Source organism: Actinomadura hibisca NBRC 15177 (genome assembly GCF_001552635.1).
Taxonomy (GTDB): domain Bacteria; phylum Actinomycetota; class Actinomycetes; order Streptosporangiales; family Streptosporangiaceae; genus Spirillospora; species Spirillospora hibisca.
The window spans coordinates 1-54,884 of sequence record NZ_BCRO01000010.1 but is presented as its reverse complement, the minus strand read 5'-3'; the positions used below and the strand labels follow the sequence as shown (position 1 = coordinate 54,884).

General features: G+C 71.3%; 59 protein-coding genes and 3 CRISPR repeat arrays. Of the genes, 25 read left to right on the top strand and 34 right to left on the bottom strand.

The features are described 5' to 3' along the window. Positions 1-7: 7 nt before the first annotated feature. A CRISPR array of direct repeats spans positions 8-463; the repeat unit is 29 nt; unit sequence GTTCTCTCCGCGCGAGCGGAGGTGGTCCG. 158 nt (positions 464-621) lie between these two features. Together AH6_RS03670 and AH6_RS03665 are read right to left on the bottom strand one after the other, a co-directional pair. Next, positions 622-1,182: a GNAT family N-acetyltransferase gene (locus AH6_RS03670; protein WP_067473439.1), complete on the bottom strand. Its 561-nt coding sequence runs from the start codon at positions 1,180-1,182 to the stop codon at positions 622-624. A 9-nt stretch (positions 1,183-1,191) separates the two neighbouring features. Then, the gene (locus AH6_RS03665; protein WP_067473434.1) at positions 1,192-2,463 is read right to left on the bottom strand and encodes a helix-turn-helix transcriptional regulator; all 1,272 of its coding nucleotides are present in this window, start codon (positions 2,461-2,463) and stop codon (positions 1,192-1,194) included. Between the two features lie 354 nt (positions 2,464-2,817). Here AH6_RS03665 and AH6_RS43345 point away from each other — a divergent pair, with 354 nt between their 5' ends. Both AH6_RS43345 and AH6_RS43340 read left to right on the top strand, forming a co-directional pair. Continuing rightward, the gene (locus AH6_RS43345; RefSeq protein ID WP_157431239.1) at positions 2,818-3,123 is read left to right on the top strand and encodes a hypothetical protein; all 306 of its coding nucleotides are present in this window, start codon (positions 2,818-2,820) and stop codon (positions 3,121-3,123) included. 139 nt (positions 3,124-3,262) lie between these two features. Further along, a complete protein-coding gene (locus AH6_RS43340) occupies positions 3,263-3,820 on the top strand; it encodes a hypothetical protein (RefSeq protein ID WP_157431238.1) in 558 nt (185 codons plus the stop codon). A 5-nt stretch (positions 3,821-3,825) separates the two neighbouring features. Here the strand turns inward: AH6_RS43340 and AH6_RS43335 are convergent, their stop codons facing one another. Continuing rightward, positions 3,826-4,134 (bottom strand): hypothetical protein, encoded by a 309-nt coding sequence (locus AH6_RS43335; protein WP_157431237.1) that lies wholly within the window; start codon positions 4,132-4,134, stop codon positions 3,826-3,828. 335 nt (positions 4,135-4,469) lie between these two features. On the opposite strand from AH6_RS43335, the gene AH6_RS03650 reads away from it, so the two are divergent. The 4 genes from AH6_RS03650 (at position 4,470) to AH6_RS03635 (ending at position 7,246) form a co-directional block, all read left to right on the top strand. Then, positions 4,470-4,736, top strand: a complete 267-nt coding sequence (locus AH6_RS03650) for a hypothetical protein (RefSeq protein ID WP_067473427.1) — start codon at positions 4,470-4,472, stop codon at positions 4,734-4,736. Continuing rightward, positions 4,736-5,554 (top strand): SAM-dependent methyltransferase, encoded by an 819-nt coding sequence (locus AH6_RS03645; RefSeq protein ID WP_067473424.1) that lies wholly within the window; start codon positions 4,736-4,738, stop codon positions 5,552-5,554. Before AH6_RS03650 ends, AH6_RS03645 begins: the two co-directional genes overlap by 1 nt. 13 nt (positions 5,555-5,567) lie before the next feature. Continuing rightward, a complete protein-coding gene (locus AH6_RS03640) occupies positions 5,568-6,587 on the top strand; it encodes an endonuclease/exonuclease/phosphatase family protein (RefSeq protein WP_067473422.1) in 1,020 nt (339 codons plus the stop codon). Positions 6,588-6,973: 386 nt separating this feature from the next. After that, positions 6,974-7,246 (top strand): hypothetical protein, encoded by a 273-nt coding sequence (locus AH6_RS03635; RefSeq protein WP_067473420.1) that lies wholly within the window; start codon positions 6,974-6,976, stop codon positions 7,244-7,246. 297 nt (positions 7,247-7,543) lie between these two features. Then, positions 7,544-8,731: a CRISPR direct-repeat array (repeat unit 29 nt; unit sequence GTTCTCTCCGCGCGAGCGGAGGTGGTCCG). Between the two features lie 198 nt (positions 8,732-8,929). Here the strand turns inward: AH6_RS03635 and AH6_RS03630 are convergent. The 7 genes from AH6_RS03630 to AH6_RS03600 all read right to left on the bottom strand — a co-directional run bounded on the left by AH6_RS03630 (position 8,930) and on the right by AH6_RS03600 (position 17,233). Beyond that, positions 8,930-10,369, bottom strand: a complete 1,440-nt coding sequence (locus AH6_RS03630) for an oxygenase MpaB family protein (protein WP_245679163.1) — start codon at positions 10,367-10,369, stop codon at positions 8,930-8,932. Position 10,370: 1 nt separating this feature from the next. Continuing rightward, complete coding sequence (uppS, locus tag AH6_RS03625) at positions 10,371-11,093, bottom strand: polyprenyl diphosphate synthase (RefSeq protein WP_067473418.1); 723 nt, start codon at positions 11,091-11,093, stop codon at positions 10,371-10,373. A 423-nt stretch (positions 11,094-11,516) separates the two neighbouring features. Beyond that, positions 11,517-13,255: a CRISPR direct-repeat array (repeat unit 29 nt; unit sequence GTTCTCTCCGCGCAGGCGGAGGTGGTCCG). A 112-nt stretch (positions 13,256-13,367) separates the two neighbouring features. Further along, the gene (locus AH6_RS03620; RefSeq protein WP_067473412.1) at positions 13,368-13,613 is read right to left on the bottom strand and encodes a hypothetical protein; all 246 of its coding nucleotides are present in this window, start codon (positions 13,611-13,613) and stop codon (positions 13,368-13,370) included. A 229-nt stretch (positions 13,614-13,842) separates the two neighbouring features. Further along, entirely contained in the window at positions 13,843-15,459 is a 1,617-nt protein-coding gene (locus tag AH6_RS03615; RefSeq protein WP_067473408.1) for a methyl-accepting chemotaxis protein, read from the bottom strand. Positions 15,460-15,551: 92 nt separating this feature from the next. Then, a complete protein-coding gene (locus AH6_RS03610) occupies positions 15,552-16,208 on the bottom strand; it encodes a CHAP domain-containing protein (RefSeq protein ID WP_245679161.1) in 657 nt (218 codons plus the stop codon). A gap of 137 nt (positions 16,209-16,345) precedes the next feature. After that, complete coding sequence (locus tag AH6_RS03605; protein WP_245679160.1) at positions 16,346-16,924, bottom strand: hypothetical protein; 579 nt, start codon at positions 16,922-16,924, stop codon at positions 16,346-16,348. Positions 16,925-17,053: 129 nt separating this feature from the next. Continuing rightward, positions 17,054-17,233: a hypothetical protein gene (locus AH6_RS03600; protein ID WP_067473399.1), complete on the bottom strand. Its 180-nt coding sequence runs from the start codon at positions 17,231-17,233 to the stop codon at positions 17,054-17,056. A 311-nt stretch (positions 17,234-17,544) separates the two neighbouring features. Here AH6_RS03600 and AH6_RS03595 point away from each other — a divergent pair, with 311 nt between their 5' ends. Together AH6_RS03595 and AH6_RS03590 are read left to right on the top strand one after the other, a co-directional pair. Next, positions 17,545-17,724: a Flp family type IVb pilin gene (locus tag AH6_RS03595; protein ID WP_067473394.1), complete on the top strand. Its 180-nt coding sequence runs from the start codon at positions 17,545-17,547 to the stop codon at positions 17,722-17,724. 34 nt (positions 17,725-17,758) lie between these two features. Continuing rightward, positions 17,759-18,970 (top strand): CpaE/TadZ family protein, encoded by a 1,212-nt coding sequence (locus AH6_RS03590; RefSeq protein ID WP_067473392.1) that lies wholly within the window; start codon positions 17,759-17,761, stop codon positions 18,968-18,970. A gap of 41 nt (positions 18,971-19,011) precedes the next feature. Here AH6_RS03590 and AH6_RS03585 read toward each other — a convergent pair whose 3' ends face one another. From AH6_RS03585 to AH6_RS03570, 4 genes are all read right to left on the bottom strand, one after another. Beyond that, positions 19,012-19,878 (bottom strand): hypothetical protein, encoded by an 867-nt coding sequence (locus tag AH6_RS03585; protein ID WP_067473390.1) that lies wholly within the window; start codon positions 19,876-19,878, stop codon positions 19,012-19,014. A gap of 70 nt (positions 19,879-19,948) precedes the next feature. Then, positions 19,949-20,776, bottom strand: coding sequence for a CHAP domain-containing protein (locus AH6_RS03580; protein WP_067473388.1), 828 nt, complete (start codon positions 20,774-20,776; stop codon positions 19,949-19,951). Between the two features lie 51 nt (positions 20,777-20,827). Then, the gene (locus AH6_RS42000) at positions 20,828-21,679 is read right to left on the bottom strand and encodes a matrixin family metalloprotease (protein WP_083982189.1); all 852 of its coding nucleotides are present in this window, start codon (positions 21,677-21,679) and stop codon (positions 20,828-20,830) included. Positions 21,680-21,845: 166 nt separating this feature from the next. Next, a complete protein-coding gene (locus AH6_RS03570; RefSeq protein WP_245679159.1) occupies positions 21,846-23,447 on the bottom strand; it encodes a S8 family peptidase in 1,602 nt (533 codons plus the stop codon). Positions 23,448-23,676: 229 nt separating this feature from the next. Here AH6_RS03570 and AH6_RS03565 point away from each other — a divergent pair, with 229 nt between their 5' ends. The 9 genes from AH6_RS03565 to AH6_RS45665 all read left to right on the top strand — a co-directional run bounded on the left by AH6_RS03565 (position 23,677) and on the right by AH6_RS45665 (position 31,598). Continuing rightward, a complete protein-coding gene (locus AH6_RS03565) occupies positions 23,677-25,920 on the top strand; it encodes a chemotaxis protein CheW (RefSeq protein WP_067473385.1) in 2,244 nt (747 codons plus the stop codon). A gap of 2 nt (positions 25,921-25,922) precedes the next feature. After that, on the top strand, positions 25,923-26,381 hold the full coding sequence (locus tag AH6_RS03560) for a chemotaxis protein CheW (protein WP_067473380.1): 459 nt from the start codon (positions 25,923-25,925) through the stop codon (positions 26,379-26,381). A 236-nt stretch (positions 26,382-26,617) separates the two neighbouring features. Next, positions 26,618-27,682 (top strand): protein-glutamate methylesterase/protein-glutamine glutaminase, encoded by a 1,065-nt coding sequence (locus AH6_RS03555; protein WP_067473377.1) that lies wholly within the window; start codon positions 26,618-26,620, stop codon positions 27,680-27,682. 4 nt (positions 27,683-27,686) lie between these two features. After that, positions 27,687-28,532 (top strand): CheR family methyltransferase, encoded by an 846-nt coding sequence (locus AH6_RS03550; RefSeq protein ID WP_067473375.1) that lies wholly within the window; start codon positions 27,687-27,689, stop codon positions 28,530-28,532. 15 nt (positions 28,533-28,547) lie between these two features. Further along, positions 28,548-28,925: a response regulator gene (locus tag AH6_RS03545; RefSeq protein ID WP_067473372.1), complete on the top strand. Its 378-nt coding sequence runs from the start codon at positions 28,548-28,550 to the stop codon at positions 28,923-28,925. Next, the gene (locus tag AH6_RS03540) at positions 28,922-29,389 is read left to right on the top strand and encodes a chemotaxis protein CheX (RefSeq protein ID WP_067473369.1); all 468 of its coding nucleotides are present in this window, start codon (positions 28,922-28,924) and stop codon (positions 29,387-29,389) included. Before AH6_RS03545 ends, AH6_RS03540 begins: the two co-directional genes overlap by 4 nt. A gap of 15 nt (positions 29,390-29,404) precedes the next feature. After that, a complete protein-coding gene (locus tag AH6_RS03535) occupies positions 29,405-29,767 on the top strand; it encodes a response regulator (protein WP_067473368.1) in 363 nt (120 codons plus the stop codon). A gap of 8 nt (positions 29,768-29,775) precedes the next feature. Beyond that, on the top strand, positions 29,776-30,258 hold the full coding sequence (locus tag AH6_RS03530; protein ID WP_218005694.1) for a hypothetical protein: 483 nt from the start codon (positions 29,776-29,778) through the stop codon (positions 30,256-30,258). A 713-nt stretch (positions 30,259-30,971) separates the two neighbouring features. Next, positions 30,972-31,598: a glycosyl hydrolase gene (locus AH6_RS45665; protein ID WP_067473366.1), complete on the top strand. Its 627-nt coding sequence runs from the start codon at positions 30,972-30,974 to the stop codon at positions 31,596-31,598. A 5-nt stretch (positions 31,599-31,603) separates the two neighbouring features. Here AH6_RS45665 and AH6_RS03520 read toward each other — a convergent pair whose 3' ends face one another. From AH6_RS03520 to AH6_RS03485, 8 genes are all read right to left on the bottom strand, one after another. Further along, positions 31,604-33,130, bottom strand: coding sequence for an FAD-dependent monooxygenase (locus AH6_RS03520; RefSeq protein ID WP_067473363.1), 1,527 nt, complete (start codon positions 33,128-33,130; stop codon positions 31,604-31,606). 364 nt (positions 33,131-33,494) lie between these two features. Next, complete coding sequence (locus AH6_RS03515; protein ID WP_067473360.1) at positions 33,495-35,120, bottom strand: methyl-accepting chemotaxis protein; 1,626 nt, start codon at positions 35,118-35,120, stop codon at positions 33,495-33,497. 79 nt (positions 35,121-35,199) lie between these two features. Further along, a complete protein-coding gene (locus AH6_RS03510) occupies positions 35,200-35,757 on the bottom strand; it encodes a sigma-70 family RNA polymerase sigma factor (RefSeq protein ID WP_067473356.1) in 558 nt (185 codons plus the stop codon). A 17-nt stretch (positions 35,758-35,774) separates the two neighbouring features. After that, entirely contained in the window at positions 35,775-36,140 is a 366-nt protein-coding gene (locus tag AH6_RS03505; RefSeq protein ID WP_067473353.1) for a hypothetical protein, read from the bottom strand. Between the two features lies 1 nt (position 36,141). Further along, positions 36,142-36,546 (bottom strand): flagellar export chaperone FliS, encoded by a 405-nt coding sequence (gene fliS / locus AH6_RS03500; protein WP_067473351.1) that lies wholly within the window; start codon positions 36,544-36,546, stop codon positions 36,142-36,144. Positions 36,547-36,597: 51 nt separating this feature from the next. Next, a complete protein-coding gene (gene fliD / locus AH6_RS03495; protein WP_067473349.1) occupies positions 36,598-37,917 on the bottom strand; it encodes a flagellar filament capping protein FliD in 1,320 nt (439 codons plus the stop codon). A 176-nt stretch (positions 37,918-38,093) separates the two neighbouring features. Next, complete coding sequence (locus AH6_RS03490) at positions 38,094-38,936, bottom strand: flagellin N-terminal helical domain-containing protein (protein ID WP_067473347.1); 843 nt, start codon at positions 38,934-38,936, stop codon at positions 38,094-38,096. A 148-nt stretch (positions 38,937-39,084) separates the two neighbouring features. Next, positions 39,085-39,939, bottom strand: a complete 855-nt coding sequence (locus AH6_RS03485) for a sigma-70 family RNA polymerase sigma factor (protein ID WP_218005693.1) — start codon at positions 39,937-39,939, stop codon at positions 39,085-39,087. Positions 39,940-40,216: 277 nt separating this feature from the next. On the opposite strand from AH6_RS03485, the gene flgN reads away from it, so the two are divergent. The 5 genes from flgN to csrA all read left to right on the top strand — a co-directional run bounded on the left by flgN (position 40,217) and on the right by csrA (position 43,812). Next, on the top strand, positions 40,217-40,699 hold the full coding sequence (flgN, locus tag AH6_RS03480) for a flagellar export chaperone FlgN (RefSeq protein ID WP_067473346.1): 483 nt from the start codon (positions 40,217-40,219) through the stop codon (positions 40,697-40,699). Positions 40,700-40,745: 46 nt separating this feature from the next. Continuing rightward, on the top strand, positions 40,746-42,137 hold the full coding sequence (flgK, locus tag AH6_RS03475) for a flagellar hook-associated protein FlgK (RefSeq protein WP_067473344.1): 1,392 nt from the start codon (positions 40,746-40,748) through the stop codon (positions 42,135-42,137). A gap of 2 nt (positions 42,138-42,139) precedes the next feature. Next, the gene (locus AH6_RS03470) at positions 42,140-43,030 is read left to right on the top strand and encodes a flagellin N-terminal helical domain-containing protein (RefSeq protein ID WP_067473342.1); all 891 of its coding nucleotides are present in this window, start codon (positions 42,140-42,142) and stop codon (positions 43,028-43,030) included. Further along, the gene (gene fliW / locus AH6_RS03465) at positions 43,027-43,485 is read left to right on the top strand and encodes a flagellar assembly protein FliW (RefSeq protein WP_083982187.1); all 459 of its coding nucleotides are present in this window, start codon (positions 43,027-43,029) and stop codon (positions 43,483-43,485) included. Before AH6_RS03470 ends, fliW begins: the two co-directional genes overlap by 4 nt. A 63-nt stretch (positions 43,486-43,548) precedes the next feature. Further along, positions 43,549-43,812 carry a carbon storage regulator CsrA gene (gene csrA / locus AH6_RS46470; RefSeq protein WP_067473340.1) on the top strand — a complete coding sequence of 88 codons (264 nt, stop codon included), beginning with the start codon at positions 43,549-43,551 and terminating at the stop codon, positions 43,810-43,812. A 225-nt stretch (positions 43,813-44,037) separates the two neighbouring features. Here the strand turns inward: csrA and hemC are convergent, their stop codons facing one another. The 7 genes from hemC to AH6_RS03420 form a co-directional block, all read right to left on the bottom strand. Continuing rightward, positions 44,038-45,045 (bottom strand): hydroxymethylbilane synthase, encoded by a 1,008-nt coding sequence (hemC, locus tag AH6_RS03455; RefSeq protein WP_218005692.1) that lies wholly within the window; start codon positions 45,043-45,045, stop codon positions 44,038-44,040. A 3-nt stretch (positions 45,046-45,048) separates the two neighbouring features. Then, the gene (locus AH6_RS03450) at positions 45,049-45,336 is read right to left on the bottom strand and encodes a porphobilinogen synthase (protein ID WP_083982186.1); all 288 of its coding nucleotides are present in this window, start codon (positions 45,334-45,336) and stop codon (positions 45,049-45,051) included. Positions 45,337-45,456: 120 nt separating this feature from the next. Continuing rightward, positions 45,457-45,903 carry a hypothetical protein gene (locus tag AH6_RS03445; RefSeq protein ID WP_067473335.1) on the bottom strand — a complete coding sequence of 149 codons (447 nt, stop codon included), beginning with the start codon at positions 45,901-45,903 and terminating at the stop codon, positions 45,457-45,459. Further along, positions 45,900-46,115, bottom strand: coding sequence for a hypothetical protein (locus tag AH6_RS03440; protein WP_067473331.1), 216 nt, complete (start codon positions 46,113-46,115; stop codon positions 45,900-45,902). The genes AH6_RS03445 and AH6_RS03440 overlap by 4 nt, the downstream gene beginning before the upstream one ends. A 435-nt stretch (positions 46,116-46,550) precedes the next feature. Beyond that, positions 46,551-46,871 carry a hypothetical protein gene (locus AH6_RS03430; RefSeq protein WP_067473325.1) on the bottom strand — a complete coding sequence of 107 codons (321 nt, stop codon included), beginning with the start codon at positions 46,869-46,871 and terminating at the stop codon, positions 46,551-46,553. Next, positions 46,868-47,212 carry a hypothetical protein gene (locus tag AH6_RS03425; RefSeq protein ID WP_157431235.1) on the bottom strand — a complete coding sequence of 115 codons (345 nt, stop codon included), beginning with the start codon at positions 47,210-47,212 and terminating at the stop codon, positions 46,868-46,870. Before AH6_RS03425 ends, AH6_RS03430 begins: the two co-directional genes overlap by 4 nt. A 73-nt stretch (positions 47,213-47,285) precedes the next feature. After that, entirely contained in the window at positions 47,286-47,615 is a 330-nt protein-coding gene (locus AH6_RS03420) for a hypothetical protein (RefSeq protein ID WP_067473319.1), read from the bottom strand. Positions 47,616-47,870: 255 nt separating this feature from the next. Here AH6_RS03420 and AH6_RS03415 point away from each other — a divergent pair, with 255 nt between their 5' ends. After that, complete coding sequence (locus AH6_RS03415) at positions 47,871-48,635, top strand: GntR family transcriptional regulator (RefSeq protein WP_067473316.1); 765 nt, start codon at positions 47,871-47,873, stop codon at positions 48,633-48,635. 404 nt (positions 48,636-49,039) lie between these two features. Here the strand turns inward: AH6_RS03415 and AH6_RS03410 are convergent, their stop codons facing one another. After that, positions 49,040-49,423 (bottom strand): DUF5997 family protein, encoded by a 384-nt coding sequence (locus tag AH6_RS03410; protein WP_083982185.1) that lies wholly within the window; start codon positions 49,421-49,423, stop codon positions 49,040-49,042. Between the two features lie 54 nt (positions 49,424-49,477). Between AH6_RS03410 and AH6_RS03405 the strand changes: the two genes are divergently transcribed. Continuing rightward, positions 49,478-50,155 (top strand): LysR family substrate-binding domain-containing protein, encoded by a 678-nt coding sequence (locus AH6_RS03405; RefSeq protein ID WP_067473310.1) that lies wholly within the window; start codon positions 49,478-49,480, stop codon positions 50,153-50,155. A gap of 93 nt (positions 50,156-50,248) precedes the next feature. Then, positions 50,249-51,124 (top strand): hypothetical protein, encoded by an 876-nt coding sequence (locus AH6_RS03400; RefSeq protein ID WP_067473305.1) that lies wholly within the window; start codon positions 50,249-50,251, stop codon positions 51,122-51,124. A 78-nt stretch (positions 51,125-51,202) separates the two neighbouring features. Here AH6_RS03400 and AH6_RS03395 read toward each other — a convergent pair whose 3' ends face one another. Genes AH6_RS03395 through AH6_RS03380 form a run of 4 tightly spaced genes read right to left on the bottom strand, consistent with a single transcriptional unit; the run spans position 51,203 to position 54,752 of the window. Then, positions 51,203-52,033 carry a flagellar hook-basal body complex protein gene (locus AH6_RS03395; protein ID WP_067473303.1) on the bottom strand — a complete coding sequence of 277 codons (831 nt, stop codon included), beginning with the start codon at positions 52,031-52,033 and terminating at the stop codon, positions 51,203-51,205. Positions 52,034-52,044: 11 nt separating this feature from the next. Continuing rightward, positions 52,045-52,470 (bottom strand): flagellar hook assembly protein FlgD, encoded by a 426-nt coding sequence (locus AH6_RS03390; protein ID WP_067473300.1) that lies wholly within the window; start codon positions 52,468-52,470, stop codon positions 52,045-52,047. A gap of 15 nt (positions 52,471-52,485) precedes the next feature. Further along, positions 52,486-53,718 carry a flagellar hook-length control protein FliK gene (locus AH6_RS03385; RefSeq protein WP_067473297.1) on the bottom strand — a complete coding sequence of 411 codons (1,233 nt, stop codon included), beginning with the start codon at positions 53,716-53,718 and terminating at the stop codon, positions 52,486-52,488. Positions 53,719-53,726: 8 nt separating this feature from the next. Next, a complete protein-coding gene (locus AH6_RS03380; RefSeq protein WP_067473296.1) occupies positions 53,727-54,752 on the bottom strand; it encodes a transglycosylase SLT domain-containing protein in 1,026 nt (341 codons plus the stop codon). Between the last annotated feature and the right edge of the window lie 132 nt (positions 54,753-54,884).

The following is a 54,884-nucleotide window of genomic DNA, read 5'->3' as shown; positions in this document are numbered from 1 at the left end:
GCGAAGGGTTCTCTCCGCGCGAGCGGAGGTGGTCCGGCGTAACTCCGTGGCTGACCACACCGCACCCCGTTCTCTCCGCGCGAGCGGAGGTGGTCCGTGGTCCTCCAGCGACTGACGGCCCGGGACGTGGTTCTCTCCGCGCGAGCGGAGGTGGTCCGTTCAACGCCCAGTTCAGGCAGGAGTTCCTGGAGTTCTCTCCGCGCGAGCGGAGGTAGTCCGATAGGCGCGCTTGTCTTCCCCAACACCACGGGGTTCTCTCCGCGCGAGCGGAGGTGGTCCGGGTCCGCCTGCTTTGCCGGTACCGATCAGAGTGTTCTCTCCGCGCGAGCGGAGGTGGTCCGACCGACCTGGCCGCCATCGCGGCCGAGCGAGCGTTCTCTCCGCGCGAGCGGAGGTGGTCCGATGTCGGGGCTGCTCAATCCCTCGGTGAGACGGTTCTCTCCGTGCAGGTGGAGGTGGTCTGGAGTCAGTTAGCGCACACGCCTAAGGTTGTTGCGGAGGAACACCTACGCTTGATGCCCTCCAGCAGCATGGGCGTCGGCCAGCCCCGCCGTGCCACCACACCCGTCCGCGTCGGAGCGTTATGTTAAGTGAGGTACGGATGCGCTGATCCGGCCTTGCTCACCGTAGTGACCGGATCAGCACATCGAAGCGAGGCGCGTCGGGCCACGATGGACGAAGACGCCCTGCCTTCTTCCACCCCCACGCGGCGTACGCGCGGTTGGCCACCTCGTTGTCAGGTTCCACCAGCAGCGTCGCCCGTGCCTCGTGGCGGCCGCGCAGCAGTTCGTCATGCAGAGCCCGCGCCACTCCTCGGCCCTGCCACGTCTGGCGCACCATGATCTCCGACAGCGCGAACGTCCGGGTGCCGGTCTCCTCGGTAAACCCTGGTTCGGGTATCTCCTCCAGCCCCTGCCACCAACTGGCATTCGGGCTCAGAGGCCACCCCCAGGTCTGCCCAACCGGTTCACCTTGTGCGTAGGCGATCACCATGTCGAAGCCACGGCCCGCGCCGGTGTAGGCGTCGAACCGCTCCATGAACCGCTCGGGAGAATCGAAGGGATCACCGGAGGTGATGGCGGTGGTGTAGGACCCGACGTAGATGTCCTGGACCACGTCGCGGACCTCGCGGGCCGCCAGGGCGTCGAACCTGCGGAACGTCAACTCGGGGCGATCGGTCATCCCACGACGCTATCCGCCGCGCATCTCCTTGACCATCGTCGCCGCCGCCGCGTCGAACCGCTCCGCGAACTCGGGCCTCTTGGTCTCGGCCTTCTCCCGAACCGGCCGCAACGCTTCCAACGACCGCATCGAACGCACCGGGCCCTCTAGCGCCTTCAGCGCGTCGTCGCCGACCTCCAGGGCCGCATCAACGTCACCGTCCCGTAGGCGCATCTGGGCTTCCACCGCCCGATAGAAAGCCCGGTTGCGCTGCGGAAGCGACGGGTCTTCTACCGCGCGCCCGTACAAGACCGCTGCGGCGGCCGGCCGCCCCTGGTCGGCCAACGAACGTGCTTCGTGACCATCGATCTCGGTCGGGGTCACGAACGCGAACCACTCAGGGTCCACGCCGCCTCCGTCGGCGCGCTCCAGCTCCCGGCGCGCGGCTGCGAGGGACTGCCTCGCCAGCGCAGTATCGCCCACCAGTGCCGCCGCTGGGGCCCGCCGCATCTGGATCAGCGCATACAGCCGTGGGGCAGGTTGGCGGCCGACCGCACACTCTGCCTGGTTCAAAAGCCGCAGAGACTCCCGCGCCGGTCCCCGCCTGCCGCTCTGCCGGGCCAGCGTCGTTGATTGCAGAGCCATCGTCACGAATACGTGAGCGCTCAACAGCGGGTCTCCGGCCCCATCAGCCAGCGTCCGCGCCTCTTGGACCAAGCGCCGGGCCAACGACAGATCACCGGCGTCGAAGGCGACGAAAGAACCGCAGACGCCGAAGTTCGCGCCGACGGCCAGCAGTTCCCGACCGACCTGCTCGGGATAGTCGCTCTCGTCGATCATGTTCCGCGTCTGTGCGAACAAGCGCATCGCGTCGCACAGGACGCTGCCGCCACCGACCGTCCAGTCCCTGGCATACAGATGCTCAAGCGAGCGGCGCAGTAGGTGCAGATGCCCAGCTCCCACCCGTTCGGGTGGTGCGGCCGGAGCCAGTGCGCTTGCCGCCAGCGCCAGGGCGCTGGCGTTGAAGGTTCGGCGATCCACAGTCTCTTCCAAATGGGAATAATGCCACGTTGTATCCGGTGTACCCAAGATGAGCGGCGCAAGGGCCTGACGAGGCATACCGATTGCGTCCACCCATCCCAGCAAGTCGCGGATGTCATACAACGTGTTGCGCTCTCCCGACTCAATTCGCGTTACTCGAAGCCGCGTCCACCCCGGCACCAGTTCGGCCATCTGTTCCTGCGTCAGGCCGACCGCGGACCGGAACTCCGCCAGCGCCGCCCCGAGGTCCTGGCGGGCCAACGCATTTCTGAACGGCTCTGAGTCCCACAGCCAAGCCGGTGCCCGACTCCCGTCCACGCGAGCGGCACGCTGGCACGGCCCGCACAGTGATTCGCGGTTGTCAGAGGCCAACAGTGTGTTCCGGCATGCAAGGCACAGGCGTGACGCGCGTGGCATGGCCACTCCAGGCACTAAGAGTCAGGGGTTGAAGCGCTCCGTGATTTCACGGTAGTGCGTCGAAAAGCGGCCCGCCACGTGTGAATGTTCCAAAACGGAACCAAGCAGTCGCTTGGTCACGTTCCGTTTTGGTGCTGGCCGCCCATCTCCCCGCGGGCTTAGCTGGCACACACCACTCCATCCGACCTGGGAGGGACCGTGAACGGCACCCGCCGAGACGCCATAGCGCGCCTGGACGCACTGGCCGCCCGATTGACGGCCTCACCGCTCACGGCCGACCGCGACGACGAGCAGGAACTCCCACTCCTTCACGTGACCAATCCCCATCTGGTTGACGTACGAGGCAAGGCGCTCCTGACCGGAACGATCCTGGTCAGCCACGACCACCACGACCGTCCCGTCTTCTGCTGGTCCGACGGCGACATGCTCGGCCACGTCGATGACCTCGCCAGCGCCGCCGACAAGGTGCTCGTCGCCCTCACCGTCGCGGAAGAGGTCGCATAGCTGTGACACCGACGGTCGCCTGCGCACGCCGGCTGGCGCCCCAGAGCACTGCGTTAGGACGCACGCAATGATGTCTGCCCCCCAGCAGGACAACGCGGCCTCTGAACGGGCCGCTGAACGGCTCACCGCAATCGAAGCCGTGCTAGAGCAGTTCGGTTTCTACGTCGTCACCCAGCCGCACTCGCTCTTCGTGTATCCGAAGCACCCTGGCAGGGCCACCGCCGAGGTCGGCTGTGAGCCCAGGCCCATCGACGGCGACCACCTGTGGTACCGGATCCGTGGCGGCGACCAAGCCTGGATCGGCCGCGCCGAGCTCGATGAATACCTGGTCGCCGCCGCCCAAACCCTCATCGAGTGGACGGTCAAGAACAACTACATCACCCCCCGCGACTACCTGACGGCCGTCGCTGGGGAGCTGGCCCGCCACGGCCTCACCATCCGTCTGGTCAAAGGCTCCGTGCACGGTGACCAGCTCCGTGTCTTCGCCCTCGCCGGAAGCTCTCGTGGCCTCACCGGCACCATCACGTGTAGACGTGATCCCGACGACCCTCGTCAGGTCAGGTTCTGCCACGACTGGGGCGATCCACCATCCGACACCCACGAGGTCGAGTTCGATACCGACGAGGTCGGGGCGGTCGCCGCCCGCGCCCTCTCCTTCGCCACCGGCCCCAAGGCCAAGCCCCGGACCGGCACGTGAACCGACTAACGAACCGGATTCAGACCAAGCGGCGGAACGCCGTCGGCCAGGGCTGCGGCCCTGAACAAGAAGACCATTCTCTTCCTCCCCTGACCGACGCCGACCACCTGTGGGTGCTGGGTCTCGCCCTCAGGTGTCGCGGCTGGACGATCGCCTTTGGCGAGTTCAAGCGTGGCCAGTGGAGAGAGCTGCGCAACGTACCGGGACGCCGCCGTCCACACGGTCGGCAGGTCGTGCTCCACACCCACCCCGCTGGCCAACCCGACTCCCCGTTTTTCGTCGTTGTACGCGACGCCCACTTCGCGCACCTCCACACCCGCAATCGCACCATCGCGCCCGTCACCGACGTCCCGACCGCCGTCCGGGTTCTGCGGTTCGTGGGCCGGGCCCCTGCAACCCTGCTCTCTGACGACCTCGTGGAGAACCGCCCTTTCCCACTGATCGGTGGCTCTTCACTTTTCCACCCTGGGACGGCAGATCCCGGGCGTGGCACTGCCCTCGGGAAGAGGCAGCTGAAGGAGGAGCCGCCCGGCCCATCCCCGCAGGGCTGGGCGGCGACCCCCTCTAAGAGACATGGCCTGGGGATGCCGAATATGCCCCCGGCCACGTCTTCCACCTCACTGATCCCGCACCGGCCGAGGACACCCTGATGCCCCCTCATCCAGCCCCCACCGCCCCGCCCACCGCCGACACCGCCGCCGTCAAGGCCAGCCTGCGCGAGCAGTTCCCCGGCTGGCAGATCATCCCCACCGACCGAGGCCGTTGGTGGGGCGTCCGCGAGCCCCTGCCCATCGGCGACGACGGCGCGGTGAACGATCACGGCCAGACCAGCGTGGTGATCGCCGAGACTCCCGACGAACTCCGCGAGCGCCTAGCGGCGGCCGACCCCCGCCCGAACCACAGGGAGCGTTCGTGATGCTCCAGGCCGCTCCCGAGGAGCTGCTCTCCGCCCCCTTGCCGGAGATCCCAGGGTTCGACCCGTTCACCGCTCAGTACGCGCGCGCGATCGACGCTCTGCGGCGCGGCAAGGACAACTTCGACGCTGACCGCGCGCTCGCCGACGTACTCCTGCGCGCCTACCCCCAGATGCCGGACCTGCTCCGCGTCGAGCGGCGCTTCCACGAGCGCGCTGTTCGCCGCGTCGTCAGGCGCGGTCTCACCCAGCTCATCGACCTGGCGCCGCTCCTGCCCCGTCCCGGGCAGGCCGTCACCCACGACCTCGTGCGCAAATGTCGCGTCGTCTACGTGGCCAACTGCCCCATGGTCGCCAGCTACATCCGCGCCCGGAACGGCCTCAACTCCGCCGTCAGGGTCGTGGATGGCGACCTGAACGACCCCGCCTCCATCCTGTGCAGCCACGAGATCAAGTCCCTGATCGACTGGAAGCAGCCCGTCGCGGTCCTGGCCACCGGCGGCGTCCTCGACCAGATGCCCAACCCCGCTGTCCTAGCCCCGATCCGTGACCTGCTCGCACCCGGCAGCCACCTGGTCATCTCCCACCACCACGCAGTGCCCGACCTCGCCCCCGCCGCCCAGATCCTCACCCGCGCCTTCCCCGGCTGGACCCGACGCGACCGCGACCAGATCTTCGCACTGCTGGACGGCCTCGACGTCGAGGAGCCGGGCCTGCGCCGCGCTGTGGACTGGCCACGCCGCCAAGCCACCCCCGCCGACCGCGCCCTGCCGGTCCTGGCCGGTATCGCCACCAAACCCCAGAACGCCGACAGGACCTAGAGAGGCATCGGCCGTGCGGATCGACTACGTCAACTGGCGGCATGGCGGCCGCCATGCCGCCAACTACATCGGCGATGGCGGCGCCCCCGACTACGGCGAGTTGCTGCGCCTCATGAGCGTCGGCGCTTGGCCCGGTGTCCTCGCTCTCGGGGAGGCCGACCGGTACCGGTTCAACGGCGGCCAATGCACCTGGGAAGCGATCGCTGCACTCCGCAGCGTCGGAAGCCCGCCGTATCAACCGTTGTGGGGCCGCCTGCCCGACCGGGGCGGCCCGTTCGCGCCGATGCTGCTGGTGGACCCCACTCAGATCATCGTCAACCGGTGGTACGACGACCTGCTGCCCGACGCCGCCGCCCGCACCGACAACACACTGCTGGCCACCGACGTCAGCAGCGGCGTCCAGTTCCGGCTGGTGGTGGTCCACCTCGACATCCACAACGGCGATGAACGCCTGCGCGAGGTCCGGCGGTTCGACCGGTTCTCAAGGCACGATGCCCCGACGTTCCTGGTCGGCGACTTCAACTCCACGCCCTCCGGGCCGTGGGTGCCCGACGACCTCAACGACCCCCGCGTGGACTGGTTGCCCATGCAGCGCTCTTACCGGGCTCTGTTCCAGCACGGGCCCGCCCAGGGCGGTCCGCTTGTCCATGACACCCGCGCCTTGGACTACTTGATCGGGTACTGGAAGTCCCCCTGCGTTCTGGCCCGCCTGCTCGCGTCCTTGCGGCATCGCAGGGTAGACGGCCGCCGCGTCGGCGGCCTGGGCTATCTCGATGTCGCGGAGATGGCGTGCGACTACACCCCCACCCAGCATCCCCGCGTCAACGGGTCCGCGCCTCGTGCCGTGGACCGGATGTTGGTCAACCAGCTCGCAGCCGGAGCCTATGTACCCGGCTCCTACACCGTCTTCCCGCCTCTCGACCCCACCCGGCCTGACGCCGACTCTGACCACAAACGCATCACCGCCGAGTTCGACCTCTCCTCCCCTCAACTAGAACGGATCGCTCTCATGACCGGCCTACCCCACGGATAAATGCTCGCCAACCAGCCGTTCGATCCGGGCGTACCTCGGCGCGGTGAGCGTCGCCCATACCGCACGGCTACCGGTGACGAATGTTCGAGCTCGCGGCGCCACACACCACGCACGAGCCGCGGGTTCGCACGGGCGGGGCCCGCCGCCGATGCCCCTACCGGTGGTGGGCGCGCCCTTCGCCACGCCGGTTCCGGCGTAGACCGCGATGCGGTTGTTCAGCGCGCACGGCGGCCGCGTTCGGCTTGATGGTGCTCTTGCTGGTGGCCATCTCAGGCTCCGTTCCCGGCCGTCGGCCCGTCCGCGACGGGGCGCGGGCGGGAGGAGGACGACACGAACGACCATCAGATGCTCGCCAGTATGACCGCCACCGGGTTCGTCCTGGCGGGGTGCCGCTGGCGGACCACCTGTCCCACCCCGACAAGATCATCCCAGGCCAGCTGGAGCAGGTGCGCCACCTTGCTCAGACCTATCGCGGCTGGCTCTATCAGCATGGCGCGGGCGGTCGCCTGCAACGCCGCATCTCCGAACTGCTCAACCACGCCACCGGCATGATCTTCCAGGCGCCGGACGGGAAACTGCGCTTGGCGCTGCTGGACGCTACGGCCGACGTCACCAACCTCGCCGCTTACACGCAGCAGCACTATGTGCCGACGTTGTAGGCCGCGCGCCGCCGACGATGCCTTGGTCGACCATGCCGTGGTGCGGATGACCGGTCATCGCATCGAGCTGGCGCAGCCTGCCGACGTCCTGTCCTATCTGAATGCTGCCTGCGATCGCTCTCAGACGTCGCCGAACTCCTGGGATGAGTCTGAGGTCCTCACCGCACCGGCTGCGTCAGGGGCGACTGACAGAATCGCTCGCCATGCCTTAGCCTCCCCGCATGTTACCTCCGACCGCCGCCCCAGCATCAAGGTCTCAAATCAATAACGCCCACATATAAGCCCAGGTCGTGAAGGGTTCTCTCCGCGCGAGCGGAGGTGGTCCGTTCAGCGTGCCGACCGCGGCTTTGGCGCCGCCGTTCTCTCCGCGCGAGCGGAGGTGGTCCGACCCGATCCTGATCATCACCGCCGAGGGCACGGTTCTCTCCGCGCGAGCGGAGGTGGTCCGATCCCCGCCACGCCGGTCAGGGTCCGGCCGCCGTTCTCTCCGCGCGAGCGGAGGTGGTCCGCGCGCCCGTTGGTGTCGAGCGCGGTACGCCCGGTTCTCTCCGCGCGAGCGGAGGTGGTCCGATCACGGCCGCATCGTGCGACACCGCCTCACAGTTCTCTCCGCGCGAGCGGAGGTGGTCCGTGCCTTAACGGCGTTCTCGTGTGACTCACGGTGTTCTCTCCGCGCGAGCGGAGGTGGTCCGCAGGTCGACCGCGACACCGGCGAGGTGAAACCGTTCTCTCCGCGCGAGCGGAGGTGGTCCGCTGACACCGGCCAGGGGGAAGCTTCCCGCGAAGTTCTCTCCGCGCGAGCGGAGGTGGTCCGATGACGGCGAGCGAGTCAACCACGGCCGGCTCGTTCTCTCCGCGCGAGCGGAGGTGGTCCGGTGAGCGGCGGCGGTCACTACGCCATGCAGCAGTTCTCTCCGCGCGAGCGGAGGTGGTCCGCTCGGGCCGCTCCCCATGGGGGTGTGGCTGCTGTTCTCTCCGCGCGAGCGGAGGTGGTCCGCCGGGTCTCGTGGGGCTGCACAGCGCGGGCGCGTTCTCTCCGCGCGAGCGGAGGTGGTCCGTTCTTGCACGCGATACGTGATCGCGTTGACCTGTTCTCTCCGCGCGAGCGGAGGTGGTCCGGCCCCAGGTCATTGAGGGCAAACCCCCACGACGTTCTCTCCGCGCGAGCGGAGGTGGTCCGCGCCATGGCCAAGCCCACGATCCGCTACACCAGTTCTCTCCGCGCCAGCGGAGGTGGTCCGTTGCCCCCCAAGCCCGCGCGCGCCCCCTGGTGGTTCTCTCCGCGCGAGCGGAGGTGGTCCGTGGCGGCCGGTGTGCTCGACGTCCTCCAGACCGTTCTCTCCGCGCGAGCGGAGGTGGTCCGGTCTCGGCGGTGCCCACCGCCATCTCGCTGGCGTTCTCTCCGCGCGAGCGGAGGTGGTCCGCCCTCGGCCTTGAGGACTCCGGCGGCGTTCTGGTTCTCTCCGCGCGAGCGGAGGTGATCCCTCATGGGTTACCGGTAAGCAGCGCGGATAGTTCGTTCTCCTGGTCCGCGCTGCGGACTGACCACGGCGCCCAACCAGCGCCACCAACCGCAGCACGTCGACAGGACCTGAGAGGTCCCGATGGCAGTCGTGCAGATTGACTTCATCAATCTGCACGACTGCCATGCCAACACCAACTACATCGGAGGCTCCCTGGCGGCTAGGCGCTGGTGAGGAGGTTGTCGTAGGCCGTGGAGCCGGTGCGGCCAGTCATGAAGGAGAGGAATTCGGCGACGAACGCGCCGGACGTGATGTCGCCCGTGGTGGTCGTCTGGACGTCGCGGTGGAAGCCGGAGCGGAAGAGCTGGCGGTACTCCTCGGGGGAGATCGTGCCGCTGCCGTCGGTGTCGGCGGTCTCGAACAGGACCTCGGCGACGTGGGCCAGCGCGGGGCCGGACAGGGCACCGGCGCCTGCGGCGAACTCCGCGCGGGTGACGACCTCGTCCCCATCGGTGTCCATGGCGGCGAGCAGTTCCTTCCACCAGGCAGAGAAGGCGGAGAACAGGCGGGTCTCGGCCGGTTCGTCGAGGTCGAGCCGGGTGGCGATTTCCCGGGCCATGGCGGCGAGGTCGGGCCAGGTCAGGCGGCCGTCACCGGTCTGGTCGAGAACCTTGCTGAACAGGTCGGCGGCTCCCCTGGTCTCGGGAGTAGCCTGCCGGGGGACGGTCGGGCGCAGCACGTCCTGGGCCTTGGCCGCCTGCCGCATCAGGACGCCCATCATCTTGATCGGGCCGAGGGTGGACTCGCGGGACGGGTCGAGGATGTCGATGACCACGTTGGTGCGTGCCAGCGACGGCGGGAGCAGCATCGTGATCACGCCGACGCCGAAGTAGCCGCCCCGCATGAGGGCGTCCGCGCCGGGCGGAGCGGTGTAGCCGAACTTCGACCGGTAGGCCTCGGGGAGCGAGGCGAGCGTGACGGCTGAGGCGATCGGGCTGACCATGGCGCGGGTGATCGCCCACAGCGTGGGGTGGCCCTTGAGCAGCGGAGGGGCGGGGACCGTCGTGAACAGCCCGTTGATGATCGACTGCACCGCCTCGTTGTCCTCCAGGCGCGTCTCGACCATCCTGGCGAAGTATGTCCGGAACTCCCGGAGCGTCGGCGCCAGCAGGTCGTCGCGCCCCTGCAGGAGGGTGAGCAGCGCCTTGTACTCCTCGTACAGCTGCTCCTCCTCCTTGGCGGTGAGCGGCGTGCCGCTGAGCCGGCAGACCTCGACCGTCGAGTCGTACAGGGTGGCGATCACCCAGGCACGGGCGTCGGAGTCCAGCGCGTTGTAGGGACGGCCCTGCTCGTCGGTACCGCTGATGCGCGCGTGCAGCCGGTTGAGCCGGTCGACCTCGCGGAGTTGGACGGCGGCGTCCTCGTCGACGAGCCGGTCGACGCTGGTGATCGTGTTGAACAGCCGCCGCCACGGGTGCACGACGAACGTCGAATGATCCAGTAGGGCACCGCCCACCTGCGGATGCGCGGCTTCCAGGACGGTGGCCCGGACGGCGGCCAGTCCCCAGCGCAGCTCGCTGCTCAGCTTCCGCAGCAGGGATCCGGCGCCGAACCGGCGCGCCAGTTCGATCCGTCGCTCGTGGTCGAGAGTATCCGTCACGTCAGATCATCTCCATCTCGTCGATCCGATCGAGTCCTCCGTAGCGGCGATTGCGCCGCCGGTACTCCTCCAGGCAGGCCCGGTAACCCTCGGCCCTGAAGTCGGGCCACAGGATCTGCGGGAACATCCATTCGGCATAGGCGACCTGCCACAGCATGAAGTTCGAGACGCGCTGCTCCCCCGACGTCCGGATCACCAGGTCGACGTCCGGGGTGTCCGGGTACTGAAACCGGGAGGCCAGCGCCTCCTCGGTGACGGCGTCCTCGGCGATCCCGTCCCGCACCAGCGTCCGCGCCGCGCGCACGATCGCGTCGCGCCCGCCGTGATCGAAGGCGACGGTCAGCGTCATCCGGGTGTTGTGCTCGGTCAGCTCGACGATGTCAGCGATGTCCCGGGCCAGCGACGGCGGGATCCGCGCGTCATCCCCGCCCAGGAACCGGCACCGGATCCCCCGCAGATGCAGCCAGGGCGCGTGCCTGCGCAACGCCCCCTGCACCAGCCGCATAAGGAACTCGACCTCTTCCTCAGGCCGGGTCCAGTTCTCGGTCGAGAAGGCGTACAGCGTCAGCCACTTCACTCCGCACGCATGGGACGTCTCGATCACATCGACGACGGAGCCCTCACCGACCCGATGCCCCTCCGTCCGCGGCATCCTCTTCTGCTCGGCCCACCGCCCGTTCCCGTCCATCACACAAGCCACATGCCGCGGTAATCCTGTAGCCATCACCCCTCCCGCACAGATGATTACACAGTGCAATCAGCCACGCGAGGTCTTCAACGAATCTTCAACGGGAAGGGGCGCGATCAGGACTGGATGAAAAGCAGGACCGTTGCCTACTTCGGCTCTTCTCGCGGCGAATGGCCGACAGTCGATCATGCCGTGGTGCGGATGGCCGGTCACCACATCGAGCCGGCACAGCCCGCCGACGTTTTGTCCTAACGGAACGCTGCTCGCGATCACTCCCAGACATCGCCGCACTCCTGGGATGAGGCTGAGGCTGAGGCTTCCGACCGTACCGACCACATCAGAGGCCACTGACAGAATCGCTCTCTATGCCCTAGCCTCCCCGCATGTCACCTCCGACCGTCACCCTAATACCAAGGTCTCAAATCAGTAACGCCCCGATATAAGCCCAGGTCGCGAAGTGTTCTCTCCGCGCAGGCGGAGGTGGTCCGCACCCGCTGGAGCTGCGACCCGGCGACATCATGTTCTCTCCGCGCAGGCGGAGGTGGTCCGGCCGTGGCCCGCGCGCTGCCCCGGGCGCTGGAGTTCTCTCCGCGCAGGCGGAGGTGGTCCGACCACCAGGTGACGCCCGAGCGCTGCAATCAGGTTCTCTCCGCGCAGGCGGAGGTGGTCCGTACTCGGTCGTACTGCCGACCAGGGCCTTGTCGTTCTCTCCGCGCAGGCGGAGGTGGTCCGCCGTCGTCGGACGGGTCCAGGCCCTTGGTCGCGTTCTCTCCGCGCAGGCGGAGGTGGTCCGGCCGTAGACAAGGTGATGGCGGCCGCCGTCGCGTTCTCTCCGCGCAGGCGGAGGTGGTCCGGAGATCGGTCGGTGTCCATCCGGCTTGCCACCGTTCTCTCCGCGCAGGCGGAGGTGGTCCGAGCATCAGCGACAAGATCAGGGCAGGCGCTCGGTTCTCTCCGCGCAGGCGGAGGTGGTCCCGGCCCCCCGCCACACCCACACCCCCGGCCGCGTTCTCTCCGCGCAGGCGGAGGTGGTCCGCCGCCGATGATGCCGCCGCCCGCGAGCGCCTGGTTCTCTCCGCGCAGGCGGAGGTGGTCCGACGTCCGGGACGTGGCCGCCCCGCGCGACGTCGTTCTCTCCGCGCAGGCGGAGGTGGTCCGGGTGGCGGTTGCGCCAGCAGGTGACGCGGCAGGGTTCTCTCCGCGCAGGCGGAGGTGGTCCGGCCCTAGGCGTGCGGGTCCCGCTGACCGAGCAGTTCTCTCCGCGCAGGCGGAGGTGGTCCGCCCCAGAGCCAGCCGTTTCGCCAGGTCATCACGTTCTCTCCGCGCAGGCGGAGGTGGTCCGGCTCACCATCGAAGCCGCCTCCTGACCCGACCGTTCTCTCCGCGCAGGCGGAGGTGGTCCGCAGAGGGCCGGGAGCTGCGAACTCCCGGCCCTGTTCTCTCCGCGCAGGCGGAGGTGGTCCGAGACATGCGGGGACTGCATGTGCTGCAGCTCCGTTCTCTCCGCGCAGGCGGAGGTGGTCCGTTGCCCCCCCAGCGCGCGCGGCCGCTCGTGGGTTCTCTCCGCGCAGGCGGAGGTGGTCCGCGATCGCCAATCGCATCCGCTCATGGGACGGCGTTCTCTCCGCGCAGGCGGAGGTGGTCCGGTGGACGACTCGTTCCACTCCAACCCCAAGGTGTTCTCTCCGCGCAGGCGGAGGTGGTCCGCCCGCAGGGACCACGACCGGCGACGTCCTCTACGTTCTCTCCGCGCAGGCGGAGGTGGTCCGGTGGTTTCGTCACACTGGCCTCCACCTGCGGAGTTCTCTCCGCGCAGGCGGAGGTGGTCCGTTGGCGCCGGCGCCGCGCTGCGTCACCTTCAGGTTCTCTCCGCGCAGGCGGAGGTGGTCCGATCTCGGTGAAGAAGCCGGGGTCGCTGTCTTCGGTTCTCTCCGCGCAGGCGGAGGTGGTCCGCCCGAGGTCACGGCCGAACAGTGGGCGCGGGTGTTCTCTCCGCGCAGGCGGAGGTGATCCGAGAACGAGACTCCCCTGCCCGAGGCCCGGGTGGTTCTCTCCGCGCAGGCGGAGATGGTCCGTCGGTGACGTTGGTGCCGAACCCCAGGCGCGGGTTCTCTCCGCGTAGGCAGAGGTGGTCCGGCGATGGATGCGGCGTACCCGCAGCACACCGACGTTCTCTCCGCGCAGGCGGAGGTGGTTTGGCGCGCAAGGACGTCGTGGTCGCGGTGTGCACGGTGCTGGTGGTCTGGGTGATGGGTCCGGCTACGACGACGCGGCCCGGAGATCGTCTCCGGGCCGCGTGTGTTTGGGCTGTTACCTCGTCAGGACCATCAGGGTGAAGAAGCCCGTGTACTCGCAGAAGTACGACAGGTAGGTGCCGTTACGCCGCAGTTCCGCACCCTTCGCCTTGCACTTCGCCTCCGACGAGTAGTCGCCGTACTTGATCCAGGTGGAGGCCGGGGCCGCCGAGGCGGCGGGGGCCGCCAGCGTCGTTCCGGCCGTCGCCAGGGTGACCGCCGCGAACGACGTCGCGGCCAGTCGGCCGAGCTTGGTGGGCATGAGCCATCCCTTCGGGGTGGGGGGTCGGCTGCTCCCGGCGAGACGAGGATCGGACTCGCCGGGATCATGATCATATGTCCCGTGTACCCGGGCGAGGGATGATCAACACGTGTGTTCGCGATCTTCGTTCGGTGGCTTGGGCGGGGTGCTTCACATGACGGTCGGCGAGCCCTGGGGGGTGGGCTCGCCGACCGGTTTGGGGGTGTGTTTGGTTGTCAGGGGGTCGCTGTCACGTTGTGAAGCGGTCTACCAGGTCGCGTAGGGATCGGCTCATGTCGGCCAACTCGACCGCTGCCTGGCGGGACTGTTCGGCGCCTGTCGTGGTTGCCGCGCTTGCCTCTGCTACGCCGGAGATGTTCGCTGCGATGTCGCTGCTCGTCGTGGCTGCTTCGGTGACGTTTCGGTTCATCTCGGCGGTCGTGGCGGTCTGCTCTTCTACGGCGGCGGCGATTGTGGCCTGGTAGTCGTTGATTCGGCCCGTGATCGCGCTGATCCGGCCGATCGCCTCCATCGCTGCGGCGGTGTCGTTCTGGATCGTGTCCACTCGGCGGGAAATGTCTTCGGTCGCCTTGGCGGTTTCCTGGGCCAGGTCCTTTACTTCGCCCGCGACGACGGCGAAGCCCTTGCCCGCGTCGCCTGCGCGGGCCGCTTCGATGGTCGCGTTCAGGGCCAGCAGGTTCGTTTGTTCGGCGATCGAGTTGATCAGCTTGACCACGTTGCTGATCTGGGCGGAGGACTGCTCCAGCTGGCTCATCGTGGCGCTGGTCGACTCGGTCACGACGACGGCCTCGGAGGTCACCGAGACGGCCTCGGAGGTGCTGTGGGAGATCTCGCGGATGGACAGGCCCATCTCCTCGCCGCCGGCGGCGACGGTCTCCACGTTGCGGGACACGTCGCCTGCGGCGGCGGCCACGATCGCGGCCTGGGCGCTGGTCTCCTCGGCCGAGGCGGCGATCCGCTCGGCCACGTCCAGCATCCGGGTCGAGGCCCCGGCGAGGGTCGTGCTGTGCGAGACCACCGAGGAGACCGTGTCGCGCAGCGAGCGGGTCGTCTCGTCCAGGGCCGCGCCGAGCATGCCCAGCTCGTCGTTGCGGTCCAGGTCGGCGCGGGCGGTCAGGTCGCCGGCGGCGACGCGGCGCAGGGTGGCGACGGCCTGGGCGAGCGGCCGGACGACCGAGCGGGTCACGAAGACGCTGAGGGTGATCGCGAGGGCGATCGCGACGATCAGGGTGAGGAGCAGGATGTCCTCGCCGGTGGACTTGACGTCCTCGGCCTCCGCCTGGAGGGCCGCGGCGCGGGCCTTGATGGACTTGTCCAGCGACTGGCTGAGCTTCACGCCCTGGGACCACGCCTCGCCGGCCGGGCCGCCGTTGATGTTCTCCAGCGCCTCCGCCCGGGCCTGGCGGGTGTCCTTGCGCAGCAGCTCCATGATCTTGTCGTCCCAGACGAAGAACTCGTCCCAGGCCGGGCGGAGCTTGTCGAACTGCGCGCGTTCGGCGGCGGTCAGGTACTGGGCGTGGGTGCCGTCGAGGGTGGCGTAGAGGTTCTTCTTGCTCTCCAGCTCGCCCTTGCGGTTGTAGGCGCCCGGCTCGGTGGCGGCGCGGCCGCCGATCGCGCCCGCGTCGGCGACGACCAGGCCCTGCCAGCCCGTCAGGTCGGCGACGTGGTAGGCGAAGGTCTGGATGTCGTCCTTGACCTGCCGCAACTCGTCGATCCGGGTGGAGATGGTCTCCTGCCGGGCCATCTGCCAGTTGCCGATGCCCACGGCAACGGCGATGAGCATGGTCACCGTCAGGAAGGACAGCCCGAGCCGCTTCCCGACGCCTAGGTTCCTCAGCAAAGACATGACACGTTTCCCCATCCGAGAGCTGCGCCGGTACGGCGGCTCCCCACCTTCGACAGCCGGGGGGCGGACCTGAGCGTCCCGACGGTGCCGGATCAGCGGGCGTAGCCCGGGTAGCCGTAGCCGACGATCTGGTCGGCGCGGCGGGTCTTGAGGCGGACGGCGTTGCCGGTGTTGCCCTCGACGGTGCTGACGGTGCCGTCGGCGTTGCGCTTGATCACCATGCCGACGTGCACGATGCCGTCGATGGACCTGCCGCCCCGCCAGTCGAAGAACACGACCGCGCCCGGCTTCGGCGTGCGGCCGAAGCGCCCCTGCTTCTTGAACCAGCGGGCGTGCTCGACGGTGTAGGCGTCCGCGCCGACCTGGTCGCCCAGGCCGATGCCGGCTCCGACCCAGGAGACGAACATGTCGCACCACTGGGCGTCGGCGTAGGCCTTGATCGAGCCGCCGTCGCGCTTGACGGTCTGCTGGGCCCGCGCGGTGGTCATGTACCAGGACTGGAACCTGGTCTTGCCGCGCGCGTCCTCCTTGGTGCCGGTCTGCGCGACCGCCAGCTTGACGGCGTCCTGCGCGGTGGGCTTGCGGGTGGCCTCGGGGGCGGTCTGGACGCGGGTCTCCGGGCCGGTCTGGGCGGCGGCGGGGTGAGCCACGGCGCCGAGGGAGGCGACGGTGGCGACGCCGGCGAGGACGGGGCCGGGGACGCGCAGGGCCAGGGTGAGCAGGGGCTGCTTGCGGTACTTGCCAGGCATGTGAGCCTCCATGTCGTGCCGGTCCGCCCGGAACGCGAAGGGGCGGCGGGAGACGCCGGTCTCGGCGTCGGCAGAGGGGACTGGGGGGCGAGCGGGGCGAGGGGGCAGCGGGGGGCGGGGCGAAGGGGCGGGGGTGCTTACAGCGGCTTCGGCGCGCCCTTGGTGCCGGCGCCCGAGCCCCACTTGACGACCTCGTACTTGACGCCCTTGAGGTGGCCCTCGTCACTGCCGGCGTTGTACTTGCTGGCGGGCTTCTTGCCGTCCAGCAGGTAGCGGAAGGTGTAGGTGTCCAGGTCGAGCATCACGCCGCGGTGGGAGGGCTCGCCGGGGCCTCGGTCGCCCACGAAGCCGGTCACGCTGCGGCCGTTGTAGGAGACCTTCACCTTGGTGTGCAGCGGCCAGCTCGGGGAGGCGAACAGGCCCTTCTGCATCGGCTTGCCACCGGCGGGGGCGCCGGTGTCGCCGTTGATCCCGGAACCGTCGTCCCAGAAGAAGGAGGCGGTGGTCTTGCCGGTCAGGAGCGCCTTCTCGGGTCGTCGCTTCTTGGCGGCGGACTTGCCGGGGAGATCCTTGTGGACCGCCGCGGCCTCGTACCGCTGGGGCGCGTCGTCGTTCTGGGCGGCGGAGACGCCGATGGCGAGGGCCCCGGCGAGGGCGATGCCACCGGTGGCGGTGGCGAGGGCGGGCACGTACTGCTTCGACAGGAGCTGCTTCACAGAGATACTCGCTTTTCGAGAGATTGAGCGCGCGCAAAGGTGCTGCGCTGCGGCAAAGGGCAAGAAAAGGGGCGTTTCTGAGTGATCACTCAGTGCCGTGCGGCCGGGCGGGCTTCACCGGCGGGTCGATCAGGTGTGGTCGCGGTCCGCGGTCCGGTCGGTCCTCAGGGCGCTCAGGTGGGCCTTGGCGGTGCCGGCGGCGTTCTGCGCGGCCGTGCTCAGGAAGGGCGTCAGGTGGCCGTTGAGCGCCCGGTCGAGCACCAGCGCCACGGCGGGCGCGAAGCCGGTGAGGATGCTGATCTGGTCCATCGTGCGATACCTCCGCAGTGTCCCGGCCGACGTCCGGCGCCGGTTGAGCGCACTGCCCGTTTCGTTCGACACCCCTATGACATCGGGCGGGGGTGGAGCATCCGGGTGTCCGTCGGTTGCAGGAAGGGTGTCGCGCCGACCCCGCTGGGAGCGGCCCGGGTGCGGGCCGCCCGCTTTCCCTCCGGAACGGCCCCGGCCTGCCGATGGGCAGATCACCCGGCGGCGTGCCTCGGAGGAGTCGCGCGGCGCCGGGCACGTCCCTGACGGAACAGGGGCGATCCGCTGGATCATCGTCATGGAGGACGGGCCACATGCTTCGCCTGATCACCAAATTGCAGACCCTGCTCGCCGATTCCCAGGAGCGGGGGGCCACCGCCGTCGAGTTCGGGCTCATGATGCTGCTGATCACCGTGATCAGCGTCGGCACCGTGCTGCTGCTGGCCCGGGGCCTGGGCGCCCGGTTCGGCGACCTGCTGGGCAGGCTCGGCTGACCGCCCCCTGTCCGCCGTCCGGGAGGGACCCGCCGTGACGATCATCTACGAGCCGCAGCCCGCCGCCGCCGAGCGGCTCGTCGCGCTGCTCGCCGGGCTGCCCGGCGATCTGCGGACCGCGGCGGCCCCGGCCGAGCTCGCCGCCCTGCTCGACGCCGACCCCGCCGAGGCGCTGGTGGTCGCCGGCCCCGGGACGCCGCCCGCCGACGCGCTGGCGTTCGCCGCCGACCAGCGGCTGGCCCGGCCCTGGACCGGCGTGGTGCTGCTCTCCCCCGAGGCCGACGCCGACCTGCTGCGCGCGGCGCTGCGCTCGGGTGTCCGCGAGGTCGCCGACCCCCGCGACCCGGTGGCGCTGCACGAGGCGTGCGCCCGTGCCCTGCAACTGTCGCTGCGGCTCGTCCCGGCCTCCGTTCCGGCCGCTGGGGTCGGCGTTGGTGTCGTTGATGGGGGCGACGACGGCCGTATCGTCACCGTGCTCGGCACCAAGGGCGGTTGCGGCAAGACCGCGCTTGCCACCAATCTCGCGGTGACGCTCGCCCGGACCGCCCGGCGCGGCGTCCTGCTGGTCGACCTGGACGTGCAGGCCGGGGACGTGGCCGCCGCGCTGCGCCTCGCGCCCGAGCGCGGCCTCGGCGACGCCGTCGGCCTGGCCGGTGGCCTTGACGAGGCAGGGCTGGCCTCCCTGCTCACGCCGGTCTGGCCCGGCCTGCGGGCGCTGACGGCCCCCGGGCGGCCCGCTGAGGGTGATCGGGTGGACGGGGAGCTGGTCGGCGAGGTGCTCGCCCTGGCCCGCCGCACGTTCGACCACGTCGTGGTGGACACCCCGGCCCACTTCTGCGACCCGCTGCTGGCCGCCCTGGATGCCACCGACCGCTGCCTGGTCGTCACGGCCCCTGACGTGCTGACGCTGAACAACACGCGCGTCGCGCTGGAGACGCTGGACCTGCTGGGGCATCCGGCCGAGCAGCGGATCGTCGTGCTGAACCGCGCGAACTCGCCGGTGGGGCTGACGATCCGGGACGTCGAACGGGTTCTGGGCGCACCGGTCGGGCCGCATGTGCCGTCGAGCGCGGACGTGCCGGCGTCGCTGAACCGCGGCGTGCCCATCGCCGTCGACAAGCCGGGGCATCCGGTGAGCCGCGCCATCGCGGACCTGGCCGCCAGCGCTCTGGGGGTCGCGCAGCCGCCTGCGCCGTCACGTGTGTCGCGCTGGCGGGGATGGGCGCGGCGGTCCGCGCACGAATAGGCGGCCTCCGCTCCCCGGTTTAGCGGGCTTCATCTGGTCTTTTACGGGTGGAGCGTCGTCCACGAGTTGTAGTCGTGGACGGCGATTCCCGCGTAGGAGGGGTGGTCCGCTGCGGCGGCGTCGACTTCGGACAGCGTGGTCGCCATGGTGTGGGCGCCCTGCTCGTGGAACGTGCATGCCGAGCAGGTGGGGAGCGGGGTTGTTTCCGCGCCCAGGTGCACGGGGCGGCCTGCTCGGTCGGCGCGGGTCAGCATGTCGGTGCCGACTGCTAGTAGTGAGTCGGGGCCGGTGGCGGTGTCGCGGTAGCTCATCACCGTCACGGCGTCGGCGTGGGTGAGGACGGCGTCGGCGAGGGTGGTGTTGTTCGCGGGGATGGTCCCGTACCAGAACGGGACGTCCACCTGTAGCGGGCGCTGGTCGGCGTTCGCCATCGCGGCGAGCAAGGACGTGAACGCGGCCACGGTGCGGGGGCGGTCGGTGTTCCACGCGGGCAGCGCGTAGGGCTCCACGTCGATGTGGGTCGCGGCGAACAGGCCGGTGCTCAGGGCCGTGCGCTGCCAGTGCAGGGCTGTGGTGTGGTCGAAGGCCCAGTCGGGCTCGCCGCCCAGGGCGGAGAGGCGGATTCCGGCGTTGTCGCAGCGTTGCTTGAGTTCGCGTAGGCGGGCTAGTTCGGTGGGGGCGGGTGTCGTTGAGATGTGGGCGTAGATCTCGTTGACGTTTTGGTCTGTTGCCCAGGTGACGACTTTGGCGGGGGCGGCTGTTCGTTGCCAGAGCCACATCGCGCGGGGGGCGGGGGCGTCGGGTCTGAGGGCGATGGCCGTCAGGGTTCCGCCGAGCACGGCCAGGGCCAGCAGGGTGAGCAGGACGATGTGGCGTGGTGGTCTGGCTATGTGCCGGGGTCGTCCCATCGCTCGCTCCTTCCGCCGGCCGGGCTGTTCAGGGTGCGGTGCCGGGGGGTGGCGTGGGCGGGTGTTGAGTTCAGCCGGTGTACGCGGGGTGGCCGAAGCCGACCACGTTGCCCAGGGTGCGCTTGCGGGTGACGACCTTGTTGCTCACGTTACCCTCGACCGTCGTGATCGATCCGTCGGGGTTGACGGCGGTGACCAGGCCGATGTGGTCGATGGCGTTGATGCTGCGGGAGCCGCCCCAGTCGTAGAAGACGAAGTCGCCGGGACGCGGGGTGCGGTCGAAGCGGCCCTTCTTCGCGAACCAGGAGGCGTGGGACGGCGTGTAGGCGAAGACGCCGGTGGCGGCGGTCTGGCCGATGGTCGCCGAGGCCCAGCCCAGGAACATGTCGCACCAGGCCGCTCCGGCGAACCCCTTCTGACGGGTGTAGCCGTCGTACCAGCGGCCGTAGGAGGAGGTGCCGTCGGCGGCTTCGCCTTGGCCGAGCTGGCTCTTCGCCGTCGCGATCATGCGTTGGGCCGCCGTTCCACCGGCGGCGGCCGCCACGGTCGGGGCGGTCGGGGCGGTCAGGCCGGTTGCGGCGGTCGTGTCGGGTGTGACAGTTGTGCCGGACGTGACGGTTGCGTCAGGTGCGGTGATCGGCTCGGTCGTGTCCTGCGCCACCGGCGGCGCGGCGGCCGGGGGCGGCGCGGGGAGCGTCTTCACCTGCTGGTCCAGCTGCGTCATCCGGTCCTGCAACCAGTCCGAGGGCGCAGTGTCGGATCCCCCCGGGACCGGGGTCGCCCCGGCCGCCCCTGCCGTCGCCACGGCGACGCCGGTCGCGAGGGCGAGACCGGTGCCGACCAGCAGGCCGCGGCAGGCGAGACCGGAGACGGGGAGGGCAGGGGCGTACCGGGGCAAGGGTGGGTTCCTTTCCTGGAGGGAGGTGGGGGGATCTCGCCGAGGCGGGCGTCAGCGCAGGCCGTAGATCCGCTGCATCCCGCGGTAGTCGCCGAGGCCGAGCGTGCGCTTGGCGGTCGTGCACGCGCCCACGGCGGTCGCCATGGTCTGCGTGCCGTGGCTGGACAACGACACGTGGCCGAGGCCGAAGGCGTGGCCCCACTCGTGGCTGAGGACCGACTCCAGGTCGAAGGTGTTGGAGCAACGGCCGGGCTTGGTGGTGAACCACTTGTAGCGGGTGTTGATCGCGATGTCGGTGGACACCACCCGGTGGTCGCCGGCCGTCGACCAGGCGCAGGTCACCGCGAGCACCGACGACGGCAGCTTCTTCCAGCCGACGACGCTGTAGCCGTCCTGCTTGCCGCAGGAGGTGGCGGTCACGGCGGGGGCGCGGCGGGAGGTGCCCGCGTACTTCTGGCCCACCTTGAACGAGCGCTTCAGGCCGCAGTCGTTGTAGCCCTTGACCAGGCGGCTCACCGCCGTCGAGGTGGTCTTGGCGGCGGTGCGGGAGACCGACGACGGCGCGCCGGCGCCGTTGTAGTACCACTTCAGGGTGCCGGAGACGCGCCAGCCCGTGCGCGAGTAGGCGCCGTCGGTGCACTGGCGGCGGGCCGCGGTCGCGGACAGGTCGCCGCCGCCGGACTGGCCCTCGTCACCGGGCTTTCCGGGGCCGTCGACGATCGGGCCCACCCCGTCGACGAAGGAGATGATGCGGGTGGCGACGGGGGCGGCGGGCGCCGCCAGGTCGGCGGCGGACATCGGCAGGCCGGCGGTGGCCGCGGCGGGGGCCGCCAGCGCCGCGACGGCGACGACGGCCCAGCCCGCCGCCGTCCAGCAGGGGTTCTTCAGAGCAGGGGTGCGCATTGCGGTGACTTCCCTTGGCGACAGGTGGTGCGGGCTCGCGCGCCGAAGTGGCGGCGGCGCTCGCGTTGTCGCCCTGAAAGATCGCCATAAGGGAGTTCATGCTTAGGCAAAAAGGGAGCCCGGAGGGTTTAGCACCCTCCGGGCTCCCGTTCTGCTACCGGCGAGGTCAGAAGCGGACGCCCCAGCTGTCGAGGTGGCCGTTCTTGCGCAGCGGGAACAGGGTGCGCACCCGCAGGGTCCACTTCCCGTCCAGCGTGCGGCCGGTGACCGGGACGGTGTAGCTCGCCACCAGGTCGGCCCCGCGCTCGCGCAGCCGCGGCGTGCGGAGCGTGACGGTGCGGCGGTCGGGCAGGACGAGCTGGACCATCAGGTCGGCGCGGGTGGCCCGCTTGACCTTCACCTCCACCTTGACGCTCTTCCGGGTGTCACCGGCGCGGCCGGTGACCGTGACGCTGCTGGTCGAGCCGCTCCACTTGCGCGCCAGCGGGACGTCGGTCCCGTTGCCGAAGTAGGCGCCCGGCAGGGGGGCGGGCACCGGGGGCTGCTCGGGGGCGGGTTCGGTGCCGCTGTAGGCGAGGCGGTTCGGCGAGCCGGAGCCGGGGTTGGCGACGATGTCGGGGGTGGCGTTCCCCGTCAGCGCGGCGCTCACCTGCTGCGGGGTGGCGCCGAGGTTGTCGGCCAGGTACAGCGCGGCGAGCCCGGCGACGTGCGGGGCGGCCATGGAGGTGCCGCTCAGCGCGCGGGTGGCGGAGTCGCCGCTGTTCCACGCCGAGGTGATGCCGACGCCGGGCGCGAACACGTCCACGGCGCTGCCGAAGTTGGAGAACGAGGCGCGGGCGTCGTCGCGGCCGGTCGCCCCGACGGTGATCGCCTCGGCCACGCGCGCGGGCGAGGTGCGGGAGGCGTCGATGCCGTCGTTGCCCGCCGCGACGGCGTAGGTGACGCCCGCGGCGACCGAGCGCCGCACCGCGTCGTCCAGGGCGGAGCTGGTGCCGCCGCCGAGGCTCATGTTGGCCACCGACGGCCCGGTGACGTGCTGGGTCACCCAGTCCACCCCGGCGATCACGGCGGAGTAGCTGCCCGAGCCGTCGCAGCCGAGCACCCGCACCGGGTGCAGGGTGACGCCCTTGGCGACGCCCGAGGCGGCCCCGCCGATGGTGCCGGCCACGTGGGTGCCGTGGCCGTTGCAGTCGGCGGTGCCCTGGCCGTCGCCGACGGTGTCCACCCCGGCGGCGACGCGGCCGCCGAAGTCGGCGTGGGTGGCGCGGATGCCGGTGTCGATCACGTAGACGTCCACGCCCAGCGCGGCCGACGGGTAGCTGTAGGCGCCGTCCAGGGTGCGTCCGCGCTGGTCCAGGCGGTCCAGGCCCCAGCCGGGCCCGTTCTGGGTGTCGGTGGCGCGGAGCCGGGCGTCCTGCTCGACGTAGGCGACGGCGGAGTCGGCGGCCAGGCGGCGGGCCTGCGCCTCGGTGGCGCTCACGGTGAAGCCCTTGACGCCCGCGGCGAAGGTGCGGGAGACCCGGCCGCCGTGCCGCGCGACCGCGCGGGAGGCGTCGCGGCCCACGGCGGACTTGGGCACGGCCGCGTCCTTGAACACGACGTTGTACCGGTCCTTGATCAGCTGGCCCGCGGGCTTGCGGACCGGGCCGGTGTCGGCGGACGCCGGGACCGCCACGGCCGCGCCCGTCGCGGCGAGGGCGGCGGCGAGCACGCCTGCGGTCATGGCGGCGCGCGCGGGCCGCCGGGACCGCTTGCCGGTTCGGCTCATCTGCTGTCCTTCCTTGGGAGCCCGGGGCTCGGCCCCCCGGCGCGGCGTCCTGCCGCGCGGGGCGGCGTCGCCGTCGGGATGCCGCGGGCTGATGGGGCTTATGTCTGCGTATCGACGGCGCGGCGGCACGGCTGAGGGGAAAGGGCGCGCAACGAATCCGGCGGGCTTCCTCAGGTGGCCCCCCGCCCGGCCGAAGGACAGGTCGGCGCAGCCTAAGAGGGAGGAAGCCGTGGAGGAACTGGGTGAGATCATCCAGGAGTTCCTGGTCGAGAGCCACGAGAACCTGGACCAGCTGGACCGGGACCTGGTGGCACTGGAGCAGGACCCCGGTTCGCGGGAGATGTTGTCGAGCATCTTCCGCACCATTCACACCATCAAGGGCACGAGCGGCTTCCTGGCGTTCCACCGGCTGGAGACGCTGACCCACGCGGGCGAGTCGTTGTTGTCGCGGTTGCGCGACGGCGTGCAGCAGATGAACCCGAGCAGCGCCGACGCGCTGCTGCGCATGGTGGACGTCGTGCGCGTCCTGCTCAGCGCCATCGAGGAGACCGGCGGCGAGGGCGAGGTCGACGTCGAGCCCGTCATCGCGATGGTCACCGCCTGCATCGAGGACCCGGCGGCCCCGGCCCCGGCTCCCGCCGCGCCCGCCGCGGAGGCGGAGCCCGCGTCCGTCGCGGAGCCTGAGGTGGAGGCCGCGCCCGAGGAGGCTCCGGCCGCCCCGGTGGCCGAGGCGCCCGCCGCGCCCGCTCCCCCGGCCGCCCCCGCCGCCGAGGAGCCGGCGGGCCAGCACGGGGCCCGGCGCAGCGTCGCCGACAGCTCCATCCGCGTGGACGTCGACCTGCTGGACGCCCTGATGCGCCTGGTCGGCGAGCTGGTGCTCACCCGCAACCAGATCATGCGCGGCGTCGGCGTGGTCGCCGACCCGACGCTGACCCGCACCACCCAGCGGCTCAACCTGATCACGACCGAGCTGCAGGAGAGCGTCATGAAGACGCGCATGCAGCCCATCGAGCACATCTGGTCCAAGCTGCCGCGCGTCGTGCGCGACCTCAGCAGCACCTGCGGCAAGCGGGTGCGGCTGGTGATGGAGGGCAAGGAGACCGAGCTCGACCGCAGCCTGCTGGAGGCGGTCAAGGACCCGCTGACCCACCTGGTCCGCAACGCCGTGGACCACGGCGTCGAGTCGCCCGAGGAGCGCGCCGCCGGGGGCAAGAACCCCGAGGGCACCCTCACGCTGCGCGCCTACCACGAGGGCGGCCACGTCATCGTGGAGATCGCCGACGACGGCGGCGGCATCGACCCCGACCGCGTGGCGCGCACCGCGCTGGACCGCGGCGTGGCCACCCGCGAGCAGCTGGCCCGGATGGACAACCGGGAGATCATCTCGCTGGTGTTCCAGCCCGGCTTCTCCACCGCCAAGGCCGTGACCAACGTGTCGGGCCGCGGCGTCGGCATGGACGTGGTCAAGACCAACATCGAGCAGATCGGCGGCGCGGTGGACGTGGAGTCCACCGTCGGCGCCGGCACGACCTGGCGGCTCACCATCCCGCTGACCCTGGCGATCATCCAGGCCCTCACCGTCGCGTGCGGCGAGGAGTGCTACGCCATCCCGCAGGTCGGGGTGGACGAGCTGGTCTTCGTGGACAGCCAGTCCGGCCAGGAGATCGAGCACGTGTCCGGCGCGCCGGTCTACCGGCTGCGCGGCAAGCTGCTGCCGCTGGTGCGGCTGGACGAGACGCTCGGGCTGCCCGCCGGCAGCAGCGACCGCGACGTCTACATCGTGGTGCTGCAGGCCGACGGCCGCCGCTTCGGCCTGGTCGTGGACCGCGTCCTCAACACCGAGGAGATCGTGGTGAAGCCGCTCACCGGGCGGCTGAAGGACGTCGGCGCCTACGCGGGCGCCACCATCCTCGGCGACGGCAAGGTCGCGCTGATCCTGGACACCCCGTCGCTCGCCCGCCGCTCGCACCTGGCCGCCGAGGCCGTCGAGCGCGCCGAGCTGGAGATGGGCGGCGCCGAGCAGGAGCTCGGCCGCATCGAGCGGCTGCTGATCACCGGGATCGGGGAGCGCCGCGTGGCGATCCCGCTGGGCATGGTCACCCGCCTGGAGGAGTTCGCGGTCGACCGCATCGAGCGCGTCGGCCACCGCGAGGTGGTGCAGTACCGGAGCCAGATCCTGCCGGTGGTCCGGCTGTCGGCCCTGCTCGGCACCTACGACGTGGAGCCCGAGGGCGAGACCGTGCCCGCGGTGGTCTACACCGAGCGCGGCCGCAGCGTCGCGCTGATCGTGCAGGACATCGTGGACATCGTCGAGGACCGCATCGACACCCGCAGCGACCTGGACGACGACGGGCTCACCGGTTCCACGGTGATCCAGCAGCGGGTCACCGAGCTGCTGGACGTGCGGCGCGCCATCATGGCCGCCGATCCCAACTTCTACACCGAGATGCCCGACACGATGGTGGGAGCCTGACCATGCCGAGCCGCCAGTACGCCACCTTCGAGGTCGCCGACCAGCTGTTCGGGGTGGACGTCTCCCAGGTGCAGGAGGTCCTGCGCTTCTCCGAGTACACGCGGGTGCCGCTCGCGCCGACCTCGATCGGCGGGCTGTTCAACCTGCGGGGCCAGGTCATCGCCGCGGTGGACCTGCGGGTCCAGCTCGGCCTGCCCGGCCGCGACCTCGGGGAGTCGGCCATGAACGTGATCGTGTCGGTGGACGAGGAGTGGGTCAGCCTGCTCGTGGACCGCATCGGCGAGGTCATCGAGCTGGGCGACGACGCCTTCGAGCCGCCGCCCGACACCATGGGCAGCGCCTACCGCAACCTGATCATCGGCACCTTCAAGCTGGAGAACCGGCTGATGCTGGCGCTGGACGCGCGCCGCGCCATCGAGATCACCAAGCCCGAGGAGAGCCGGCTGGCCGACGCGGTCTGACCGCGCGGCCCCTGGCCCTCCTCCTCTCCCCCGCCCCCCAGGGCGGGCACGCCGGCCGGCGGCTCACCGGTCGGCGTGCCCGCCCTTTCCCCGTGCCGCCGGCCGGCGGCGCGGCGGAACGAACCCCAGTTGCAACCGTCGAAACCTCACGCTCCCCGTCGCGCTGACGATAAGGAGCGCGACAGAAGGACGGCGCCCCCAAGGCCCGTCCGCCCCATGTACAGGAAGGCCGTCGCGTGGTCTCAGTTCTCGTGGTCGACGACTCGGTCGTCGTGCGCCGCCTGATCGTCGACGCGCTGGGTTCCGATCCCGCCCTCCAGGTGGTCGGCACCGCGCCGAACGGCCGCGTCGCGCTCGCCAAGATCGAGTCGCTCCGGCCCGACGTGGTGACCCTCGACATCGAGATGCCGGTGCTGGACGGGCTCGCCACCCTGCGCGAGCTGCGCCGCACCCACCCCCGGCTGCCGGTGATCATGTTCAGCACGCTGACCGCCGCGGGCGCCTCGGCGACGCTGGAGGCGCTCGCCGCCGGCGCGAGCGACTACGTGACCAAGCCCGCCAACGTGGGCAGCGTCACCGAGTCGGTCCGCAGCGTCCGCGAGCAGATCATCCCGCGCATCCACGCGTTGTGCGGCCGGCGGCCGTCGGCCCGCCCCGCCGCCGCCCGCCGCCCGGTGGGGCCGCCGCCGGACGGCGCGGGCACGCCGCAGATCGTGGCGATCGGCTGCTCCACCGGCGGCCCCGAGGCGCTGACCAGCGTCGTCAAGGCGCTGCCGGCGTCGTTCCCGGTGCCGGTCGTGGTGGTGCAGCACATGCCGCGCGTGTTCACCCGCATGTTCGCCGAGCGGCTGGACCGCACCGCCGCGCTGCAGGTGGTCGAGACCCAGAGCGGCGTCCCGCTGCGCGCGGGCACCGTCCACATCGCGCCCGGCGACTACCACCTGGAGCTGGTGCGGCGCGGCACCGACGTCGTCACCCGGCTCCAGCAGGGGCCGCCGGAGAACTTCTGCCGCCCCGCCGTGGACGTGCTGTTCCGGTCGGTCGCCGCCGCCTACCCGGCCGGCTCGGTGCTCGCCGCCGTGCTGACCGGCATGGGGCAGGACGGCCGCCGCGGCTGCCACGACCTGCGGGCGCGCGGCGCCGAGATCGTCGCCCAGGACGAGGCCACCTCGGTGGTGTGGGGCATGCCCGGCGCCGTGGTCGGCGACGGCCTGGCGCACGAGGTGCTGCCCCTCGACGACATCCCCCACCATCTGCTGACCCGCGTCGCGGGCGGCCGCGCGGCCAGGAATCGAGGATGACGCGATGGCTCTGACCACCCAGGAGTTCGCCTTCGTCTGCGGGCTCGTCCGGCGCGAGGCGGCGATCGTCCTCGAACCGGGCAAGGAGTACCTGGTGGAGGCGCGGCTGCTGCCGCTCGCCCGCCGGGCCGGGATCGCGACGGTCGGCGAGTTCGTGGGGCGCGCGCAACGCGAGCGCCTCCTCGCCGAGCAGATCGTCGACGCCCTGACCACCAACGAGACCTCGTGGATGCGCGACCGGGAACCGTTCTCGGCGTTCACCGACGTCGTGCTGCCCGAGCTGGCGGCCGCCCGGCCGCCGCTGCACCGGCTGCGGGTCTGGTCGGCGGCCTGCTCCAGCGGCCAGGAGCCCTACGGCCTGGCCATGCTGCTGGAGGACGCGCTGACCGGCGGGCGGCAGTACGAGATCGTCGCCACCGACATCTCCGCCGAGATGATCGAGCGGGCGAAGGCCGGCCGGTTCAGCCAGCTGGAGGTCAACCGGGGGCTGCCGGTGCCGCTGCTGGTCAAGCACTTCCAGCGGGCCGGCACCGAGTGGCAGGTCTCCGACGCGCTGCGCCGCAAGATCACCTTCAAGCGCGTGAACCTGGCGGCGCCGCTGGCGCCGATGCCGGCGTTCGACGTGGTGTTCCTGCGCAACGTGCTCATCTATTTCGACCTGCCCACCAAGCGGGCCGTGTTGCAGAGCGTCCGCCGGCTGCTGCGGCCGGACGGATGGCTGTTCCTCGGAGCGGCCGAAACCACCATTGGAATCGACGACGGCTTCCAGCGCGTCGTCGCCGGACGCGCCTCGGCCTACCGGCCGCGCGCCTCCGTCGCGGCGCCGGTCAACGTCATGGGAAGGAGGTGACCTGCGGTGCACGCAATGATCATTGACGACTCGCGGGCGATGCGGCTGATCCTGCGCCGTATCGTCACGCAGCTGGGCTTCGAGGTCCACGAGGCGGGCAACGGCAGGGAGGCGCTCGACGTCCTCCAGGCGATGGACCAGGTGCCGCAGGTGGCCCTCATCGACTGGAACATGCCGGAGATGAACGGGCTGGAGTTCGTCACCGAGGTCCGGGCGCGGGAGCGGTACCGGCCGATGACGCTGATGATGGTGACCACCGAGAGCGAGCACGGGCAGATCGTCCGGGCGCTGGCCGCCGGGGCGCACGAGTACGTCATCAAGCCGTTCACCCCCGACGCCATCATCGAGAAGCTGGCCCTGATGGGCCTGGTCCCCAGCGGGAGCACGTCATGATCGCCCCTACCGTCGACGACCTCCAGGCGATCACCGAGCAGGTGTGGTTGTCCTACCTGGACCCCGAGGGGACCGACCCGCTGCTCCCGCTGCCCGTCGAGGCCCCCGCCGCCGGCGTCGCCGCGTCGGTGTCGGTGACCGGGGCCTGGGACGGCCACGTGGTGTTCACCTGCTCGCGCGAGGCGTCCCTGCGCGCGGCCTCCGCGCTGCTGGGCGTCCCGGCCGACGAGGTCACCGCCGACGACGTCGCCGACGCGGTCGGCGAGCTCGTCAACGTGATCGGCGGCAACGTCAAGAGCCTGCTGCCCGACGGATGCCTGCTGTCACTGCCGCACGTGGTGACCGGCGAGGCCGCCGCGTCCGGCAGGTGGCCCGCCGCCGTGGAGGTCTGCCGCCTCCAGGGCGTCTGGGGCGCCGAGCCCGTCGCCGTCGGCGTCTGGGCCAGCAAGACCACCGAAACCTAGAAAGGAGCCTTACCGATGAAGATCCTCATCGCCGACGACAGCCGGGTCATGCGGCAGATCGTCACCCGGACCCTGCGCCAGGCCGGCTTCGGCGGGCACGACCTGGTCGAGGCCGCCGACGGGCGGCAGGCCTTCGACAAGGTCGTCGAGGAGCGGCCCGACCTGGTGCTGTCGGACTGGAACATGCCCGAGATGACCGGCATCGAGGCGCTGCGCGCGCTGCGCGCGGGCGGCCACGACGTGCCGTTCGGGTTCGTCACCTCCGAGGGCACCGACGAGATGCGGCAGATGGCGGAGAGCGCGGGCGCGCTGTTCCTCATCACCAAGCCGTTCACCGCCGACACCTTCTCCGACGTGCTCGGCCCGATGCTGGGGTGATGGCGGCCATGTCGACCCTTCCCAACCCCAAGGACATCAAGGACCTGCTCGACGACCTGCTGGGCCGGCCCGTCACCGTCGGCATCGCCGACCCGGCGGTCGCCGCCGACCTCAACCGGGCGCTGGTCGCCCTGTACGTGGACGGCTCCAAGCAGCTCACGGCGGTGCTGGGCATGGACCTGCCGCTGGCCGCCTGCGCCGGCGCCGCCATCGGCCTCATCCCCAAGGGCGGGGCCGAGGCGGCGGTCGAGGACGGCGAGCTGTCCCCGATGATCGGCGAGAACGTGAGCGAGGTCTGCAACATCCTGGCGGGCCTGCTCAACAACCAGCCGGGCGCGCCGCACATGAAGCTGTACCAGGTGCACCTGCCCGGCGAGCAGGCCCCGCCGGACGCCGTCAGCCGCCTGCTGGCCCTCGGCGCCCGGCTCGACCTGGCGATCGAGATCGGCGGCTACGGCAGCGGCCGCTTCTGGTTGTCGCTCGCCGGCTGATCCTCCCCCACCCCCCGCGCTGAAGGCGTCGCCCCTTATGGGCGGCGCCTTCACGCGTTTCCGGCCGAGGTGTCGGAGCGGGGTGAAGGGACTGTGACGGTTCGTAACCGGACGAACGGGCACGATCACGCTCGGTAACTCTTTCTCGTACCTTTTGGGGGCGGCGGCGAATGGGAGACAGGAGCACGATCCGCCGGTGCGTCCGGACGGGACTGGCTGGGGTGGTCGCGCTCGCGAGCCTGGTGGCGGTGCCCGCGCCTGTTCCGGCGGAGGAACGTGGGATCGTGGCGGAGGGCCGGACTGTCGCGGGGCGCGTGCCCAGCGCAGAGCGCGGGGCCGTCGCGGGGCGCGGAGCCGTCGTGGGGCGCGAAACCGTCGCGGGGCGCGGAGTCGTCGCGGGGCGCGGAGCTGTCGCGGGGCGCGGGGCTGGTGCGGCGGTGAAGGGGCGGGCTCGTCGGCAGCCTCCGCTTGGTGCGTTTCTTGGGTCCGATGGGGCCGGGGTTGCGCGCATTGGCCGGTTTGAAGCCTGGCTCGGGCGGCGTGTCACCGTCGGCCACACCTACCTGCCCGGTGACCGCTGGGCGTCGGTCGAAGGGCCGTCGTGGCTCATCAAGCCGTGGGCGCGCTGGCACCGTGCGCGTCGCGGCAGCCTGTTCGTGCTCAACGTCCCGATGGCCGTGCCGAACGAACCGCCCCGCATGTCCAATCGTGCCGTGGCCAAGTTCTTGCAGCGGGGAGCCGCCGGAGCCTACGACGCGCACTACCGGCGGCTGGCGGGCAGGCTCGTCCGGGCCGGACTCGGCGACGCCATCCTGGTCCTGGGTTGGGAGATGAACAGCATCAACTACAACGGCCGGTGCGGGCCCGCCCCGCGCCACTGGAAGCGGTACTGGCGGCGCATCGTGCGCGTGATGCGGCGGGAGCGGGGCGAGCGCTTCCGGTTCGACTTCACCCCCAGCCGGGGCCGGGACGCCGTCCCGTGGAACCGTTGCTATCCCGGTGACCGCTACGTCGACATCATCGGCCTGGACAGCTACGACCAGCCGCCCGGCAAGAAGTTCGCCGACTACGCGAACCAGCGGTACGGGCTAGGCGCGCAGGCCCGGTTCGCGCGCGCACACGGCAAGCCCATCTCCTTCCCCGAGTGGGGGTTGTTCCGTCGCGGCGACAACCCCGACTACGTCCGCCGCATGTACCGCTGGATGCGCACCCACAACGTCGCCTACCAGACCATCACCGACTACTGCCCGCACGGAGTGTGGCGGTGTCGCTCGCACCCTCGCTCCGCGCGGGTCTACCGGGAGCTGTTCGGCGGCCGCCGGAACGATCCGCAGCGCTGACGGCGTCAGGGAGCGCCCAGCCAGGTGGTGAGCGCTTCGCGCAGCGCGGGCGCGGCGGTGTCGGCGGGTTCGTCGACGGCGGCGGCCCAGGCGATGTGGGCGTCCGGGCGGATCAGCAGGACGTCGGCCGGTCGCTGGTCGGTCTTGGCGGTGTGGACGTCGAGGCGCTGCCCCCAGTCTCCGGCCGCCTCGCGGAGGTCGTCGCGGCCCGCCAGATCGAGCAGGACGGGACACGCGGGGTGCAGGAGTTCCGCGACGCTGGTCGTGCCCTGGTCGGTGTGCAGGGCGAGGTCGGGGGCGAAGGTCCCGGCCAGCGCGTGGGGGTGCGCACTGGGCATGGAGTAGCGGATGTCGGTTCCGGCGACCAGGGCTCCCATGCGGCGTAGCGGCTGCTCGTCGAGCAGCAGCTCCTGGAAGAGCTCGCGGAGCGCTTCGGCCGCCGGGTCGTGGCCGCGCCGCAGCGCCACCTGGGCCTGGCTGTGCAGCATGGCGCGGGCACCGGCCGCCTGGCGCTCGTCGTGGTAGGTGTCCAGCAGGCCGGGCGGCGCCCAGCCGTGGACGTCGGCGGCCAGCTTCCAGGCCAGGTTGACGGCGTCGAGCATCCCCGCGTTGATCGCGATGCCGGTGGCGGGGAACAGGTGGGCCGCGTCGCCCGCCAGGAAGATCCGCCCGGCGCGGTGGCGCTCGGCCTGCCGGGCCTGGAAGGTGAAGCGGGACAGCCGGAGCGGTTCGCCCACGGGCAGGCGCAGGCCGAGCACGCGGTGGACGCTGTCTTGCAGCTCGGCCACGGTCATCGGCACGTCGTCGTCGTACTCGGTCGTCTCGTCCTCGATGGTGTAGAGGGAGACGACGCGGGAGGCCGGGGACGCGCCGATGCCGAACAGGCCGCCGTCCGTCCGGGTGAACCCCGGGCTGACCGTGCCCTCGCCGGGGACGTCCAGGCCGCCGTCGTCGCGGACGGTCACCGTGTCGGGCAGGGCGACCTGGGCCAGCCGGTTGACCTCCGGGTAGGTGGTGCCGGGGAAGCCGATGCCCGCCCGGTCGCGGACGCGGCTGCGCGCGCCGTCGCAGCCCACCAGGTGGCGGGCGGTCGCCCGGTAGGCGCCGTCCGGGCCGTCCACCTCGACGGTCACGGCGGCGTCGTCCTGGGTCACGCCGACGACCTGGTGGCCGCGGCGGATGTCGATGCCGAGTTCGGCGACGCGCTCCTCCAGCACGCGCTCAAGCTGCTGCTGCGGGAGCGGCAGGGCGTGCATGGGCGGGTCGGCGAAGGCCGTGAAGTCCAGGTGCACGCCGCCGAAGGGGAAGCGGGGAGCCGGGCGGGGGCCGGTGCAGGCGGCCTCGAAGCGCTCCAGCAGGCCCCGGTAGCGCAGCAGTTCGAGGATCTGCCCGCCCAGGCCGCCGGCTTTCGGAACTTCGCGACGCCGGGGCTGCCGCTCCAGCACCAGCGGTCGCACGCCGGCCAGCGCCAGCTCGGCGGCCAGCGTCAGGCCCGTCGGGCCCGCGCCCACAACGATCACATCGGCGTGCATGTCACGTCCTCCTGTTGATACGGCACGTGCCGTGCCGTTGAAGAGGATGCCCGCGAGGTGCGCGGCTGTCAAGAACGGCACGTGCCGTTCCATTGAGTCGACGGGCATATTCTCCACCGCCCTGCGACAGCCGTAAGGCCGGTGCGCCCCGGGGAACGTGTCCCCGGGGCGCACCGGCCTTCGGTCCCAGCCTGGCCGTGTCTCAAAGACCTCAGCCGTCGCGCGAGTGACTAACTGTCCCGGCGGGGCGATGCCGGAGGCGAGTCCCGCCGGGACAGATCGCGAAGCGATGTGGCACTCGCCCAGGCACGGTCAGGGGGCGAGCCGCCAGGCGAGCTCCCTGGGCCGGGGCTTTGAAACGCCGCTAGTCGATGCGGAAGCGGGAGACCAGGTCGTTCAGTTCCCCCGCCATCCGGGCGAGCCGCTCGGACGCCTGGCGGGAGCCGCCGACGCCCTCGTTGGTCCGCTCGGCCGCGTCCGCGACCGCCGCGACGTTGTCGGCGATCTGGTTCACGCCCGTGGCCGCGCCCGAGACGTTGCGGGTGATCTCGTTGGTGGTGGCGGTCTGCTCCTCCACCGCCGCGGCGATCGTGGTCTGGTAGCTGCTGATGGTCCCGATGATCTCGGAGATCTTGCCGATGGCGTCCACGGCGGCCGAGGTGTCGGTCTGGATCATGTCGATGCGCTGGGCGATGTCCTCGGTGGCCTTGGCGGTCTCCTGGGCCAGCTCCTTGACCTCGCTGGCGACCACCGCGAAGCCCTTGCCCGCGTCACCGGCGCGGGCGGCCTCGATGGTGGCGTTCAGGGCCAGCAGGTTGGTCTGCTCGGCGATCGAGGTGATCACCTTCAGGATGTTGCCGATCTCGGCGGAGGAGACCCCGAGCTTGCCGACCACCTCGGTGGTGCGCTGGGCGGAGGAGACGGCCTCGCTGGCGACGGTGGCGGCGTCGGAGGCGTTGGAGGAGATCTCGCGGATGGACACGCCCATCTCCTCGGCGGCCGCCGACAGCGTGCTGACGTTGTCAGAGACCTCCTGCGCCGCCGCGCGGGCGACGGTGGAGCGCGAGGCGGTGGCGTCGGCGTTGCCCGCCAGCTCGTCGCTGACCGAGGCCAGCTCGCCGGAGGAGGAGGTGAGGGAGACGGCGTTGCCGCGGATGACGCTGATGGTCTCGCGCATGGCGGCGGTGGCGCGGCCCAGGGCGGCCGACATCTTGCCGATCTCGTCGTTGCGGTCGACGTCGATGTGGCGGGTCAGGTCGCCGTCGGCGACGCCGTCCAGCACCTCGGTCACCTTCTGGAGGGGGCCGACGACGCTGCGGGAGACGGCCCAGGCCAGGCCGAGGCCGAGGATCAGGCCCAGGAAGCCGATGAAGCCGACCAGGGTGACGATGTTCCCCACGGTGGAGTGCGCCTCGTCGGCGTTGCGCTTGGCCGCGGCGGCCTGCGCGGCGCCCAGGTCCTGGAAGCCCTTGTCGATGCGCTCGTTGATGGCCTCGGTCTGGTTGAACGCCTCCCAGAAGGCGTCCTTGTCCTGCTTGGCGGCGGCCGGCAGCAGCTTCTCCTCGCGGATCTTCTGGGCGGCCTGCCAGTCGACGTAGAGCTTGTTGGCCACCTCGGGGGCGGCCGACTGCGGCGCGTACAGCTCGGCGTTCTTCTCCACGGAGGCGTCGAGCTTGTGGATGTCGGCGGCGTTCTGCGCGCGGAACGCGGGGTCGGACAGGTAGTAGTTCAGGACCAGCGCGCGCACCTGGAGCACGTCGGCGTGCAGCTCGCCCAGCGTCTGGACGGGCTGGACGCCGCCGGTGTAGATGCCGGTGGCCCGGTTGTCGGCCTTCTTGAGCCCGACGATGCCGACACCGATCACCATCAGGCAGGTCAGCGCGACCGCCGCGACCGCAGCGATGATCTTGCTGGTCAGGGACAGGTCGCGGAAGCGGTCGGTGAACGAGCGCCGGTGCGGCGCGGTGGGGATCTCAACGGTGGCGGACATCGTTCTCCTAGCTGGGACAGGTTCTCCAGTCATCCGATCGGACGGCGCGCGGCGCATCTGAGCGGTTCGCCGGCGGCGGTCAGGCCGCCTGCGGCGGGTGCTCCGCCAGGTCCCGGCGCAGCCGTGCGCGCGCCCGGTGCAGGCGCGACATGACGGTGCCGAGGGGGATGCCGAGGCGTTCGGCGATCTCCCGGTAGGCGTAGCCCTCCACGTCGGCCAGGTACAGCACGGCGCGGAACTCCGCCGACAGGGCGCGCAGGGCCTCCTTCACCTCCGGGTCGGTGAAGTGCGCCAGCACCTCCGCCTCGGCGGACCGCTGGGCCTCGGCGGGCCGGGCCGCGCCGGTCTCCTCGCCCCACTCGCTCTGGAACGGGACCAGGACGGGCCGGGAGCGCTGCTGGCGGTAGAAGCTGATGTAGGTGTTGGTCATGATGCGGAACAGCCACGCCTTGGAGTTGGTGCCCGGCGTGAACTGGTGCCGGCAGCGGAACGCCTTGAGGTAGGTCTCGTTCAGCAGGTCCTCGGCGTCCTCGCGGTTGCGCGTCATGCGCATCGCCGACTGGAGCAGCGGGGCCTGGTGGGGCAGCTCGTCCCAGCTGAGGGCGTCGGCCGCCGGGTCGGCGGGGGTGCGGGGCATCGCGGGCCTCCTTGGCGTCACGCGGCGCAGTTGAGGTAGGTGGGACGGGGGCCGCCGTCGCCGCCGGTCTCGATGCGGGCGAGCACGGCCGCCTGGCGGCGGTTGGCGGCGAGCGCGGTGGCGACCGCCTGGGCGGCGGCGATCTGGCGGGCGAGGATGGCGTCGGCGCGCGGCCGCAGGTCCAGCGGCAGCAGGCCGAGGCCGGGGGGCGGCGACCAGGGGGACGCCGGGGGCAGGTCGCGCAGCCGGTGGTCGTCGGCGAGCAGGGCCTCGGTGGCGGCCACGTCGGCCTCCAGCGCGTCCAGCGCCGCCGACCAGGCGGTGTGCCAGCCGGACTGGCCGGGCCCGTGCTGGCCGGACTCGGGGCGGCCGGTCCCGCCCATCTCAGCCGACCCGCGCGGCCGGTCCGGCGGCGCCGGCCTCGGCGGCCGCGGCGCGCCAGGCGTCGCGCAGCGGCTCGACGAGCCCGCGGCAGGTGACCGCGAGGGCGGCGTCGGCGCGCACGTTGGCCTGGATGAGGGTGGTGAGCAGGAAGCCGTACAGCTCGGCCAGCCCGGCGGCGCCGTCCCAGCCCGCCGCCACGTCCAGGGACGCGCGCAGCTCGATGACGATGTCCTGGGCGTGCTGGAGGCGCGCCGAGGCGTCCTCGCGATCACCGGCGAGCAGCGCCTCCTCGGCCTTGACCAGGTCCAGGACGAGCCGGTCGTAGAGCATGACGACGAGCTGGGCGGGGCTCGCGGTCGCCACCGTGTCGGTCAGGTAGCGGTTGCGCAGGGAGGGGCTGTTCATCGGTCGGCCTTCGTGTGATGAGGCGGCTTCGTGTTATAGGGCGGCTTCGTGTTATGAGGCGGAGGGCAGGCTGGAGATCTGCCCCGACAGCCAGTTGGACTGTTCCTTCAGCTTCCCGAGGGTCGTCTCCAGCGTCGCGAACTGCTTCTGGAGGGCGGCCTGGCGCGCCGACAGCCGCACGTCCCACTCGGAGATGCGGTTGTTCAGGTCGCGGACGGTGTCGGTGCGGCCCTTGATCGCCTGGGTGAGGCTGCCGTCGGTGCTGTTGGTGACCTTCTCGGCCACCCCCTTGACCGCCACCGCGAGCGCGCCGGCCGTCTTCTCCACGGCGGCCGGGTCGGCCTGGTAGGCGCTGACGAAGGCCGTCTTGTCGAAGGTGAGCTTGCCGCCCTGGTCCAGCTCGACGCCGAGCTTGCTGAAGGAGCCGTAGCCGGCGGCGCCGTTGCTGATCTGCGACAGGATCTTCTGCTGCAGGCCGCGCGTCAGGGAGTCGGCGGTCAGCGGGCCGCCGGTCTTGGTGGCGGTGTTGTAGGTGGCGTACTTGCCGATCTCGCTGAGCACGCCGTTCAGCGCGTCCACCATCGCCTGCATCTTGCCGGCGATGCCGTCGGCGTCGGAGTCGACGGTGACCGAGGCCCCCGTCTCGACCTTGCTGACGGTCAGGGTGACGTTCTGGAGCACGCCGCTGAAGGTGTTGGTGGGGCTGGAGACGGTGTAGCCGCCCTTGGTGGGGTCGCCGACGGTGATCCGGGCGTCGGCCGCCTGGACGGCGGTGGTGGGGGGCGTCGCCAGGCCGCCGACGGTGAAGCCGCCGGCGGTGCCGGTCTTGGCGGCGTTGAGCTGGAGCACCGTGCCCTGGTCGGTGGTGACGATCGAGGCCCGCACGCCGACGCCCGCGGCGTTGATCGCGTCGGCGACGCCCTGGGGGGTGTCGGTGGTGACGTTGACGTGCACGGGCGTGCCGCCGCCGACCGTGATGTCGAGCCCGGAGCCGGTGGTGAGCGGCCCGGCGGGGTTCACCACCGAGGTGCTCATCTGCGCGGCGGCCAGCCGGTCGACGTTGAAGGTGAGGGTGCCGGGCGTGGCGCCCGCGGTGGCGGTGGCGGTGACCGTGGACGAGGTGGAGGTCGCCTTGGCCGATCGCCACGCGTTGGTCGGCGCGGTCAGCGGGTCGTCGCCGGACATCGCCTTGGCCGCGGTCAGCGCGGTCAGGAACTTGCCGTTGATCGACTGGTAGGCGCTGATCGCGCTCTGGTTGCTGGTGACCGAGTTCTTCAGCTGCTGCTGCGGAGCCGACTCCGCCTGCATGAGCTGGCTGATCAGCGCGGTGGTGTCCATCCCGCTGATGAGGCCGTCGACACCGCTGGTCACGCCGTGGCTCCTTTCTGGCCGCCGGGCCGGGCACGGGCGGGGCCGGTGCGGGGTCGGGGCGGGGGAGGGGACACCGCGGCGGACGTGCCGCCCCGGGGAGGGCGGCGGCACGTCCGTCACGGTGGTCCGGTCCCCCCGGCGTACGCCGGGCCGGGGGAACCGGGGATCAGGCCTTCTTAGCCGCGCAGCAGCTGCATGACCGACTGCGGGGCCTGGTTGGCCTGGGCGAGCATCGCGGTACCAGCCTGCGACAGGATCTGGGAGCGGGTGAAGGACACCATCTCCTGGGCCATGTCGGTGTCGCGGATCCGCGACTCGGAGGCAGAGAGGTTCTCCACCGCCACGTTCACGCTGGCGACCACGTGCTCGAACCGGTTCTGCATGGCACCGAGGTTCGCACGCGCGGTCGACACCTTCTGGATCGCGGTGTCCAGCGAAGTGATCGCCGCCGTCGCCCCACCTGCGGCGGTGAGGTCGATGGTGGAGGTCCCGAGGTCGGTGGAGTTGAACCCCTTGTCGGCCGTGCCCGAGTTGATCGTCACCGCGATGGTGTCGCCCGAGGCGTAGCCGACCTGGAAGTCCTTGGACTTGTAGCTGCCGTCCAGCAGGTTGATGTTGTTGAACGTGGTCTTGCCCGCCAGGCGGTCCAGCTCCCCGTTCAGCGCCGTGACCTCGGCCTGCAGTGCGCCGAGCGAGTTGGTGTCGCTGGCGCCGGCGTTGCCGGCCTGCACCGCGAGGTCGCGCATGCGCTGGACGATGGAGTGGGTCTCGGTGAGAGCACCTTCAGCCGTCTGCACGACCGAGATGCCGTCCTGGGCGTTGCGGGCAGCGACCTTCAGGCCGCCGACCTGCGACCGCAGGCCCTCGCTGATGGCGAGGCCGGCCGCGTCGTCGGCGGCGCGGTTGATCCGGAACCCGCTGGACAGCTTCTCCAGCGACTTGCTCATCTGGTTGTCGTTGACCGACAGGTTCCGGTACGCGTTCGTCGCCGCGATGTTCTGGTTGATGCGCAGACCCATGGTGACTTCCTCCTTGATTCGGGTCCGTGTGGCCTTCCGTGGCCGGTTACGCCGCTAAGTTCGGCGGGCGCCGGCGAAGCCTGAGGGCTTCCTGGACCTTTTTCTCTTTTTTCGGTGAAGCGGGGGGAACGGGGGGTTCTGGGGCCGGTCAGGCGGTGCGCGCGGCCGGCATGCCGAACTCGTCGGTGCGGGCGAGCCGGCTGCGCAGGTCGCCGCTGGCGGCGATCTCGGCGTAGTAGGCGGCGCGGCGGCGGGCCACGCAGCCGTCGGGGCGGGCGGCGGCCACGACCCGCTCGGGGGCGAGCTGGGAGTTCATGCCGTCGCGCAGCAGCGTCAGCGCCTCGGCGCGCAGCTGGGACACGCGCGACTCGGTGACGCCGAGCTCGGCGGCGATCTCCGCCATCGGCTGCTCCTCCAGGAAGTAGCGGGTGACGACGGTCCGCAGCCGCTCGGGCAGCGCCTCGACGGCCTGGTGCAGGAAGCCGATGCGCTCGCGGTGCACCAGCAGGTCCTCGGGGCCGGCGGTCCGCTCGGGGACCATGTCCTCGGCGGTGCCGGGGGCGAAGCCCTGGAGGCTGAGCACCACGGCCCGCTGGAGGTCCTCCTCGATCGCCTCCACCTCCTGCTCGGCGACGCCCATGGCCGAGGCGAGCTCGGTGCTGGTGGGGGTGCGGCAGAGCGCGGAGCTCAGCTCCTGGCGGACGGCGTCCATCTGGCGGGCGCGGCTGCGCACCGAGCGGCTCGCCCAGTCCAGCTTGCGCAGCTCGTCCACCAGGGCCCCGCGGATGCGCAGGGCGGCGAAGCGGCCGAAGGGGATGCCGCGCTCGGGCTCGTAGGACTGCGCGGCGGCGGCGAGGGCGGCCAGCCCGGCGGAGGTCAGGTCGTCCCGGTTGACGTGGGAGGGAACGCGCATCAGCGTTTCCCGGACGATGTGCCCCACCAGGGGCAGCTGGCTGCGGACCAGGTCTTCGACGCGGTTCTTCTCGATCATGCCCGGGGTCACGGCGGCCCTTTCGATGCGCTGGACGGTTGGGTTGCGCCGCTGCTCGGGTGGGAGCGGAAGCGCCGACAGATCCACCATCCGGTTGCAAAGAGTGAGGCAACGGTTCCAATTGGTTGTAAGACGGTTGCAAAGCCGCACTCTGGGTCATGCGGGAATGGCGCACCGTAGTGCCGGGGCCCCGTGCGGGCGGAAGTCCTCAGCCCCGGGGCCGCACTGCCGACGGGGAAGGGACAGGACGCGCCACGGGGGCGGTCCACCGACGGGAGGGGCGGGCCGGATGAGCCTGGCTGATCTTTCGAGCACGTTGTGGCGGGTACGCGAGCTGCTCGACCTGCTGCTGTTCAAGCTCGAAGAGGAGCAACTGCTGCTCACCGCCGGGAAGACCCGCTGGCTGCCGCACGCCACCCGCGAGGTGGAGCTGGTGCTGGAGCAGGTCCGCCAGAGCGAGATGTTGCGGGCGACGCTGGTCGAGGCGGTCGCCGAGGAGCTGGGACTGCCCCCGGCGCCGAGCATCGGCCGGCTGGCCGAGGCCGCCGGCGCGCCGTGGAGCGAGATCCTCCAGCAGCACCGCGCGGCGTTCCTGACCGTCACCTCCGAGATCACCGCGGCCGCCGAGACCAACCGCGAGCTGCTCACCACCGGCGCCCGCGCCGTGCACGAGGCGCTGCTCGGGATCACCGACCAGGTCGCCACCTACAGCCGCACGGGCGCGACCGTGGGCGCGGGACGCGGGTCCCGGCTCGTCAACGAGGCCATGTGACGGCGGCGGGAACGACGACGGGAACGATGACGGGAACACCGAAACGATGAGCACCTTCTCCGGGATCTCCACCTCCCTGAGCGCCCTGTACGCCGCGCGCACCGCGCTGGACGTCAGCGGCCAGAACATCGCCAACGTCAACACCGACGGCTACACGCGCCAGCGCGTGGACCTGTCGTCGGTGGGCGGGTCGACCACCCCGGCCGTGCACGCGACCTCCAACGGCATCGGCGGCGGCGTCACCGTCAACTCCGTCACCCGCGTGCAGGACGCCTTCCTCCAGGCGCGCGCCCAGATCGAGCACGCCCGCTCGGCCGACCTGGACGGGCAGGCGCAGGTCATGGCCCGGGTGGAGGAACTGTTCGGCGAGCCCAGCGACACCGGCCTGCAGTCGCAGCTGTCGGACTTCTGGGGTGCCTGGCACGACGTGGTCAACCAGCCCGGCACCCTCGCCGCCCGCGCGCAGCTGCTCCAGCGCGGCGGCACCGTCGCCGACTCCCTGAACACCACGGCCGCGGGCCTGTCCTCGTTGTGGGACACCACGCGCGGCCAGGCCACGGCCCTGGTCGCCGAGGTCAACTCGGCCGCCACCGGGATCGCCGAGATGAACCAGGCGATCGTGCGGGCGACCGCCTCCGGCCTGCCCGCCAACGAGCTCAGCGACAAGCGCGACCAGCTCGCGCTGCGGCTGGCGGAGCTGACCGGCTCCACCGCCACCGTCGCCGCCGACGGCACGATGAACGTGACGCTCGGCGGCGCCTCGCTGGTCAGCGGCGGCACGGCGCGCTCCCTCAGCGTCGCCGGGCCCGCGACCATGGCGGGGGTGGGCACCGACCCCGCCGCCAAGGTCGCGCTCACCTGGACCGACGGCGCTCCCCCGGCCGAGGCCGCGGTGAGCTCGGGCTCGCTCGCCACCTCGCTGCGCACCCTCAACGACACCCTGCCCGGCTACCGCGACAAGCTCGACAGCGTCGCCGCCTCGGTCGCGGGAGCCGTCAACAAGCTGCACACCGCCGGTTACGACCTGGACGGCGCGCCGGGCAAGCCGTTCTTCACCGGCACCACCGCCGCCACCATCGCCGTGGGGATCACCGAGCCCGGCAAGGTCGCGGCCTCGGCCGTGACCGGCGGCGGCCTGGACGCCGGCAACGCCGACGCCATCGCCGCCCTGGCGGGCGACGCCAACGGCCCCGACGCCCTGTACCGCTCGGTCGTCACCGACCTCGGCGTGGAGTCCCAGAACGCCAAGCGGCGGATGACCATCCAGGACACCATCACCCGGACCAACGACGCCCAGCGCGCCGGGACCTCGGGCGTCAGCCTCGACGAGGAAGTGACCAACATGCTGCTCTACCAGCGCGCCTACCAGGCGGCCAGCCAGGCGATCAGCACGATCGACAGCACGTTCGACTCCCTGCTGAGCATGATGAGGGGCTGACGATGACCTACATCCGCACCACCGAGCGCTCCATCTCCACCCGGGTGCTCAACAACCTCCAGAACAACCTGGGGCAGCTCGCCGAGACGCAGCAGCGCATGTCCAGCGGGAAGATGATCTCGGTGCCGTCCGACTCGCCGACCGGCACCGCCTCGGCGCTGCAACTGCGCGGCGACGTGCGCGTCCAGCAGCAGTACCAGCGCAACGTCGACGACGCCCTGGGCTGGCTCGGCACCATCGACACCGCCCTCAGCAGCGCCACCACCCAGCTCAACGGCGCGCGCGACCTGGTGCTCCAGGGCATCTCCTCGGGCACCGGCGGGTCCGCCGACGCGCGCGAGGCCCTGGCCACCGAGATCGACAACATCCGCAGCTCGCTGATCGGCGTGGCCAACACCTCCTACCTCGGCCGCCCGGTCTTCGGCGGCACCACCGGCAAGGCCACCGCCTACGACGCCGCCGGCGCCTACACCGGCGACGGCGGCGCGGTGGTGCGCAGCGTCGGCGACAACACCAAGATCCCGGTGAACGGGGACGCCGCCGCCACCTTCGGCACCGGCACCGGCCAGCTGTTCACCGTGCTGTCCGACATCGCCAAGCACCTGCGCGAGGACCCGTCGGCCCTCACCGCGGACCTGGCCCGCCTGGACACCGCCTCCGAGCGCGTCCGCACCCAGGCCGCCGACGTCGGCGCGCGGCAGAACCGGGTGACGCAGTCCGAGAGCACGGTGACCGACCGGCTGCTCACGCTGAAGGGCCAGCTGTCGAACATCGAGGACATCGACCTGCCGCAGACGGTCACCGACCTCAAGTTGCAGGAGACCGCCTACCAGGCATCTCTCGCCGCGACCGCGCGCGTCGTTCAGCCCTCTCTGATGGACTTCCTGCGATGATCGCACTGTGTGAGGACGTCCGCACCCCATCTGTGGAGGAGACCAGCGTGCAGGCGAGTGCAGGCACCGACGCGCTGCCGACGATCGAACTGGCCGCGCCGCTGCCCGGTTTCCCGCAGCACCGGCTGTTCGCGCTCGTCCGCGTGGACGACGAGGGGCTGCTGTACGCCCTGAAGTCGCTGGAGGACCCGAACCTGCGCTTCCTGGTGATCGCGCCGGACCCGTTCTTCCCCGACTACGACCCCGAGATCGACGAGGACAGCCTCGCGGCGCTGGAGGTCACCGGCGCCGGGCAGCTGCTGGTGCTGCTGATCGTCACCGCCTCCGGCTCCATCAGCGAGGCCACCGTCAACCTGATGGCGCCCATCGTGGTGAACTTCGCGACCCGCCGGGCGGTGCAGGTCGTGCTCGCCGGCTCCGACCTGCCGGTCCGGGCCCCGCTGGTGCCCGCCTGAACGCGGGCCGCCGCCCCGCCGGTCCACGGCCGGACCGCAACGCTCCACGGAAGGAGACCCGCCGTGCTGGTGCTCACCCGCCGCGCCGGAGAAAGCCTGATGATCGGTGACGAGGTCGTCGTCACCGTCCTGGAAGTCCGCGGTGACCTGGTCCGCATCGGCGTCGACGCGCCCCGCTCGGTCCCGGTGCACCGCGAGGAGGTGTTCCGCGAACTCCAGGCGGCCAACCGCGAGGCCGCGTGCGCGGACGAGACGGCGGTGGCGGAACTGCGCCGCCTGCTGGAAGGCCGCACCGGCGGCTCCGCCGGCGACACCCCCGCGCCCTGACACGAACACGCGCACGGCCCCGACGGAACACTTCCGCCGGGGCCTTTACCTACCCTCGTGGGTGGTCCTTGGGGTTCGGTGAAGACGGTCTGTCTGTCTCCGGCGTGATGCTTGCGGTGCCAAACGCACTCGGTCGGCTAGGACCGGATGCAGCACGAACCCCCGGTGATCAGTCAGCACGGCATGGGCCGCCGTCTGCGGAAACGCCACGTCCGGCGGCATGGGTCAGTGAATCCGGGTTCCGGCGATGATGCTCCGGGCGTTCTTGCGGTTGAGGTCGGCGGCGACGTACGCGCCCAGCTCGTAGGCGCGATCAGGACGGTCCCATTCGTGCGCGTAGGCGAAGGTGTCGCCGTCCCGGCTGAACACCATGCCGATCAGGCTGAGCTGTCCGTCCTCGGTGGTGTGGCAGTGACCCGCGATCGGACTGTTGCAGTGTCCTTGGAGTGCGTGCAGCAGTGTCCTTTCGGCGAGGATGTGGTTGCGGGTCTCGGGGTGATCGATCATCTGCAACAGCTCGACGATCCCCTCGTCGGCCTTGCGGCATTGGACTCCGACCACCCCGGCCCCGGTCGCCGGGCACATCGCGTCCATGCTGAGCACCTGCGAGACGCGGTGGTCCATGCCCACCTTGGCCAGGCCTCCCAGAGCCAGCACCAGGGCGTCCACCTCGCGCTCCTCGTCTAGGCGGGTCAGCCGCGGGATGACGTTCCCCCGGAACCGCACCACGTTGAGGTCGGGCCGGTGCCGCAGGAGCTGCGCCTTGCGGCGCACCGCCGAGGTCCCGATCTTCGCCCCCGGCGGCAGTTCCTCGATCGAGCCGTACTTGGACCCTTCGGGGAACACCACCGCGTCGCGCACGTCGTCGCGCTCGGTGTAGGCGGCGAACACCAGTTGCTTGGGCAGGGGCACGTCTCCGGGGACGTCCTTCATGCAGTGCACGGCCGCGTCGATCTCGCCGACCATGAGAGCCTTGTCGATCTCCTTCATGAACAGGCCCTTGCCGCCCAGTTCGCTCAGGTCGCCCTTGTGCCGGTCGGCCGAGGTGTCGATGGGGACGTATTCGACCTCCAGGCCGGGCGCGACGGCCGTCATGGCGTCGATCACGCGGCGGGCGTAGGCGCGGGCGAGGTGGCTGGTGCGGCCCCCGAGTCGCAGCGCCCGGTCGGGCAACGCATCGGAGAAGTACGCCTGCATGGGCGATGGGGCCGATCCGGAGGGAACGATGGTCATGGCTTACTTCCCGGACGTCGAAGCAGTGGATGGCGCGTCACCGAGGGTAGCCGCGACGGCGAGCGCGGCATGGCTGACCACGCGTGAGGCACCAGCGCGCATCAACATCGTGTACTCCTCGGCCAGCAGGTCAGAGGTGAGGGTCGTGCATTCTCCCGACACCGAGAACGAGACCAGAGGGATGTTGAGCACCGCGCGCAGGCCGGCGAGGATGTCAGCCGAGAACAGCGCGGGCTCGACCAGGAGCGCGTCAGCGCCCTCGGCCGCCATCAGCCGCCCACGCCTGCACATGGGACGCCTCTCGTTAGGACAAGAGTGGACCGGGCGGGGCGCACGGGCCGTAAGGATGAGCGCCCCGCCCGGCGTCTGGGTGGGGTCTGGAGTCGCTCCCTCCACGGCTCCAGACCCCTTTCACCCGCCCGGCGGGTCTTCCCCGACCGCCTCGCGGGCGGCCCCGTCTTGGGCGGGTGGATGTGCGCCGTCGTCTCCGGCGGCGGCTTTGTCACGGAGCTGGACGTGTTCCTCGATCACCTCTTCGATCTCTGCGGACGCGCGCTCCTGGATCTGGTCGATCGCCCAGGGGAACACCCAGAACGTCTCCATCGCTTCGGCGTAGGCGTCCGCGATGATGGTCAGTGCGGCCCTCAGCGCTTCGTTGGCGGGCTGCTCGGGCAGTTCGACCAGAGTCGGCGCGGCCAACGAGGCGGCATAGCTGTTGATCAGCCCGACCTTGGTCGAGCTGAGGCCGTAGGTGCACAGCCACGTCCGATAGCAGTGCATCACCACGTCGGCCATCGCCTTGGGGGTGGTCATGAACCAGGCCGGGGCGTCGATGGCACTGCTGGTCGTCTCGCTCATGTCGGTCTCTCAGCGAGGTTGCGCCTGATGGTCTGGATCGTCAGAGGGGCGTCGCCGTGGCGCATCCCCACCACGGTCAGCAGCTCGGGGCGTAGGAAGCGGAACGCCCCGTCTTGCTCGTCCTGCCGGTAGGTCAGCATTCCGGCCGTCGCCCACCGGCACAGGGTGTTCTCCCGCACGCCGACCAGCTTGGAAGCGAAGTGGCCGGTCATCCAGCCCTGCTCCACATACGCCTTGACGTCGTAGGCCGTGCCTGACGACGCGGGGGAAGACGGCCTGAGCCTTGTCCGGCCTGATGCCGTTGTCCGCAACGGCCTCGCCGCCGCGCCCGGCTCGCTTGTTGTCCTGGTTCTTGAACATGATGCGGGCGCGCACCGCGCGCAGGTTCGGCGGCTTGCCTCTGCCCACCCCGGCGAGCGCTTCCATCTCGGCCTTCAAGTACAGCCGCCGCCCCCTGGCCACCCCCTGGAGCACGCTGATCACACCTTGCTCCCCCCAGATCTTCAGCAGGCCCGCGCGCACGCCGGTGACCTTCACCGCCTCACGGGCGCTGATCCAGGGACCGGCGAGGCGAATGCCGTACGCCTGGGCGAGCTCGCCGCGATGTTCGCGGGGGTAGGCGTCGTCCGTCTGCTGGCGCGAGCGGGTCATGCGCTGCCCCTCCGTTCCTGCGCCTTGATGTGCTTCATCACGCGCGGCAGGCGGAGCGGCCCGCCCGCGCCGAGACCAGCCACAATCCGCAACTCCTCGCGCAGGTACTCGCGCCGCCGATCGCGCCCGACCCGGCGCGCAGAGATCACGCCCCGGCCCGCCCAGATGGCCAGCACACCCGTGTGCACCTTGGTGATGTCGAACGCGTCGCGCGCCTTGATCCACGTACCGTCCGTGGTCAGGCCATGGACCTGCGCGACCCGCCCAAGGGTCGGCTGCTCTGCGGATTCATGCGGCGCCGGACGCTGAGCGCTCACGCCGCGACCACCTGACCAGCCGGGGCCGGGCGTTCGGCGATCTGCTTGTCCAGCTCGCCGAAGATGGTCACCGCCGCCGTGTCCAAGTCGTTCGCAGCGGCGAACCGGATGCCGTCGCCACCTCGCGCGAACCACCACTGCTTGTCTTCGTAGACGCAACGCACCGTCAGACCCGCGACCGGGATCAGCTCACCCCCACTCGGCGGAGGGTTGAAGGCCACGACGGCAAGAACGACCTCGTGCCGCTGGTGCTCAAAGTGCGTGGCCACCCTCGGCCCCAACCGCTTCGCCAAGTGCGTCAGGTACGTCAGGCGCTCCCCGTTGGGCACCGCGAGCGCCACGTAGGTCACCTCGATGTGAGGCAGGGGCGGCGCGGGCTCATTGCGCCTCGTGGCCGTGTGCTTTCCTGACATCTCAGACCGCCGGATTGATCACGCGCCGCACCATCACGGCGGCCTGATCGACGTCGGCGGGCAGGTCCTCGCCCCAGGAGAACCGCGCGACCACCGTGCCGTCCGGGCGACGGCCCGTCTCGATCCGCTCGTTCAGGCGCGAGACCGCCCCGGAGACGTCCAGCACCGGAGGCCCACCGATCACCCTCCGCACATTGGCCTTCTCACCGAGCCCGCGAAGCGCTTCGGCCAGCTCCACCAACAACACCTCCTCGTCGCTGCCGGAAGCGGCGTTCGTCTGGGGAGTGTCGATCGGGCAGGCGGGGGCCCGTTTCCGAGCGTCGAAGCTCATGGCTGTCCTCTGTCTCAGTGCGGAGGGGCATGACAGCGGGTGGGGCAAGATGCTCCGGTCTTGGGGGTTTCTGGCCTCGCCTGCCGTCGGTGTGATTCACTGCTTAAACGTTTACTGTGTTGCTCACAGTCGCCGAACCGGGACGGGGAGGTCAACGACTCATACGGAAAGGGGTATGAGCTTCATTCAGTTCGTTCACTGAGTGAATGTTTGCCCTAACTGATCGGGGAACCTGCAAGTGGAGGAGCAAGGCGCATGGCGGGTCTGAGCGCCAACGACATCGCGGCGGTCTTGCGGGACCGGATTCTCAGGGAGAACTCACCGCACCCAAGAGGTTCGGTCTTCCCCAGCCAGCGCACGCTCGCGGCCGAGTTCAGCGTGAGCGACAGCACCATCAACCGCGCACTGCAAGGACTACGCAGGCAGGGCTTGATCAGCCTTGGCCAAGGACGAAAGACGAAGGTGACCTACATGGCTCAGATCACCAGGGACGCACGCGACCGGTACACGGAGACGAAGCGCGTCGAAGATCGCGGGGGTTTCGCCGCCGAGGTGCGCCGCCAGGGAATGACGCCGCGCTCAGAAGCCAGCGTGCGCCGTGAGGTGCCGCCCTCCAGGATTGCCGACCTCCTGGGCATCGACCCCAACGTGGAAGTCCTAGTCCGCGACCGCGATATGTACGCCGACGACATCCTGGTCCAGAAGGCCCCGTCCTACATCCCCGGCGACATCGCGTTCGGCACGCAGCTCGAAGACCTCACCCAGCCGACCGGCGGAATGCTCACCCGGATGAAGGAACTCGGGCACGAAGAGGTCTACGCCGACGAGTACCTGACGCTGTCGCGCCCCCCGACGGGGAAGGAGCAGGAGTACTTCGCCCTCCAGGACGATCAGCCGGTGTTCGAGCTCTACCACGTCGCCTACGACGCCAACGGCCGCGCCGTCGAAGTGTCCTGGCACCGTGGCCCGGTGCATCTGTGGGGCGAGTTCATCTACCGCGTCCAGATCAAGCAGCAGTAGCCCACGAGCTGATAATGGCCGACGCCTGACCGGCTCATTGGCCCCGGCGGGTATGTCCCGCCGGGGCCGCTGCATGTTCCGAGAAGACTCACAGACTTCTGGCGATGATCACCAGGAGGATCCCGCATGACGTCGCGGCGGGTGAGGGCAGAGCCAGGTGATCGGTGCTTTCCTGGCCTCCGGGAAATGCCAGAGCCCCGCCGACCTCCGTCGGTGGGGCTCTGGTCACGTTCATGGCCGGTGTGCGGGTCGCCTCTCGGCGAAAGGCGCAACGCGGCTCCAGCCGGACGGAACTCCGCGAAGGCGAAAGGTGAGGCCCGGGGACACCAGGCACGCCGGCCAGCCTCTACAACCCCGGTGCGGGCCCGGTTGTTCCCGGCTCGCGGCCAAGGGCCAGAGATGGGTCAGCTCTTGGCGCGCTGCTCCTTGAGGCGGAGCTCCTCCCGGCGGACCTCGGCCTGGGTCGCCTGCTCGCGCTCCAGCCACTCGGGCCTCTCGGCCTTCAGGGCCTCGATCTCGGCGGTGGTGAGGGGGCCCGCGATGCCCGCGCGGGCCAGGCCCGAGGCGGAGACGCGGAGCTTGGCGGCGATGACCTGGCGGGGGTGCGGCCCGTCGCGGCGCAGGTCGGCGAGCCAGGACGGCGGGTCGGCCTGGAGCGCGTTCAGCTCGTCCCGGGAGACGACGCCCTCCTGGAACTCGGCGGGCGCTGCCGACAGCAGGATCCCCAGCTTCTTGGCCGCGGTCACGGGCTTCATGGTCTGCGGGGTCTTCGCCCTGGACGTGCTCATGCCCCAAGGGTAGCCAGCGCGAGGGGGCCGTCCGGACGTGACTAGGCTGAGGGCGTGACCGATGCTGAGTTCCGGCTGGCCTACGCGCCGGGCGTGACGCCCGCGAAATGGGCCGGGGTGTGGGCCGAGCGGGTGCGGGAGGTGCCGCTCCGGCTGGTCCAGACGCCCGCCGCCGAGATCGTCCCCCTGCTGCGGGACGGTGGCGTGGACGCGGCGTTCGTGCGCCTGCCCGTCGACCGCGAGGCCCTCCACGTGATCCCGCTGTACCTGGAGACGACCGTGGTGGTGGTGCCGAAGGACCACGCGGTGGCCGCGGTGGAGGAGGTGACGCTCGCCGATCTCGCCGACGAGGACGTGTTCGAGCCGCTCGACGAGGTCCTGACCTGGGACGAGCGCCCCGGGCAGCCCGCCTTCACCCGCCCCCAGAGCACCGCTGAGGCGATCGAGCTGGTGGCGGCGCAGGCCGGTGTCCTGCCGCTCCCCCAGTCCCTGGCCCGCCTGCACCACCGCAAGGACGTCACCTACCGCGCCGTGACCGACGCCCCGCAGTCCCAGATCGGCCTGGCCTGGCTGGAGGCCGAGACGAGCGATCTCATGGAGGAGCTGATCGGGATCGTCCGCGGTCGCACCCCCAACAGCTCCCGTGGCCGTGCCCCTCAACCGCCCGCTCGCAAGAAGCCCGCGCAGAAGCAGTCCGCTCCCAAGCGTCGCCCGAAGCGCCGCCGGGCGTGACGGCCCGCACGCCCACAGCGACCTTGTGACTACTTGTAGTCAATCTTTGCCTAAAATTGGCAACTCAGCGTTAACACGGTGCACACTGAACCCATGTATTCGCTGGTGAGCGCGCCGGTCCTCGGTTTCGACCTGACGCGGCTGGACGGTGGCGCGGCGACGGCGGCCGTCCTGGAACGTGCCCTCTGGTTCACTTCCGACGACCTGCCGGCGCTCGCGCGGGCCCTGCCCGCCGACGAGGTCCGCGCCCGGTTGTGGCGCGACATCGACGCGGCGATCCAGCTGCGGCCCGCCCTGCGCGGGCTGGCGGACACGCCGCTCTCGGGCGCGCTCGCGGTGCTGGAGGCCGCGCCCATCGGCTCCGCCGACGCGCTGCTGCGCTGCGTGCGCCAGGACGTGTTCGACTGGACCTGGTGCAAGGACGACACCACCTGGCTCCAGGAGGACGAGGCCGCCCGCGCCACCGCCGTCGTCTGCGACGCGGTGATGGCCGCCTACCTGCGCGAGCTGCTCCCGGCCGACACGCGGCGGCGGCTCGCCGTCGGCTGGCTGCTCGCCTCCCGCGCGCTGGGCGCGCCGCGGATCGAGCGCTCGCCCCGGGACACCGCCGTCACCGCGCTCTGCGAGCGCCTGCGCACCCTCGGTGCGGCCGGGCTGGAGCGCCTGCGCGCCGCCGCCGACCGGGCCCGTTCCGACGCCGTGTCCTGGTCGCAGGCGGTGCACGCCGCCACCTGGGCCGTGCACACCGCCGACCGGGTGCGGGCCGCCGCCGACGCCCAGCTGCGGCTGGTCCAGGCCGTCGACGCGGCCGACATCCCGCTGTCGGACCGGGCGGGCGGGGTGTGGAACCTGCTGAGCGGGGCCGTCCAGGTCCTCACGGTCGCCGACCTGGTGGACGACGAGCTGGCGGCGCGCCTGCTGGACCCCTGCGTCGCCGCGCTCGGCCTGCCGGTCCCCGGCCGCCCCTGACGCCTCCGCACCGCGAAAAGGCCGGGGCCGGGACCCTCCGTGCGGGTCCCGGCCCCGGCCGGTTCGGTGCGCCTACCGTCAGCGCTTGAGGTTGACCAGGTCGTTCAGCAGCTCGTCGGAGGTGCTGATCACCTTGGTGTTGGCCTGGAAGCCGCGCTGGGCGACGATCAGGTTGGTGAACTCCTGCGCCAGGTCGACGTTGGACATCTCCAGCGCGCCGGACTGCACGGTGCCGCGGCCCCCGCCGCCGGCGGTGCCGATCTGCGCCTCGCCGGAGTTGACGCTGGTGCGGTACAGCGAGTTGCCGACCTTCTCCAGGCCGCCCGGGTTGGTGAAGTTGGCCAGCGCGACGCGGCCGAACGCCTGCTTGGTGCCGTCGGGGTAGACGCCGATCAGCGAGCCGTCCTGGGAGATGCTGTAGGACTGGAGCGTCACGCCGGCCGGAAGGTGCACGTCCTCCAGCGGGGCGGTGTCGTCGATGGCGCCGCTGGTGGTGTTCCAGCCCCGCACCGGGTTGCCGTCCGGGGAGACGAGCACGCCGGCGGCGTCGAAGCTGAACGACCCGGCGCGGGTGTAGACGTCCTCGCCGCCGTTGCGGACCACCATGAAGCCGTCGCCCTGGATCATCAGGTCGGTGGTGCGGCCGGTGGTCTGGGCGGCGCCCTGGCCGAAGTTGGTGCTGATGCCCGCCATGCGGACGCCGAGGCCGACCTGGGCGGGGTTGGTGCCGCCGGTGTCGGCGCCGGGGGCGCCGCCGGCGCGGACCATCTGGCTGAGGGTGTCCTCGAAGATGGTCTGGGAGGTCTTGAAGCCGACGGAGTTGACGTTGGCGATGTTGTTGGCGGTGACGTCCATCTTCTGCTGGTGGACGCTCAGGCCGCTGATGCCGGAGTAGAGGGAGCGCAGCATGTCGTGTTTCCTTACGAGTCGGTGGTGCGGATTTCCTTGACCGATGACAGCGGAACATCCGTGTCCCCGACCCGTAGGGTCGGACTGCTGCCGGAGACTGCGGCGGACCGCACCACACCGACGGCCTCCGTGCCGTCCGATCCGGTGTAGCTGACGGTCTTGCCGACGAGGTTGGCCGCGGCCAGCATGTGCTGGGACGCGAGCAGGCTGGTCTGCAGGGCGGCCAGATCGGCCAGCTCCCCCAGCTTCTCCACCTCGGTGAACTGGGCGGTCTGGCTGATGAAGGCGGTCGGGTCGGCGGGCTTGCTCGGGTCCTGGTAGCGCATCTGCGCGACCAGCAGTTTCAGGAAGGTGTCCTTGTCCATCTCATGGCCGCTGGACGTGGTGGCCGTGGGCTGGGCGTAGGCGGCCGAGGCCGCGTTGATCGGGGTGGTCACGCAGTTCCCTTTCGGTCAGAGACGGACGTTGATGAGGCGTGCTCCGGACCGGACCTCGGGTTCTCCGGGATCGGCGGGCACGGCCGGTGCGGCGGCCTGGGCGGTGGGCGCCTCGGGCCGGGGTCCGGGCTGGGCCTGGCGGCCGAACTGCTCGCGCGGGCCCTCGCGCCGCAGGTCCAGCGAGCACGAGCTGAACCCGCCGTCCTCCAGCTCGCGCCGCAGGTCGGGCAGGGCCGCGTCCAGCGCGTCGTGGGCGGCGTCGCTGTCGCCGTGCAGGCGCAGGTGGACCGACCCGTCGATGATCTCGGCGACGACGCTGACCGGGCCGAGGTCGGCCGGGTGCAGGTGGACGGTGAGGCGGTGGATGCCGTCGGCCTCCTGGCGGAGCGGCAGGATGCGCACCGCGAGCTGGACGGCGGGCGGGGAGGCCGGGGCCGGTGCGGCCGGGGCGTCCGGCTGCTCGACGGGCGCCACCTGCGTCACCGGGGCGGCAGGGGCCGTGGGCAGGGGGGCGGCCGTCGGCTCGGTGGCGACGGGCGGCGCGGCGGCGGACCGGTCCTCGCCCGGCGTGGTGCCGTCGCCGGTTCCGGCGTCCGCGCCGCCGGTGCCCGCGCCGCCGTCAGGGGCGGTGGGGACGGGTGCGGTGGGAGCGGTGGCGTCCACCGGCTCGGTCGGGGCGGGCTGCGGCGCGGCGGTCGGGTCCTGCGGGACGTCCACCGGCACGGCGACGGCCGGGGACAGCGCGAACGCCACGGCGGGCGGCATCGCCGGTGTCGTCGGCAGCGTGGTGGGCGCCGGGGCGCTGGTGAGCGGCGTGGTGACCGGTGCGCCCGTGGGGGGTGCAACAGGGCCGTCCTGGTCCTGCTGCGGGGGCAGGGGGAGGCCGTCCTTGAGGACCGGGGTCGGGATGCTCGGCGGGACGTCGGGCGTGTCAGTCGGAACGACGTTCGGCGTGGTGTCCGGCACGGCGGTCTCCACCGGGATGGCGGGCAGCCCGGTGCCGACCGTGCCGACGCTGGTCAGGCCCGTCTCGGCGGTGGCCACGGGCACGCCCGCGTCCATCGGGACGGCGGTGCCGCCACCGCCGCCCATCATCGCCATCAGCGCCGCCAGGAAGGCGTCGCCCCCCTCACCGCCGGGCGCGGCGGCGGACCCGTCGGGCGACGGGTTCCGGGCCGCCCCGGCGGCGCGGGTGGCCGCATGGGGAGCCGCGTGCGGGATCGCTCGCGGAAGCGAAGGCATCGTCATCTGCTCTCCTAGCTGTACTGCTTCATGGCGGTCTGCACCTTGCGCACGTAGGCCTGCGTCTCGGCGTAGGGCGGGATGCCGCCGTAGCGCTGCACCGCGCCTTCACCGGCGTTGTAGGCCGCGATCGCCAGCGGCAGGGAGCCGAGGCTCTTGAGGTTGTGCTTGAGCAGGCGGGCCGCGCCGTCGACGGCCTGCGCCGGGTTGGTCGGGTCGATGCCGAGGCCGCGGGCGGTGCCGGGCATGAACTGCATCAGCCCGACGGCACCGGCGGAGCTGCGGGCGCTGGGGTTGAAGCTGGACTCGGTCTTGGCGACGGCGGCCAGCAGCGCGGGCGACACCCCGTGCTTGGCTCCGGCCTGCGCGAACAGGTCGGCGTAGGGGACGCCCTTCAGGCCCTGCGCGGACACGGCCCCGGCCGCGCCGGTGGCGTCGGCCGTGGAGACCCCGGCGGCGGCCTGGTCGCTCAGGACGCGCCGGATGGCGGTGGGCTTGGTGCCGTAGGACGCCAGATCCACGATCTTGACGACGGTGCCGGTGTGCGGGGCGTGCAACATCTTGCCGTCGCCGACGTAGATCCCGATGTGGTGGGCGGGGTCGCCGAAGGTGAGCAGGTCGCCGGGCTGCGCCTGGCTGAGGCTGGGGACGCTGCGGCCCGCGTGCGCCTGGTCCTGCGAGACGCGGGGCAGCTTGATGCCGAGGTCGGCGTAGACGCGCTGCACGAGGCCCGAGCAGTCCAGGCCGACCTTGGGGTTGGTGCCGCCCCACGCGTAGGGGACGCCGAGGTAGCGGCGGGCGTCGGCGACGACGTCGCGGCCCGTGACCTGCCCGGACGTCGCGCCCGTCGTGCTCGTTCCGGTCGTGCCCGTGGTCCCGGTCGTGCTCGTGCCGCCCGTCGTCCCGGTGCCCTGCACGGCGTCGTCCAGCGCGGTGGCGAACCCCGTTGAGGCGCCGGTGGACGCGGTGGTCGAGGCGGCGGGGGCCAGCATCTGCTGGAGCTGCACGACCCGCGAGGCGATCTCCGCGATGCCGGTCATCGGTTCTCCTTTCCGGGGGTGGGGCGGCGGCGGGTGGTCAGGTCGTCGACGGCGCGCTGCTCGGCGGCCTCGTCGGCGCGGCGCTCGGCCTCGGCGTGCCGCTCGCCGAGCCGCTCGACGGCGCGGCGGCGG

Bases quoted from the DNA above. Each gene is read 5' to 3' on its own strand.
- AH6_RS03670 (WP_067473439.1), bottom strand. From the start codon at position 1,182: ATGACCGATCGCCCCGAGTTGACGTTCCGCAGGTTCGACGCCCTGGCG.
- AH6_RS03650 (WP_067473427.1), top strand. From the start codon at position 4,470: ATGCCCCCTCATCCAGCCCCCACCGCCCCGCCCACCGCCGACACCGCC.
- AH6_RS03645 (WP_067473424.1), top strand. From the start codon at position 4,736: ATGCTCCAGGCCGCTCCCGAGGAGCTGCTCTCCGCCCCCTTGCCGGAG.
- uppS (WP_067473418.1), bottom strand. From the start codon at position 11,093: ATGGCTACAGGATTACCGCGGCATGTGGCTTGTGTGATGGACGGGAAC.
- AH6_RS03620 (WP_067473412.1), bottom strand. From the start codon at position 13,613: ATGCCCACCAAGCTCGGCCGACTGGCCGCGACGTCGTTCGCGGCGGTC.
- AH6_RS03615 (WP_067473408.1), bottom strand. From the start codon at position 15,459: ATGTCTTTGCTGAGGAACCTAGGCGTCGGGAAGCGGCTCGGGCTGTCC.
- AH6_RS03610 (WP_245679161.1), bottom strand. From the start codon at position 16,208: ATGCCTGGCAAGTACCGCAAGCAGCCCCTGCTCACCCTGGCCCTGCGC.
- AH6_RS03600 (WP_067473399.1), bottom strand. From the start codon at position 17,233: ATGGACCAGATCAGCATCCTCACCGGCTTCGCGCCCGCCGTGGCGCTG.
- AH6_RS03595 (WP_067473394.1), top strand. From the start codon at position 17,545: ATGCTTCGCCTGATCACCAAATTGCAGACCCTGCTCGCCGATTCCCAG.
- AH6_RS03585 (WP_067473390.1), bottom strand. From the start codon at position 19,878: ATGGGACGACCCCGGCACATAGCCAGACCACCACGCCACATCGTCCTG.
- AH6_RS42000 (WP_083982189.1), bottom strand. From the start codon at position 21,679: ATGCGCACCCCTGCTCTGAAGAACCCCTGCTGGACGGCGGCGGGCTGG.
- AH6_RS03570 (WP_245679159.1), bottom strand. From the start codon at position 23,447: ATGAGCCGAACCGGCAAGCGGTCCCGGCGGCCCGCGCGCGCCGCCATG.
- AH6_RS03560 (WP_067473380.1), top strand. From the start codon at position 25,923: ATGCCGAGCCGCCAGTACGCCACCTTCGAGGTCGCCGACCAGCTGTTC.
- AH6_RS03550 (WP_067473375.1), top strand. From the start codon at position 27,687: ATGGCTCTGACCACCCAGGAGTTCGCCTTCGTCTGCGGGCTCGTCCGG.
- AH6_RS03545 (WP_067473372.1), top strand. From the start codon at position 28,548: ATGATCATTGACGACTCGCGGGCGATGCGGCTGATCCTGCGCCGTATC.
- AH6_RS03540 (WP_067473369.1), top strand. From the start codon at position 28,922: ATGATCGCCCCTACCGTCGACGACCTCCAGGCGATCACCGAGCAGGTG.
- AH6_RS03535 (WP_067473368.1), top strand. From the start codon at position 29,405: ATGAAGATCCTCATCGCCGACGACAGCCGGGTCATGCGGCAGATCGTC.
- AH6_RS03530 (WP_218005694.1), top strand. From the start codon at position 29,776: ATGTCGACCCTTCCCAACCCCAAGGACATCAAGGACCTGCTCGACGAC.
- AH6_RS03520 (WP_067473363.1), bottom strand. From the start codon at position 33,130: ATGCACGCCGATGTGATCGTTGTGGGCGCGGGCCCGACGGGCCTGACG.
- AH6_RS03515 (WP_067473360.1), bottom strand. From the start codon at position 35,120: ATGTCCGCCACCGTTGAGATCCCCACCGCGCCGCACCGGCGCTCGTTC.
- AH6_RS03510 (WP_067473356.1), bottom strand. From the start codon at position 35,757: ATGCCCCGCACCCCCGCCGACCCGGCGGCCGACGCCCTCAGCTGGGAC.
- AH6_RS03505 (WP_067473353.1), bottom strand. From the start codon at position 36,140: ATGGGCGGGACCGGCCGCCCCGAGTCCGGCCAGCACGGGCCCGGCCAG.
- fliS (WP_067473351.1), bottom strand. From the start codon at position 36,546: ATGAACAGCCCCTCCCTGCGCAACCGCTACCTGACCGACACGGTGGCG.
- AH6_RS03490 (WP_067473347.1), bottom strand. From the start codon at position 38,936: ATGGGTCTGCGCATCAACCAGAACATCGCGGCGACGAACGCGTACCGG.
- flgN (WP_067473346.1), top strand. From the start codon at position 40,217: ATGAGCCTGGCTGATCTTTCGAGCACGTTGTGGCGGGTACGCGAGCTG.
- flgK (WP_067473344.1), top strand. From the start codon at position 40,746: ATGAGCACCTTCTCCGGGATCTCCACCTCCCTGAGCGCCCTGTACGCC.
- AH6_RS03470 (WP_067473342.1), top strand. From the start codon at position 42,140: ATGACCTACATCCGCACCACCGAGCGCTCCATCTCCACCCGGGTGCTC.
- fliW (WP_083982187.1), top strand. From the start codon at position 43,027: ATGATCGCACTGTGTGAGGACGTCCGCACCCCATCTGTGGAGGAGACC.
- hemC (WP_218005692.1), bottom strand. From the start codon at position 45,045: ATGACCATCGTTCCCTCCGGATCGGCCCCATCGCCCATGCAGGCGTAC.
- AH6_RS03450 (WP_083982186.1), bottom strand. From the start codon at position 45,336: ATGTGCAGGCGTGGGCGGCTGATGGCGGCCGAGGGCGCTGACGCGCTC.
- AH6_RS03445 (WP_067473335.1), bottom strand. From the start codon at position 45,903: ATGAGCGAGACGACCAGCAGTGCCATCGACGCCCCGGCCTGGTTCATG.
- AH6_RS03440 (WP_067473331.1), bottom strand. From the start codon at position 46,115: ATGACCGGCCACTTCGCTTCCAAGCTGGTCGGCGTGCGGGAGAACACC.
- AH6_RS03420 (WP_067473319.1), bottom strand. From the start codon at position 47,615: ATGAGCTTCGACGCTCGGAAACGGGCCCCCGCCTGCCCGATCGACACT.
- AH6_RS03415 (WP_067473316.1), top strand. From the start codon at position 47,871: ATGGCGGGTCTGAGCGCCAACGACATCGCGGCGGTCTTGCGGGACCGG.
- AH6_RS03410 (WP_083982185.1), bottom strand. From the start codon at position 49,423: ATGAGCACGTCCAGGGCGAAGACCCCGCAGACCATGAAGCCCGTGACC.
- AH6_RS03400 (WP_067473305.1), top strand. From the start codon at position 50,249: ATGTATTCGCTGGTGAGCGCGCCGGTCCTCGGTTTCGACCTGACGCGG.
- AH6_RS03395 (WP_067473303.1), bottom strand. From the start codon at position 52,033: ATGCTGCGCTCCCTCTACTCCGGCATCAGCGGCCTGAGCGTCCACCAG.
- AH6_RS03385 (WP_067473297.1), bottom strand. From the start codon at position 53,718: ATGACGATGCCTTCGCTTCCGCGAGCGATCCCGCACGCGGCTCCCCAT.
- AH6_RS03380 (WP_067473296.1), bottom strand. From the start codon at position 54,752: ATGACCGGCATCGCGGAGATCGCCTCGCGGGTCGTGCAGCTCCAGCAG.